A 57,671-nucleotide genomic window follows, 5' to 3' on the forward strand; every position below is an offset into this window, starting at 1 on the left:
TACCTGAGGAGCGTTCTCCTCTTTACAAATCTTAATGCTATTTATAACGCAGAAACTCTTCCTGCGGATGTCTTTGGGAGATGACAAACCCGCATCCCCTCATGTATTATATAAGTAATACATAAAGTATTATATCGAGAGCTACCTCAGCCCAGATTGCGATCGCGACCGATAGTAGGCTTGCAGCGTCACGGATCTTTAATATCAAATATCAGCGGCAAACGTTTATGCCATACGAAAAGCTAGAAATTTCAACCCCAGTGCCAGTGCTATCTTGGGCAAATCATGCCCTTGGTTCCGATGAAACCAAGATGGCAAAGAATGTTGCCTCCCTGCCATTTGTATTCAAACACGTAGCGCTGATGCCAGACGTTCACCTTGGCAAAGGTGCCTTGGTAGGTTCTGTTGTGGCGACTAAAGAAGCAATTATGCCAGCTGCTGTCGGTGTGGATATTGGTTGCTTTACTGGTGACACTCTGGTTCCTTTAGCTGATGGTAAATCCTACCCAATCGGAGAACTAGCCAAAGCTCAGCAAGAGTTTGTTGTCTATTCCTGCACCGAGACTCAAAGAATTGTAGCCGCGAAGGCTACGGCTAAGCTAACTCGTCGTAATGCAGAACTCTTAAAGGTAGTTCTCGACAACGGAGAGGAAATCAAATGTACCCCTGACCATCAATTCATGCTCAGAAACGGCACTTATCAGGAAGCTGGCGACCTCAAAGCTGGTGCTTCGTTGATGCCTTTTTATTCCCAAGTAGATAAAGATGGATATATTTTAATCCAGCAACCCTATTCAGGTAGATGGCAAAAAGCGCACTGGGTTATTGCTCGGTCTGGGTTATTAGGGAAAGTTCCTTCATTTAACGGTCAGAAAACTGTTATTCACCACAAGAACTTTGAGCAAGCTGACAATCGTCCAGAAAATCTAGAGTTTATGGGTGATAAAGATCATTCTGCTTATCACCGCTCATTAGTAGACAGGAATACCCATTGGCAATCGTTAGAGTTTGAGGAAAAAAGAAAGCAAGCGATCGCGGCTAAAGCCACTACTCCGGATGGATACAGATATTATTCTGAAAGAGGGACGAAACATATTCTTCAATATATGCAGGAACGTCCAGAACATTTCAGGGCATCCGTATCGGGAAATGGGGCCAGAGGAAAGCAGTTTTTAATTCAATACAACACCAGCGAAAAGGGAAGATACAAGAGCAAGGAAATTGCTAATCGGATTTACATCTGTGAAACTTGTGGAGATGAAGTCAAAAGTCCAATCGGGCTTCATAATCACAGAAAGAATCAACACGGCTACAACCATAAAGTAGTCGAAATTATTCCCTTGGCAGAAAGAGAAGATGTTTACTGCTTGACAGTGCCAGAATATGGTAACTTTGCCCTAAGTGCTGGCGTTTTTGTCCACAACTGCGGGATGATGGCAATTAAAACACCCTTTACTGCCGAACAATTGGAGGGTAAGCTAAAGCAAATTCGTCTGGATTTAGAAGCAGCGATTCCGGTTGGTTTCAATGAAAACAAAGATGTTGAAAAAGCAGTCCTTAACTGGCAAGGTTGGCGAGATTTCAAGGAATTACATTCAGGAGTCAAGCGCCTAGAAAGTAAAGCCATGAAGCAGATGGGTTCTCTCGGTGGTGGGAATCATTTTATTGAAGTTTGCTTAGATACGGAGAACTCTGTCTGGTTAATGCTGCACTCTGGTTCGCGCAACATCGGCAATATGCTGGCACAAAACCATATTGGCACGGCTAAAGAACTCGCGAAACTAGCAGGCGATCGCTTACCCGATCCAGACTTAGCTTACTTTGTCGCTGGTACGCCTGAATTTGCCACCTACTGGCACGATCTACAGTGGGCGCAAGACTACGCCCGTTTCAACCGTGACGTGATGATGGCGCGTTTCAAGCGGATTGTAGAAAAGCATCTCGCTGGGGGTAAACAAACAAAGCCGCTGCTGTCAGTGAACTGTCACCACAACTACGCCGAAAAAGAAGTGCATTTTGGCGAAGATGTGTATGTCACTCGCAAAGGTGCAGTCCGGGCGCGTGAAGAAGATTATGGCATTATTCCCGGTTCAATGGGGGCAAAATCCTTCATTGTTAAGGGTAAAGGTAATGCTGAAAGTTACTGTTCTTGTAGTCACGGCGCTGGACGTTTGATGTCTCGAAATAAGGCTAAAAATGTCTACACATTGGATGATTTGATTCAGCAAACAAATGGTGTAGAGTGCCGCAAGGATGAGGGCGTTTTGGATGAAATTCCGGGCGCTTATAAACCGATCGAGCAAGTCATGGCTAATCAAGCGGATCTCGTTGAAGTGGTGGCGACGTTGAAACAGGTTGTCTGTATTAAGGGTTAGTTTATGTAGGGTGGGCAATGCCCACCTTTTTTGTTTTTTAACGCAAAGGTACGCAGAGGTTAACGCAGAGTTTAATTAACTTAAAATGTAGTTGGATAATCTTCCACGGATTAGTAAGAATTTCTGACACAAGCGATCGCTTATGGTACTTCTCATCGATAAAAGTACCCAGGAGAACTTGCTGAAACCCTTGCCTATTCTTCCTCTTCTACCATCTGTTCAATAAATTTTTGCACTAAAGGCACAAAAATGCGAACTGACAAGTTAGTGCTTCGCTATCGCCTTGTTGATGCAACACTTCTTTCCTAACCAGTTTTCGGACAATCCTGGGATTTTAGTTTGTGGGAGTTTCTCCTGAAACTAGACACCGCAGGAAGTTGCGCTCGCTATCTTACAAACTTCTTCACAATTCCCGATAATACTCGCTCTAAATGGAGTAAGTCCCTCAGGTGCTACCCCGAAAAACTAATTTGCTGGTATTGCCATGTCAATAATGCCTCTCAAATTCCCAAAAAAATCTGAACTTGTCACGAACTAAATATACAGATGTGATTAAGCATTCGGATACCAATTGCGGAACATGAAGAAGACATTGGGGACGCGGCTTCAACAAAATCAACTCTCGAAACGACAAAAAATGGCTCTAAACCAAGCCTTGTGGGGAGGAGGGGCTTCCGTTTCTAAGGATACCGTTTTTGCTGCCCGCCTCAAGCAATTGCTGCTGCGGGCTTTTGTCATTCACAAGTATCGCCAACACCTACCGGCTAGCACTCTACAAGAATATCGCTGTGACCTAAAGCGCCGCTTAAAGCAGTGTCTCGGCTCACAGGCGGATAATAAGCTAGGGTGGAGATTAAAAAAGCGCTATTCTGAAGTTCCTTATTACTTGTTTCTAGTCCTGGACGAAGCTTGTAGTCCGACCCTTTCCAGCACTGACACCCCAACACCAGCCACAGGACAAGTCTCTCAAACTCCCAACCGGGTTTGTGCTGACAAGAAACACAAATTTGGTTCATTTGGCGATCGCACTTTCCGAGTTACCTTTGTGAGGTTGTACTTCAGCTATTGCGTAAACAATCCCAGAATCGTCAGCCTCAAGAAAATGCTGGGTTGTATCAGCCTAATTCTGGTCAAAATCGGCGATCAGCCTGTCCGAGTCCGAGATAGGTGGATTCACTACCACGACTTATATCACCTTGAGGTTAGCCTATTGGAGAGAATTCTGATGGGAAGAGACTGGGTGAGTGGTATTCATGGCATTAACGCTGGCGTGTTCCATGAATCTACGATTATTGGGGAGTATGACAGTTTTCTTGATGAAGCCCGAATCGCTATCCATGAGGCGCTAACCCGACCGACACCTTTCAGTCAACTCAAGGCTCTGTGTTGGATGACTTTGCTATTGTTACAGGGAATCAATCCTTTGGCTGTTCTCCTTCGTCATCTTAGGAGTATGAAGAAAAAGCAACAAGAATTATGGGATTGGTTAGACATCTGAGATGGGTTATTTCAACCATAAGGATGCTGACTTTGCTATAGGGTTGAGAAGATATCAAATTTCCATCACTACACGTTTGATAAACTTCTCTACTAAAGGCACTTGGAAGCAGTAGCCATCCTCTGTTGTCTGCAAAAGCGTTGTGTCTTGCAGTGCGATCGCTTCTTTGTAAACTAGACTTTGTAGTAAGTTGCGATCGCTATCTTTCAAACTTCGCCACATTTCCCAGAAATCCTCACCGCCGCAGCGAGTGAGATGAATAATGGTATCTACAGCAGCGCGATCGCAGATGTCGGGGAAGTCCTCCACAGGATGCACGAGCAACTCACGGACAGATTCCTCGTCCAAGTAGCTCTCCCGCAAGGTACGGGTGTTAATCAGATAGTTGCTTCAGTAGTCGGGAGAGCTATTTGAGCTTGTGGGAGCCACTGAACACTTTTATCAAGATTTAGAATCGGAGCGTACTCAAACAGTCGTCAGTAATAATTACATGTCAGATTTAATAGAAGCTTTAGATAGGATTTTAAATTGGTTGCGGCGACAAAACCGCGAACATCCAGAAGCAACACAAGGATGGTGGTTGCGCTCTCCAGAGGAAGAAAATAATGCTCCTTTAGTCAAACCTGGTTTATCTTCTGCGGAAATTGAAGAAATTTCTAAAGATTTAAGACTACAATTACCACCAGAACTTTGTGAACTATATCAATGGAGCAATGGAACTCAATACGATAATTCACTATATGAATTTGATTGGCTATTCGATGCAGGCCAGGGATGGGGATTTTTTATGGGCTTTGGTGTTTACCCCTTCCCATTAGCAGTTTCAGAATCTCTGAGATGGAACCAGGGAAGAAAATTGACGATATTTATTGGACGTGAATGCAGAGATGGTTACTTGGTATTTGATAAAAATTCCCAGCTTTTTCCAGTCATTTTTAGAGATTTTAAGGGAGGTGGTAATGACACGCTTATAAAATATGCCAGTCTCACTAATATGATGATGACCATAGCAGATTGTTATGAACAGGCTTATTATATAAATAGTAATAGGTATTTCAGCAAAGACGAAAGTAAAGCTTTAGAAATTTGGCAGAAATATAATGCGGAACAAATAGTTTCGGCAACACTAAACCAAATAGAGCAGGTAGAATTAAGACTGCCAGAACTAGATATAAATACTGGTTTGAGTTATATCCAAGACGTTGGTGACACCTTGAGATTTTCTCATGACGAAAAGTTGATAGCACCTTTAATTAGAGTTCTAAAAAGACCGCAAACTAATACAGCTTATGAGGAGAATTTAGATTATCTTCGCCAGATGTCATCATTATACCTGGGGTTGGCAGGCGGTACTAATGCAGTAGAACCACTGATTGATGCTCTCAAGGAAGAGTATTGGCTAACTCGATACTGGGCAACAATAACACTAGGTAACCTCAAAGATTCTAGAGCAGTATCTTCTCTAATTGAACTTTTGCAGGACAGCCAAGAAATGATTCGGCAAGCCGCTCAAGAAGCGCTTTCTAAGATAAGTAACCCAATTTCTGAAACTAGCCCTATCTATAGCAATCCAGCAATAGCTAACCTGGAGGCATCAGCAGCTTTATACGGAATGACTTTGGAAGATATACTCTATCCCAACATGGAAAATTTGAGAAAAAAATTAAATAGCGATACTCCAATTGATAAAAATAGAGATTTAAGTCCCAACGATGATAACTCCGATGATATTCCCTTTTGAAAAAGCAAAATGCGTTTAGCATATTTCTGTTGATAATTCCACGCTTACCGAAGTATGCGGTATAGGCTCACCTAAGTCAGTAACCGACAAACCGCCAATAGTCTTCAATCTTTGAGCCAGCGACAAACGGGCAGAAAGGAGACGAACCAGAAGTCATAGAAAACTTTTACTACACCCAGTCTAGCGCTGGCAGTTAGCGCAATTATTAGCTGAATTGGAGGAATTAAGAGAGGACGAAGATTCATGAATCGATACAGCATGGTTATTCAGTGGTCAGATGAAGATCACCTTTTCCTAGTCACGATTCCAGAGTTTGCCGATCGCGTTGTCATGCCTTGCACTCACGGCAAAACTCGTGAGGAAGCAATTCACAAGGGCGAAGAAGTGATTGAAATGTACTTAGAAGCATGGCTTGCAGAAGGTGAATCCATCCCTGAACCCAGTACGCTTCAAATTGCCTGATTACCTTTTTAGAAGTCCTACTCTGTAGTCAGTTCACCCAACTTGAGAACGTGACCTAGGTTGAAAAACAAGCATAGACAAAGCGATACTCACTTGCGTAAACACTCAGTTCCTTGCGGGATACCAGCACCAGCATTAAGGCGTTGTTGGTGAGGAGCGATCGCAAGTTGTCATAAAATCTGTTATCGAATTCCTCAGAAATATCAAGTGGGCAAAAGCCCACAGATATTCCTAATAGGTAATTTGTAGAGTCACGGATGCCTCTACCTGTTGTTCGCCACCAATCACGGGTGTAGACGCCTCTACTTTTCCAGATCGCAAAGCCATGTCAGCTAGGGGCATTGGGGGCGGCGGCGTCGTAGAAGCACCATTAACTTGAATGTTTACCACTTCCCGGCGAGTAAGATTTAGGGCACTCAAAACAGCATCCGCTTGCTCTTGGGCATCTTGAGTCGCTTCGCGCAAAGCTTGCTTTTGAGCGGTCGCGATCGCACTATCAGCAGCAATAAAACTAATGCCGTCAATTCGCGTCGCCCCAGCTTTCACTGCTTCATCCAGAAGCGTTCCGGCTGTTTGATTATTAACTCGAAAGCTAACGATGTTGGTGGCGGTATACCCAGTCAGACGCTGGACGTTGTTTTCGTAGCTGTAAGTCGGGTTGAGGCTAATGCCAGTGGTTTGTAATTTTTCGACATTGCGAGATTTTAGCAAATCCACCACTGCGCTAGAGCGTCGTGCTGCTTCCTGCTGCACATCCGCAGCTACTTTACCCTGAACCTCAACCCCCAGCCGCACCAGCGTTAACGTTGTTGCAATCGATTCTTCTCCCCTGCCAGTGACAGTGATGGTTCGCAACATTTTCTCTTGGGCGATCGCTGGATTCGTCATGATTACACTTAAAAGACCCACGGCGAAAGATATTGCCTGACGCTGATACCAGGAACTTGCGAAAGATGGAGTTCGATTCATTAGATCGTGTTGTCTCATACTAGAACTGCACCAGCTGCTTTTCATTGTGCCGGTGGAATGTTCCTAATCTGCCACTACCACAGCCAAAAAATCTCAGCAGTTACCGTTTTAGCAACTCAGGCAATAGTGCTAGTTGCAATGCAAGGGGTATCGCCCGATCGCCAGTCCTATCGGGGATGGTAAGTATTTATACTTTGCTTTCAGGGATTAGATTCAACTATGCGATCGCGCCGCGAAATTGACCGCGCCCCTTTCAAGCCATCATCTTGACAGGTCTTTGACTCTTGTTAAATCCCCAGATAAAAGCTTGATTTTGTAAAGAAGCTTGTACATTGAAAAGAATGATTTTGTGCAGAACTCATGCCGATAGATGCAGCTCACTGGCTTAGTTTACTAAGCCCAACTTTCTCACTCTCACTTTCGAGCAAAACTATTGCTGTCTTAGCGACAGCAACACAAGAAGCAGAAAAAAGTCCAGTGGTCTTAGCGGCAGTGTTACTGACTTTAGTCATCATTTACTTCGCTAGCAAAATGGGGGCGGAGATATCAAACTGGATGGGCTTCCCGCCTGTATTAGGCGAACTGGTCGGCGGTGTAGTGGTGGGTATCTCCGCCCTGCATCTGCTGGTATTTCCAGAAAGCGGGTCAGTCGCTTCTGATTCTGTCCTGATGTCCTTCTTGCAAGGCACTTCTGGCTTAAGTCTCGACACGATTGGTGAAGTATTTCAAACCCAGAGCGAAGTCATTTCCGTTTTAGCAGAACTGGGCGTAATCGTACTGCTATTTGAAATTGGTCTGGAGTCGAACTTAAAGGAACTGATGGCAGTCGGTATCCAGGCAGTCGTCGTCGCAGTGGTGGGGGTAGTGGTGCCCTTTGCAGCTGGCACTGCGGGGCTGATGCTCTTTTTTGGCGTGCCAGCGGTTCCGGCGATTTTTGCGGGTGCGGCTTTGACTGCAACCAGCATTGGGATTACTTCCAAAGTTCTCTCAGAATTGGGGCGTCTCACTTCTAGAGAAGGTCAGATTATTCTGGGCGCTGCGGTTATAGACGATGTTCTGGGTATCATCGTTTTGGCAGTGGTAGCTAGTTTGGCAAAAACGGGTGAAGTAGATGTCAGCAACGTCATTTATCTGATCGTCAGCGCCAGTAGTTTTCTACTAGGTGCGATTCTGCTAGGTAAGGTTTTTAACAAATCCTTTGTAGCGATCGCCGATCAGCTCAAGACGCGCGGCGGGCTAGTCATACCGGCTTTCATCTTCGCATTCTTGATGGCCTATGTGGGAGCCGCTATTCACCTAGAAGCCATTTTGGGAGCTTTTGCCGCTGGCTTAGTCTTAGACGAGACGGATAAGCGTAAAGAACTGGAAAAGCAGGTAGTGCCTATTGCCGATCTGCTGGTGCCGATTTTCTTTGTAACGGTTGGGGCTAAAACTGACCTAGGAGTTCTCAATCCAGCGGTTCCCAGTAACCGGGAAGGGTTGTTCATGGCTATGTTCCTGATTGTCGTGGCAATTCTCGGAAAGGTTGTTACGGGTCTAGTCGTATTTGGTCAACCTCAGATCAACCGATTAGCGATTGGCGTCGGGATGATTCCACGAGGCGAAGTCGGGTTGGTCTTTGCCGGTGTTGGTTCTGCCAGCGGTGCTTTGTCTGAAGCCACAGAAGCCGCGATTATTATGATGGTCATCTTGACAACTTTTTTAGCACCTCCCTTATTACGGTTTGTGTTTCAAGAGCCTGCATCGGTTCCTGCTAAGGAAAGCGATTAGTTATTAATTCATGTGTGGGTAGTGGGTAGTGGTGGTATACAATCAACACCGACTACCTACTCCGTAGTACCTACTGACAAAAAACTAACAGCAAACGGTTTTTGTGAAACTTAAGTCACTTTATCTACGTCCCTTGGGGTTGGTTATCGGATTTAATCGGATTTAAAAGGTTTCTCTCGCTTTGAGAAAAGTGTTGGCTCGCGTGGCTTGGGAATAGGCAGCATCAAGACGTTATCATTGCCAAGCCCTGAGAACAAAAATCTCTGATGAGAAACTCCATACACCAGGCATCTTCCCGATGGTAATTGGCTTTTTCCAGCGAAAAAAGTCATGCCTAGTCGATTATTCTGCATTGCGACCAAAGTCGTGATATTGTTCAACCCAGTCTAAAATCGTTTACTTTGTTTACCGCAATGCACCGGATGTGAACCGAAAACATCCGAAACAGGTCTACAGCGTACAGGCCGATTATTACGGTCTTTGCCTTTTTCAGGAGCAACGATAGTGAGATTTTACTGGCTATTACCCAGTTTTTTGAGCATTTTTCTCGTTTCACTTCCCGCGAATGCGGCAAGACTGGTGTATTGGCGTTTTGATGCCAATCAGAACCGACTAGACTTTAGGACGGATGATGGAGTTCAACCGCGAGCGCAACTGCTTGCCAATCCGACCCGTGTGGTAATCGATCTGCCCGGTACCAGCTTGGGGCGCTCAACGGTGACTCAGCAGTTGGCTGGATCGCTGCGTTCTCTGCGAGTAGGACAGTTTGAAGGTAATACTACTCGGATGGTGATTGAATTAGACCCTGGTTACACCCTCGATCCAGAAAAAGTGCTAGTTCGAGGAGCTTCCCCCAGCCAGTGGTCGGTGCAATTACCAAAGCCCGAACGAGTAGCGCAGGTGTCAAATCCTTCACCCAGAGATCTAGCACCCAGAGATCTAGATTTGGGAAATTCTCCGCCGCCCCCTTTGCAACCTCTTCCCAATCAAGCTCCTAGAAATCCTTCGCCGCCTCCAGTGCTGAGTCGCCCACCGATTCGTCAGACACCTCCAAACGTAACGGTTGGGTCGCTTGCTCAAATCGAAGATGTGCAGGTAACGCGAGATGGGTTTTTCCTAAAGACGAATGGGGGTCGCCCGCAGATTATTAAGGTGAACCGGAGTAGCGATCGCAAAAACATTACTTTTGACCTGCGAGGAGCGACCCTTTCCCGCAGTCTTACATCGCCTTCTTCGACGGTGAATCGCTATGGCGTCAGTCGCATCTTATTGTCCCAAGTTGATACTTCACCCTCAATCGTTCGCGTCACGATGAACGTGAGGAGAGAAAGCCCGGACTGGCTGGCAAGTGTTAGCGATTTTGGCGGTATTGTCATCTTGCCGAAGGGTACGAGTGCTGGCGACATTGAAAGCCCACCACTAGCTGGAAATCAACCCTCTCCCATTTCGGGGGGGTCTAGACCGCCTTCAACTGCACCCAGCCAACCCGTCCCCACCAACCGTCCGAATAATCAGTTAGCAACAATTCAATCGGTTGAACTCGCTTCTTCCGGAACCCAGTTATTAATTCGGGCGGATGCGTCTGTCAGATACACCGGCAGATGGGATGCAAGAGAGGGAGTTTATCGAATTACGATTCCTTCCGCTGAACTAGCTGACCGAGTTAGGGGACCTCAACTGGATGCCACCACTTCAGTGCGGCGGGTGCGTTTGCAGCAGCAAGACTCGCGGACTGTCGTTATTCTGGTGCAACCAGCCTCAGGGGTACAGGTTGGAGAACTCAATCAGGTGAGCGACCAACTTTTAGCACTGCAACTGCAACGAAGTCGCCTTGGCTCGGTTGTTCCTCCCACAGGCCCTATTCGGGTTCCGCCCACGGGTTCTGTTAACGTGCCGCCGCCTCAGAATAACAATCCGCCTTCGCGACCCCGCCCCCGTGTTGGACGATTGGTTGTGGTTGTAGATGCCGGACATGGAGGCAAAGACCCTGGAGCCATCGGTTATAGAGGTTTGCGAGAGGTCGATGTAATTTTGCCGATTGCACAGCAGGTAGCGGCATTGCTAGAGCAACAGGGCATCCAGGCGGTGATGACGAGAAAGGATGACTATTTTGTAGACTTGCAACCACGAGTAACGATGGCTGAGCGAGCCAATGCCGATTTATTCGTCAGTATCCACGCCAATTCAATTGGTGGGCGTCCTGATGTGCAGGGGCTGGAGACTTACTATTACTCTAGTGGTGGGCGTTTAGCGCAAACCATTCACAATAGTATTTTGCAGAACGTTGATATCCGAGATCGAGGAGTGCGGCAGGCGAGATTTTATGTACTGAGGAAGAGTTCGATGCCCGCTGTTTTAGTGGAGGTTGGTTTTGTGTCCAGCCCACAAGAGGCTGTGAAGTTGGCTTCGCCAAATTACCAGAGCCAGATGGCAAGAGCGATCGCTCGCGGTATTCTACAGTACATTCAACAAAGTCTCTAAATGCCGGTTTGTGGGGAGTGGTTGATTAATGATGAATAAGGAACAAAAAACAAATGAGGCTCTTCAACGAGCCAGAATTGGGATTTTTGATAGCGGAGTCGGCGGGCTGACGGTATTGAGGGAACTCTACCGGCAGCTGCCATCCGAATCGATTCTTTACTTTGGCGATACGGCTCGACTGCCCTACGGCACTCGCTCTCAGGCAGAAATTTTGCACTTTGTGCGCGAAATTCTCATCTGGATGATGCAGCAGGGCGTCAAAATGGCGATCATGGCGTGCAACACCAGTTCTGCCCTCGCTTTAGAGGCAGTGCGGTCTGAGTTTCCTCTCCCGATTTTGGGAGTTATCTTGCCTGGTGCCCGCGCGGCTGTTGAGCTAGGCAACCGGATTGGAGTCATTGCTACCCCAGCCACTGCCGCTAGCAACGCTTATCGTCGCGCGATTTTAGAAGTTGACGCCACTGCCCAAGTTTGGCAAGTCGGTTGCCCAGAGTTTGTGCCGGTGATTGAGCAAAACCGCATCCATGAGCCTTACACCCTAGAAGTGGCGCGGGAGTACTTGGCACCGTTACTGCACCATCGTATTGACACGCTTGTTTATGGCTGTACCCACTATCCCCACTTAGCACCCGTCCTGAGGAAAATTCTGCCCCGGTCGGTGAAGCTATGCGATCCGGCAGTTCATGTAGTGGCTGCGGCTGCACAAGAGCTGGATTTACTAGGACTGAGAAACACCCGCCCGCCTCTAGCAACTCGATTTGCCGTGAGCGGTTGTCCCGAACAGTTTGCACAACTGTCAGTACAGTGGCTGGGGTGTACGCCTGCGGTAGAAAAAGTTTATTTACCGACAGTGCTACATCGGCAATTACCGCTAGAGCTAAGCGAGTAGCAGTCAATTGAAGAATGGGTTCTTCAATCCAAAATTCTAGATTTGACTGCTAATCGCGGATCGATGAGGTGAGCGTGCTGCAAACGGCTAATACTTCTGTCGCGATCGCTAGGGTATGGACTTCGTCCTACCCGCACCTTTCACAGTTCGCTGTGCCAGAATCAACAGCAGGTAAACCGTCAATAAATAACCAGTGGCTAAAAACGGGATAATCAGAGGCATATCATTATACGTCATAGTGTCGCACAATCACAAGTAGCGGAATGTAAATTTTTATACAAGTTCTTTTCCCAAGACAATGCCCCAAGTCAAGACTTGAGTCAATGCTTGAGAATATGGCTGCCCATAGGAATTCTGGAGGTCGCTGTCGCCCCAAAAATTCTTGATTTAACTAAAACCCCAGAAAATTAATAAAAATAATCTGAGATTTTTTCGGCAATCCCGTAGATAGCAAGCTAATCTACAGTGCCTATTGAAAGTCCTTTATTTTCGGATGGCTAGTTTTCCTAGAGCCTTAACGCTAGAAAAAGATGCAGGAAGCCGGAAATGCTACCGCCTACCAAAAATCTGCCATCCTTTACCAATTCATTACAAACACGTAAGTGTTTTCTGTAATTTTTTGGCTCAGTAACTCTATTAAGCTTTTCAAATCCTTACATATTAGAGTAACACAAGATCCCCAAGGGTTAGGAGGGATTTTTTTAGATACTTTACAAGTCGATACAATTTCAAAAAAAGGCTGCGGGGGCATCTTCTAAGGAACAAAACTTCCCTGTAGGGGAGCATTAGCTTAAAATAAATGACAGGAATGTAAAATTTCGTAACTATTAAGCCAGAGTCAGCTGATCCATGACCTCAGTGACCTCCCTCTTTGCCCCTGTTGAATCAGACCTACGTGTTCTGACGGAGAATTTGAAAAAGCTGGTTGGTGCCCGTCACCCCATCCTGTATGCGGCGGCAGAACACTTATTTGGGGCAGGAGGAAAGCGCGTTAGACCCGCTATCGTCCTGCTGATATCGCGGGCAACCATGCTGGATCAAGACCTTACCCCACGTCACCGACGTCTCGCAGAAATTACGGAAATGATTCACACCGCTAGTCTGGTACACGACGATGTGGTGGATGAATCCGAGGTAAGACGCGGTATTGCCACGGTTCATAGCCGGTTTGGCAATCGCATCGCTGTGTTGGCGGGAGACTTTTTATTTGCCCAATCTTCTTGGTATTTGGCAAATTTGAATAATTTAGAAGTAGTGAAACTGCTCTCAGAAGTGATTATGGATATGGCAGAAGGAGAAATTCAGCAAGGGCTGAATCGCTTTGATGCCAGTATGTCCCTCGAAGCTTACTTAGAGAAGAGTTACTACAAAACTGCCTCGTTGATGGCTAACAGTGCGAAGGCGGCTGGACTACTCAGTGATGTCTCGGAGGAGACGGCAGAAAATTTGTATCGCTACGGACGTCATCTCGGCTTGGCTTTCCAGATTGTGGATGATATTTTTGACTTCACGGGTTCGACAGAAGCTTTAGGTAAGCCAGCCGGATCGGATCTAAAAAGTGGCAATCTAACAGCACCCGTGTTATTTGCCTTGGAAGAAAAACCTTACCTGGAGGCGCTCATTGAGCGGGAATTTACAGAGGAGGGGGATTTAGAAGCAGCGATCGCCTTGATTGAAGAAAGCCAGGGCATTGAGCGATCGCGCGAATTAGCTGCACATCATGCCCAACTCGCCGTTCAACAATTAGCAGATTTACCGCACTCGGAGTGCCGTCAAGCGCTAATTGACATGGCTGAGTACGTGTTGAGTCGGCTTTATTAAGGAGTGTGGATTTATTAACCCCCGATTTCTTTTGTAGGGGCATGACTGTAGGGGCTTTTTCTGGGTATGCCCCTACAGAACGCGAACGAGCCTAAGTTCTTTAATCGACGTTCCTAAGAATGAATCAAAATCCAATAAGCCATTAGCAAATTTTACACTTGGCGAGTCTCGCCACCAGAGAAGAACACACCAAATCCCAGCGACCCAATCCAGTCTCTTCTAATCCTCCAGCCGGAAGATGACCCGATGGGGCAGAATTTCCGGAGAAAGTGAGATCCGAGTAATTTAACCAATTGCCTTTGACACGCCAACCCACTTGGTCGCCAAAACGACACCAAGTGGCATAGTCAAAGTTAGGTTTTCCGCCAATCTTTTCCCAAATGCGCTTCTGGACGCTAAAGCCAAAGCGTCCGTCGCTGTAATTTACCCAGAGTCGATCGATCGTACTGAGGTGTTGGCAGGGAAACTTTTGAAAATCTTCAACTCTCAGCCAGCCTTCTGGTTCTCGATGGGAAATTTTCAGCAGGAGCATTCGTGTTTCCCGATCTGCTTCCTTCCAGTTCCGGGTGGTAAGGAAATCCCGCAGTTTGCTGTAATTTATCCCCAATGCCCTGAGATGAGCGGGAGAGGAAGCCATCGTGGGTATCGTGACATTGACATCAGAAGGTCTAGTAAGTTTAGAGTGCAAGGCTTCCAGCACCTCCGAAGCCGATTTATAGCGATCCTTAGGTAAAGGCTGAAGCAGTTTATCCAAGATTTGACCTAACTCTTGACTAATGGTTGTGCCATCTGGCAAACACTCTCGCCACATCCAGCGACACTCTAGCGGTTCATAAAGACCATCAGAACCACCTAATGTAGGAAGAGATTGGGTGAGCAGACAAACGCAAGTGACTCCTAAACTGTAGAGATCGCTAGCGGGGTAGGCATGACCGTGCATTTGTTCCATCGGCGTATATCCTACGGTACCCACCGTTGTCCCCACTTGCCCCATCGTCGTCTCTGTTACCAGTTTGGAGACGCCAAAATCAATTAGGACTAACCTGCCGTTTCGGTGACGACGCATAATATTCTCTAGCTTGATATCCCGGTGAATCACCCCACGTTCGTGAATAAATTTGAGAATTGGCAGTAACTCAGCCAAAAGCTGTCTAATTTTTTGTTCGCTAAAAGCTCCCTGAGTAGCCAATTCTTGACGTAAAGTGAGTCCCGCAATCAACTCTTGCACCAGATACAGGCGCTTATCTTCTTCAAAGTAAGCAAGCAGTCTGGGAATGTGGGGATGTTCTCCCAGTTGAAACAACCGCACGCCTTCCTGGTTAAACATTGCCGTTGCTTTTTCCAGCGCCTTCGGATTGGCTTGAATCTCTGAGGATGGTAAAAATTGCTTTACCACGCAGGGCGCATTCATACAGTCAGTATCTGCTGCCTGATAGGTTCTGCCAAATCCGCCACCACCAATCGGTTTGAGGATACGGTAGCGATTTCTCAGTAATAAATGGGAGCCACAATTTTGGCAAAATTTATAATTGTCAGGATTTAGGCGATCGCGGCAATTGGGATTTGGACAGTAGATCATACCCAGGCAGGATTCAGCAGGTTGAGTCTATCGTAGTTCTTCCCAGAAGGGTGGCATAGGACCAGTGGCTGCAACAACTGGCAGCTATTGTTTCGGAAATGTCTTGCCGACTTCTGTCACGTCGTCTCTGTATTCGGCGATCGTTCGATTCGTATCAGCGTCGTAGCGCAGTCGCACATTACCCACTTCCAGAACGGCTGCCATCCCCGTACCCGTGATAGTTGCTACAGGCGGGATTCCCCTGCCTACAAAGGTAGCAATCCAGATTTCGGCATTTGCCCCGGAAATACTGACTTGCAACGGATCGCCCGCAGTTACTACTGCTGCTTTTGGGTGCAGCACCCAGCCTTTGAGGTAGCTGTCACTACCGCCGCGTAGCAAAAAAGTTGACAACCCGCCTTCCATTCCAACCGTTGCAGTGACGCCACCATCACCTTTCTCGTTTCCGAGGTTGAGTTGCCAGGTGTAGGTATGCGCCTCCTCATCCCGAATTCGATCGAGCGTTGCCAGTACAGCAGTATTATCAGTTTCAGAAAACTTGACCAGGAGGTGGCGCTTGGCGCTGCTTAAGCCCAAACTGGCGTATTTCTCCCCACCGTCGATGATGACGTAACCGCCATCTGGGTTGGAATTGAAAAATTCATGCCTTCCCGTTGTACCGCGATCGCGCTGTGCTTTTCCGTCCACCAAGAGGGTGCTAAAAGTGGCAGGGTTGCCAGAAATTTTGGCAGGCCCTCCGATGAAATGATGGTTGTAAGCGAGTAAGCCAAGTTGGAAGGCTTCTGACTGATCCCAAGCATTCTGGTGGCGATCGCTATCTGCCATCACCGACACGAGGATATCGTTCTCATCTTGCCAGCGATCGCGGAAAAAGTAAGCGCCTCTTTTTTCATCCCCCACAGACGAGGGCAACAAACCTGTTGGATTAAAGGAAGGGGCGCTTTCTGGGTAATAGATTAGCGACCAGATCGTTGCGCCCCTCTGTTTGTCAAATTTCTCGGCTGGGGTGCCTGGGGCATCTATTCCCATGTGCCGATCGTAAAAGTAGCGGTAGAAAGGCAATAAGCGTGGGGGTACCGATCCCAGGAGGAGACTCGTCCAGCCTTCGTCACCGATGCCTGCACCGGATACGCCAGATTGAAGAAAGTAGCGATCGCCCGATTCATGCATCATAAATGCACCGGCGTACATGACCAATTTCCAGAAATGTCGTGCGGTAAAATCAGCGTCAAGCTCAGCATCGCCAACACTCCGGAGGGCATAAACCGCTGGAACTAAAAAAATCCCTGCATAACTGTCATAACCAATCCCTTCCTGACTTAAGCCCAACTGACCGTAAGCGTTGATTAGGTGAGTTTTCAGCCACCCTTTGAGCTGAGTGTATCGCTTGGCGCGGTTGCGTTCCTCGTACACAGCCAGCATCATCACCAGTTCCCCACCCCGACAGACTGCTACCCAGTTAGAAGCCATTGCTGGATTACTGAGGTTGGGGTGACGGAAATTCTCCCAAGCATCGAGGGCGAGATTAATTTTGTCTTTAATGTAATCTCGCTGCTGTGGAGTCCAACCGCGATACGCCCAATCATAGGCGATCGCAAAATTTTGTCCCACCGTCGCCCTAGATAGCCCATACTGCGCTTCCGGCAGGCGGTTATCCGGGTCTGGATCTCGGTGGATGAGGTAGAGGGCTTGGTAGGCAATCTGTGCATACTCCTTTTCATTTGTCAATAAGTACAACAGCGCTGCTTCCCGTGCCAGATAGGAACGGGCATAGTTCCAGTTGCCGTCATTCGGGTTGCCATCATAAATGCGCCAGTTGTTCTGGGTTACTCGCGCTTTCAGGGCATTGAATGCTTGCTGATGATGCGATCGCGGCACCCGAATTGCCGATCGGATTTGTTCGATCCGTCTTTGAGTTAGAAATAAACGCGGGTGTGCTTCGTCAGCTAGTACCTTGAAGGGCGCTAGAACTATCAGCAGACCGATTAAGATACGGCTTTTCAATTCTTGCGTCCTCTACGGTTTAAATTTTGTCTACAGCAATCCTCTTTGATTTGTAAGATATTTTTTTAACGAACCGCCAAGGACGCAGAGGACGCGAAGTAAGAGAGGGAGAGAAAGCAGAGGATTTCATCAATCACTTAAGATTGCTATTGAAATCAGGGTGAATCGCTTTTGGCATTTCAAGCCGGATGGAAATAATCGTAGATTTCCTGGGCTAACTTAGGGCCAACACCAGGAGCCTCAGTTAGCTGCTTTGGAGTTGCTTCGCGGATATAATCAATGGAACGAAAATGCGCCAAGAGTTGTTTCTGTCGCTGAAAGCCCAATCCTGGAATTTCATCTAAACGCGATCGCCTCAGTTTATCGCTGCGCTGCTGACGGTGGAAACCGACTGCAAATCGGTGCGCCTCATCCCGCAGTCGTCGCAACAATTGCACCCCTGGTTGTTCTGCATCTGTCTGTAACGGTGAAGACTCACCGGGTAAAAAAATCTCCTCTCTCTGCTTGGCAAGACTAACAACTCGCAAGTCTTCCATTAAATTCATCTCTTGCAAGACGGCGACAACCGATGAAAGCTGACCTTTCCCGCCGTCAATCATTACTAAATCGGGCCAATCGGGATTCCCAACTCGCTGCATTTGCGGATCTTCAGCATACTTGCGGAAACGCCGCTGGATAACTTCCGCAAGACTGGCGAAGTCGTCCGAGTGACCGGCAGTAACGGTGGGATTCTTAATTTTATAGTGGCGATAGTGCTGTTTTGCGGGTATAGCGTCAATGAAGACTACCTGAGACGCCACTGCATTCGCTCCCTGAATGTGGGAGATATCGTAGCCTTCAATCCGGTGGGGTAAGTCGGGTAGGTCAACGATGGCGGCTAAATCTTCCATTGCTTGGGTATTGCGATCGCCTAATCGTTGCATCCGCGCTAGTTCATACTGGGCGTTGCGCTCCACCATCTCAATCAATTCTGCCTTGGTTTGTCGCTGGGGAGCAAGTAGCGTTACTTTTCGCCCTTTTCGCTCCGTTAAAAATTCTGTGAGCATTTCCCCTTCTGGCAACTCGTGCTGCACCAGAATTTCTATCGGGATTTCTACGGACTCTGCATTTGCGTAATGTTCCTCTAACACCCGCTGCAAGATGGCTCCCGGTGTACCTGATTGCGCTTCTGCCACAAAGCCTAAACGACCAACCAGTTTTCCCGCACGCATCTGGAACAATTGAATGCAGGCGTGTTGGGCGTCAGCTGCCAGAGCGATCGCATCCCGCGAAACGGTATCATCTGGCAAAGACACTTTTTGATCTGCACTCAAAGACCTTAACCCGGCAATTTGGTCTCGCATCCGCGCTGCTACCTCAAAGTTTAGCTCTTCGGCTGCCTTTTCCATATTCGCCGTTAAAATATCAATCAGTTCTCCGGCTCGTCCTTGGAAAACCATCGCGATTTTTTGGATTGTTTTGCGATATTCTTCTGGTGAAATCAACTTTTGACAGACGCCTGGACACCGCCCTAAATCGTAGTTCAGGCAAGGACGATCTTTAAATAAAGGTTGCGGACGCTGGCGGATTGGGAAGAGCCGTTTTGCGATTCGTAACGTGGTTCGCAACAAACCTGCATCCACAAAAGGGCCATAATACTTATCTTTTTCTTTTCCCAGACGCCTGTTCCGAGTAATGAAAATGCGAGGATATTCTTCCGACCACGTAACCAGAACGTAAGGATACTTCTTATCATCTTTGAGCAGCACGTTGAAGTAGGGTTGATGCTGCTTAACTAGATTGGCTTCTAGCGCGAGTGCTTCGGCTTCGGTGTCGGTAACGATGAATTCAATCTCTGCGATTTGCCGCACCATCATCATAATGCGATCGCTCAATTTTTGGGAGTCGCGGAAATAAGAGCGAACTCGCGATCGCAATTTTTTCGACTTGCCAATGTAGAGGATGCGATCGCTAACATCCTTCATAAAATAGACCCCTGGTTCTGGCGGAATCTCTTTCAGACGGCTTTCCAGGCGTTCTGGCTCTTTGAGGAGCGGCAGGATTTTTGTAGATGCGATCGCTCCTTCAGCCGATAGATAACCAGCTTGAGTTGTGGCGGGAAATAATTCGTTCCCATTTCTTAGGGTTTGCGGATCTGTCATCCTAATACACTCCTAGACAGCAGCAATTGTTAATTTTTAAGTCGCGCCCTTGAACAAACAGTAACGGATTTTTTAGCTGGTAAAATTTCGTAGCTACCATTTTTATTTAATTCTAAATATCAGTGCAAATTCGTAATTAACGTTTTTTACTAACTTCACAACTCAGTAAAAATTCGCATTATTTTTAATTTTTAAACATGAGATATCTTTCCGGAAATCAGTTAAGCTTTCTTGAAGTCATTACCAGGTTAGATAAAGTTATAACGAATAATGCTAATCTTTCAGCTTTTAAGTTGAAATTGGTTTTAAAATGCTGCTACAACATTTTTTGCTAACTACCTCCCTCTGGTTAAAATTATGAAATTGGAAGAGTTTGAGAATCAATATCGGAACGCTATGGATGACACGCTCAACCAACTCCAGACAGTGATCTTGTTATTGGCACAAGTAGAAGCTCAGGTTAGGGGAATAAGTTCTTCTGTGCAAAATCTAAGCCTCACCGTGGAAAAATACATTAACGAAAATAAAAGTGAATAACGATTGATTTAATTGCCAGAAATTCACGAAGTCGTTAATGAATTTCTTCTGCAATAGCTTGTCTCAAAGAAACTAGATTCACAGGTTTAACAAAGAACCGACGTGCCCCCAAACTAAGGGCACGCTCTTCATCTGCTTGAAAAGCATAGGCGGAAACGACAAACACGGGGATGTGGAGCCAGTCTGGCCTTTCTTGGATTTGCTGGAGTAGCGTATAGCCATCAATGTCTGGTAATTTTAAGTCTAGCAAAACTAAGTGCGGCTGAAACTCAGCCATCGTCTGAAAAAAATCAGCCCCCCCGGCTAGGGAGAAAACTTGGTATCCCAGATAACCAAGATAGTCATTTAGCAGCTGTCGATTCGTTTGGTTATCCTCAACGAGCAAAATTCGCTTAGGAGATGCTTCAGCACTGAAGTCGGAATTCGGGTTGAATTGTGAGCGTTTAGCCTCACCGCTCCCGTTAAATCGACCTGGGAAGATAGTTAAAAGTGATATAAGCATTAACCGAATCCATTGCACTCAGTGTAGCTATAACTTTATTAATAAGTTATCTGGTTAACAATAGATCAAAGTTGAATGACACTTAACTTTTGCCCTGAACTAAAGTACCCTTTAGCAATGCTCTTCGGGAACGGGCTAAGAGCTAAAGTCAGTTTTAACTGACCCAAAGACTGGGAGAGCAAAAGTTCGCAACCTGTTTTAACAGGTTGCGAGCTTTAAGGTGAGAGATTTATCGCAAGGCTCTTATATCAGTGCCATTCGAGTGAAGTTCAGGTTTAGGCGAACTTAAAAATCGACGTGCTGGGGTATTAGCAGGATACTTATCCTTTCAGTATGGCTTAGTGTATCTCTGGCTAAAGGAATTTCTAGTGTCTGAAAGAGTTTCAGCAGCGTTGCAATGTATGGCACTCCCAGCAAAGTCGGAATGAATTCAGATAGGCGAGTACTCTGGCAAGACAATTATGATGATTTGTTCCAGAGGTCATTAATGGCGTCTCTAGGGTCAACAAACTCTTTAGATTAAGCGGGGCATAGTACAAGACGAGTGACTCCTGAAAAGCATCTTTTCATCCCTCAGTTGTTCAAACTAGACTCCTCAACAAGTTAGCTGTTTCGTTCCCACAATGCTCCAGAAGCTCCAAGAGCAAGGATTCTAGGGACACTGCCTTCGGGTGCATCTCGTTTTTAAAAACATTATTTATCATTGAGCACCCTACTCTAATCCCCGTGAATCAGAATTCTTCCTTGTCTTGGCTCCGAAAAGCGGGGAGATTAAAGAGGGTACGGGGAGCGTGAATCTTGCCTTGCTCCGTGAACGGGGGATTGAGGGGGTTCTTCCATCACAGAAGTATCTGTTTGAAGCAATTGGTGAAACGGTATCACCTGGAAAAATGCCTAAAAGAAGCGAAGGAAAAATAGAATTTCTTTCTCACTGTTTACGGTAAGGGATGAGGTGGCATTCCGGATTGCAACAACGCTTAAATTGCAACAAAAAAAGGGAGCAGATAGCTCCCTACTTTTTTAGGCTAAGACTGTGGAAGGTGCAAAATTTATGCTGCTTTTTGCAACTTGCGCTTAGCAGCAAAGAAACCACCCAAACCAATTAAACCTAACAATGCGGAAGGTTCGGGTACGTCAAGGGGTGTTGCCGTCTGGGAAACCTTGAAATTCACAGAGGCCTGAACAGGTATAAATCCCAGAACAGTACCCGCTCCAGAACCTTCACCAGAAATATTACACGTACCGCTCAGACACACTTTAATCTTATCGAAATCATAGTCTTTGACAGTCAAGATATTGGTAATCTTGTTGTAGGAGAAATTAAACGTAGAAAGAATATCGGTTGGACTATAACTTAAACCCTTGAAGATGGAGCCAAAACCGCTAAAAGAATTGATAGAAACAGAATTACTGAGGTAATTACCAAAATAATCTCCTAAATAACTGAAAGGATGATCGATGGTTAATTCTGAATCTCCTTCATCTTTCAGCCTACCGCTGAGATTATCGATAATGTAGCTCTTGTCTACATCCACGGTGAAAGGTATTTCTGCGCCAAGCAAGAGCTTAAAAGTGCCAATGACATCCCCAACGTAATCGACTTTTGTCAATTGGGCTGCCTCGACAGGAGCCATACCAATTGTGCCCAAAGTGACAACTGCTGCTCCCGCAGTAGCGATTGATAACTTTACATTTCCTAACATCTTGGTGTCTCCATCAGTTCTCTGATTGTGCTTTCGTACAGCCACCGCAACCGGACTATCAGGCGTGTTATCGGTTTTGCGCTTCAGGTGGTACTGGACTTCTTGGCACCCTCAGTATGTCTGTCTATTTTTTACTAGAACTGTCATAATTTAGTGGTATTTACGGGGAAGTTGGTGAAGTTACCGTAAATTTACTGTGATGTTTGTATAAAAAAAATCGGCCCGCCTCTTTCTTGTCACCCCGTCAAGCTCTATCACCATGATACGAAAGCACTTTAATTTCTAGGGTGGGTATTACCTACCGGAAACCAGAAAAAAACCCGATTTCTTCAAAAAACCGGGTTTTTAATCAAATAGATAATTTATTAAGCAGTTTTGTTGGCTTTGCGCTTGCTAGCAGCAACCATTCCACCCACAGCCATCAAACCAAGCATGGTAGAGGGTTCTGGCACAGATGCGGGAGGAATTACGCCTTTAAGTGAAACTTCGTAGTTACCACTGTGAGATGAACCATCTGCACCTTTTCCAGCGCTGTTAGTCAAACCACTGTTGGTAGCCGAAAAGCTGTAAAGGTACTGACTTTGACCATCGATGGTAGCTTTTACTACTTCGCTAGCTTGGAATCCATTTTTTACCTGAGATGCAAAGAAGGCGAATTCTGGTTTAGCTTGATAGTATGCTTTCAAATCATAGTGACCAGCAAGTCCGATATTGATGTCGGTGCCACTAGCGGTAACGTAGGAAATGTTCGGGTCACTGCTGCGCTGAAAACCACGAATATTATAGAAAGCTTGAAAAGCCAAAGCTCCGAGACCATTTCCAACGTAGTTTGCTTTACCAGCATTGGTTAAGAAGGCATTAAACCATGTATTTGCAAAGTTGTTTTGCCCGTAACTGGTGTTTAAACCTGCACCAAACCAGTCAGTTGCTGTTAGGCTGCTGAGGGTGAGGTTTTTGCCTGCAACTGTCCCTGTAACGCTAGTTACAGCGTTAGATGCCATAAACTGTGCATTAGTCTTAGTTTCGCTGCTGGCAAATAATTCAATGTTGCCACCTGGTGCGCTGCTGTTACCACCTAGAATGCTATCTAAGTTAGCGTTGGGGTTGATGTAGGTACTGCTACCTTGAACATCGTAGAGCAGGTAGTCAGAACCCGATATGCTGAAGGCGGATGCTGGGGCCGTAGCGATCGCACTGAAGCTTGCGGCCAACACTGAAGCGCTGAGCAAAATTTTCTTGATAGTACCTGTCATTTTGTGTGTCTCCACAAGTTTTCTGTCTAGATGAGTTTTGCTGGATAACGCGCACAGTATCTAGGGCGCGGTCAGTTTTAGATCGGGGTTAACAGTTCTAAATAAGTAGGGACAACAATCAGTCGCCCGTCTTCTTAGCCTTGTCTTTGTTATTTGCTTGTCTCCATTTAATATAGTCAAATAACCAGTCTCACTCGGTAAACTTTTGATGATTTCTAGTAAAGTTTGAGTAAAGATTGAAGGCAAAAAACAATTTTATGTTCCCGTATACTGACCGTAAAAATACACAGTAATAGTAGACATAAACCTAAGACTAGGAAGACTATCCAAAATATAAATTCTGTCAAGAGTAGTTTCCATGAGAGTCTTAAGCTATTTCAGCATTTAACTTGCTTTAGGGGCATTGCCAGTCTTGAGTTGTTACAGAGGCGATCGGATCTCGCATCTATACGTTAGTTGCCACCGCTTTCTCATAGGGCTGAATGCTGACGACAAAGCATCTATTTGAATCTAGGCTGCAATAACTGCTTAAAAACTTACTGCTTTTAGCTGGATTTTGTACTTCCAGTTGTTTCTCATTTCAAGAAACTGACGGAGATTTCAATGAACTAACCGTAAATTTACGGTTATGTCGTTCGCAAAAAAATTGCTTCGCTCTCTTTTAGAGGCGAAGCTAATCAGCTGTTGTGCTTTTAATTTGACTAGGCGCAAGTCTTGTACTTGCAGATGTTTTAGGTAGCGATCGCTGTCATTTTCACTTAGACATTACCGGGGACATCTTTTCAACCGCCATTTCTAATACTTCTGGATCGTGTACCAGCGCAAATCGTACATATCCTTCTCCAGATTTACCAAAACCGGCACCGGGCGAGGCAGCAACGCCAGTGGTTTCTACCAAATGGGTACAAAAGTTGATGGAGTCCTGTGCCCACGGTTCTGGTAATTTAGCCCAAACATACATGGTGGCAGATGGGGTAGGAACCTCCCAGCCAATTCTGTGAAGCGCTTTGACAAAGGCATCCCGGCGTTGGCGGAAGGTTTCAACTGCCGCCTTAACACCCTCTTGAGAGCCACTTAGGGCAGCGATCGCTCCATTCAAAATTCCTTGGTATTGGTTGAAATCAACTGCTGCTTTTACCTGACGCAAGGCACGGATCAGACTCGCATTCCCAATCGCGTAGCCGATGCGAAAGCCGCCCATGTTGTAAGACTTAGATAAAGTAAAAAACTCAATCGAGACGCTTTTTTCGGGGTCGGCTTGTAAGATTGAGGGAACGGCTACGTCTTCAAACACCAGATCGGCGTAGGGAAAATCGTGAACCAGCACTAGATTATGACGCTGGCAAAAATCAACCGCTGTCCGGAAAAAAGATAAGGGCGCGATCGCGGTTGTGGGGTTGTGAGGATAGCTCAGTACCATCATCCGTGACTGAGCCAAAACCGGCAAGGGAATCTCCTCAAACACTGGCAAAAACCCATTTTCCGCCCGTAGTGGCATTGGGTAAATTTGACCACCAGCTAGGTAAACTCCCCCAGCATGAGATGGATAACCAGGGTCAAGCAGTAAGGCAAAATCCCCTGGATTCAGCACTGCTAAAGGTAAATGAGCGGTGCCTTCCTGGGAACCAATCAGGGTTAGCACCTCGGTTTCCGGGTCAACCGGAATCCCGTATTTCTGGGTGTACCAGCGAGCGGCAGCTTGACGAAAAGCTTGAGTGCCGTGAAACAGCAAATAGCCGTGGGTTTTGGGGTCAGATAAAGATTGGGCGATCGCGTCGATAACCCGATCTGACGCCGGTAAATCCGAGGAACCCAGCGATAGATCGATGATATTTTGTCCCGCCGTCCTGGCTTTTGCCTTAGCCCGATCCATATCGGCAAACACATTGGTTTGCAGGGGTTGTAAACGCTTGGCGAACTGCATATTTAGTCTTTAGTCCTTAGTCTTTAGTCCTTAGTCCTTAGTCTGTTGTCCGGTGTTTTTTGTCTCTCACCGAGCGATAACCAATGACTAATGACTACTGACTGTTTACAGGTGAGTTTCCAGGATACTCATTAATTTCTGCTTCCCAATCGCTCCCTCATAAGATTCAATCACCTCACTGTCCTTAAACAGCCTGAGAGCTGGAAGACCTTCTACTTTGTACTTTGCCACAGATTCGGGATTGGGGTCGCTTTCCATTTTCACGACCTTGAGGCGATCGCCATAAGTTTCCGCAGCGGCTTGTACGACTGGCGATACGAGGCGGCAAGGGCCGCACCAAGACGCCCAGAAATACACTAATACTGGCTGAGTGGCTTTCAGGACTTCTGTTTCAAAATCTGCATCATTAATTGAGATTGTGCTGCTCATGTCACCCCCGATTGACATTTATATTATTGCTTTACCTACTCAACACAGTATTCAAAACCGTTGCCAGTGGGCAGGAAAGCAATCAAGGTTTACGCCTTACTGATTGTAATACAGTACCTCAGACGGTTCGTTGGGAATGTGGTTTATTCAGGGAATTTGAGATGAGATTTAATCGGCACAAAAGCTTTATTCAGAGCTGCAATCCGGACAATTGTATGCGTATTTTCTTATTTCAAGTAGTTTGAAGTTTATTTTTAAGCGAAATTATGTCTAATTACTAACAACTTATTCAAGCGTTTGTCAAAATTAAATAACCGACCTAGGCACGCTCGAAGGCTTACCAATAAGCTTTAGCTTACTTTAACTTTCAACCGGAAATTTATTTTCAGGCTACGAGCGTCAGTGCCATTCTACGTCAGTGAATTAGAGCAAGATAGACCCTCTTGCATCCCATCGCCAACGAGTATCAGATGGATGCAGAGCGGTCTATCACAGCTTTGATTCGTAGATAAGTTATCGAAAAGTGCAGGAGCCTACAGGTTATCCAATTGCTTTTTCAGGTCTTCTAATTCGTTGTCAACTGCCGAATTAGATTTAGAGGAAGTGGTTGGGTTAGCTGCCGGTAGTTGCGCTTGGGTGGTGGAAGAACCAGTCAACTGCGCTTTCATTGCTGCCAATTCGTCATCAACGTCGCTGCCGGATTCTAATCGGGCAAATTGGTTTTCTAAATCATTGCCAGTTAGCTCGGCTGCCGCTGTAGAACGAGCTTCCAATTCCAAAACTTTTTCCTCCATCCGCTCAAAAGCTGCCATCGAGTTGTTGGTATTCAGCCGTCCTACTGCGCCTTGCAACTGCTCCTGAGCCTTGGCAGCTTGTGCCCGTGCCTTGAGCATATCTTTCTTGGTCTTGGCTTCGGAAATTTTACTTTCCACGGCAATCAAGTTGCGCTTGAGGGTGTCCACCTGAGTGGTTTGCTGATCCAAGCTAGCTTTTAGGGTAGCGGCAGTTTCGGCATTTGTCTTCTTGCGTATCAGCGCTTCTTTAGCGAGATTCTCATCGCCTTTTTGCAAAGCCAACTGGGCGCGTTGTTGCCAGTTGTTCGCTTCAGTTTGGGCTTGGTTGTATTGTTGCTGAGTCCGTTTTTGGCTGGCAATGGATCTGGCAACTGCTTGACGCAACTGCACCAGGTCTTCCTGCATATCGATGATGGACTGCTCCAGAATTTTTTCTGGGTCTTCAGCCTTGCTGACCACATCGTTAAGATTGGCTCGGACGACTCGGCTAATGCGATCGAATAATCCCATGACGCTGTTTATCCTCTTGGCGTTGTACTAATGTAGGTATTTCCAAGGCTCTGAGAGTAGCCTTGAGCAAGTTCAATTTAGGAGGTCAGGTTTTCCATCGGTGCAGTAGTCGGCAATTGTGCCAAACACCATTTCTAGTCTAGGGCGCTAGGCAAGAGTGACTTGGGCAACCTTCAGGAATCTTTAAAGACCCAACGCTTTTCTTCCTAGTCTAGAAACTTCTAGTCCAAAGCGGTAGTTTCCAGATCAAGAACTTTCCAGTTGGGAGCGAATTTTTTGTAATTCTGCATCTTGGCTAGGGTCAAGTGCCTGCTGACTAGACGGCAGTTGCGGTGCTTCCGTGCCTTGGCTGAGCTGAGCTTTCATGGTAGCTAATTCGGTATCAATATCCCCGGCATCTTCCAGGGAGAGAAATTTCTTTTGCAGGTCATCGCTTCCCAGTTCAGCGATCGCTTCTGACTGCGCTTCTAGTTGCAAGACTTTCTCTTCCATGCGCTCGAAGGCGGTCAGGGAACTGGCAGTGTTAACACCACCTAACATCTCGTTAATTTTCGCAGATGCTTGAGCCGAACGAGCGCGAACGATGTACATATCTTTTTTCGTCTTGGCTTCCGAGATTTTGCTCTCTAGCGATCGCATATCTTGCTTGAGCCTACCGACGACTTGATTTTGTTGCTCGATCTGCGCTTGCATTGCCTCTGCGGTTTCCTGATAGGATTTGCGCTTGGTGAGGGCTTGGCGGGCTAAGTTTTCATCACCTTTTTGCAGTGCCAGTTGGGCGCGGTTGTACCATTCTTGGGAGGTAGACTGCGCTTGGTTGCATTGTCGCTCAGTACGTTTTTGGGTAGCGATCGCTTGAGCCACCGCCTGCCGCAGTTGAATCAAATTCTCCTGCATTTCCATGACCGTTTCTTCCAGGATTTTTTCTGGATCTTCCGCTTGTCCAATCAGACTGTTGATGTTGGCTCGAATTACTCGCAAGATGCGGTCGATCAATCCCATGTCAGTTCTCCATTCACAACGCACGGGTTCAGTGGAGCGCGGTCACTCGATCGCGAACACGGCAGCGAACCCCCAAAAGCAGTCGCCCTCTTAGGGCATCGCAGTCCCAGTAGTAACGTTAACAGAATGCTAGGTTACTTTCCAACTCAACCACCTCCAGCTTAAGGCTGATCGACCGCCGCAGAAATCCCCTGTGTCTGAAGCTCTTTTACCAATGTTTGAGCCTGAGATTCTTTCTTGAACGCACCGAGATAAATTTGGGTGCCTTCTGGTGATAAATAGGCATCGGGAACAACCTTTCGCGCCTGTTGCAAGGAGCTTTCGCCATTGTATTTTACAAACACATAATAGAAGCCCTCTGGATTCGGCGCAGGAGTTGCCGCAGTCGGGGAGGGTTTCACACTCGGTTGTATACTCGGTTGTCCAGAGGCGCGGCGTTGTGGCAATCCTGGGAGAGGGCTAGCGGGTGTAAGGGGCACTGTTGCGGCTGGCGGCAGCCCTGGAAGCGGCACCGAGCCAGATTGCCCAGATGAGGAGTTTGCGAGGGCAGGTGAACTGGGTAGCGGGGAAATTGTTGGCACCGCTACTTGAGTTTTGGGTAAGCCTGCCACATTGGATCTTGAAGCTGGACTGGAAGATGGCAAAGTGCTTAAGGTATCCAAATTTACGTCCACAAACTCGTCAGTCGCCAGGTTTGGGCCACTTGGCGCAGCTCCAGATGCTGGGGCATTGGTGGTTGGACTTGTTGCCGTTGGACTTGTTGCCGTTGAAGTTGTTGCCGTTGGATTTTGAGCAACGGTGGGCGTGCCTGACTCCTGGAAGCGATCTAAACCTAGAAAACTGAGGCTGCCTGGATTCGTCACTAAATAGCCCAAGGTGGCAGTTGAAAATAGCAACAACAACAAGGAACCAACTCCTAGGGGAGTCAGCAGGCTATCCAGAAAACTGCGTTCTGAGCGACGAGGCGCTGACGCCTCTTCTTCCACCAAACTTCGCAGAAGTTGTTCGGAAGATTCCAGATAGTCATTGGGAGGGACGTGCGTTGAAGTTGGATTGACAAACCCCGGTGGAGCTGCTGCTGGTTCTGGATGCCAAGCTGGTTCCTGGGGTGGCGTGGCGAAGGTCGCTAGTTCCGCTCCAGGAGCCGATAAGTCAAAAGATGGCGCGGGTGCGGGCGGTGTATACCCTGTTTCATTCTGGATCGTTGTCTCAACTCCCTTGCCTTCCAGATTTGCTGCCTGTGGTGGGCTGGCGGGTGGCGGAGGCGGTGGCGGTGGGGCGGCGGGCGGCTTTGCTGGGGTGGGTGATTGATTCCTGCCTCCCGTAGCACTCACGGAAATTAAGTCGATAGGTTTGTTGCGAACCCGATCGTGATTCATGCGGGGGGCAGGCGACGCCCCACGTCCCCCTCGTTCGCGTCGGTATCGAGATAATTCTTCTTCTAACTGCACGTCGAGACTGCCCAGAGCTGCCTGCAAGGCTGGATTGATGGACTGGGCGGGGGAGGGGCGAGTAGAAGACTCAACCGAATGACCTTGACTCATAGCTTTAGCTACTGACGAATCTTGGAGAGCTGACGGATCTCTTTATTACACGTTGTTTTCTGCTTGAAGGCAACCGTAACCCGAATCTGCTGTCTTGGTTTTGAGTACGATCGAGCAAGAGGATCGATCGTTCTGCCATTTAGCTGGGGATTTGTTGGATGTCTTTTAAATCTCTTCATCATATCTTAGGGGCTATCGAAAATCAGGCGGCGTGGCAGGCTAGCCAAGAATTTCAGCGGTTACTCAAGTGTTGGCCTTCGGTGGTGGGAGTGGCGGTGCAGGCTCAAACGCGACCGATTTCCATATCGAGGGGCGTTTTGTCGGTTGCTACATCCAGTGCTGCTTGGGCACAAACGCTGACTTTTGAGCGTCAGCGAATCCTGCAAAAGTTGAATGCCCATCTAGGTAGCAATTTGGTTGATATTCGCTTTTCGACGGCTCAGTGGCAGAAGAAGCCTGGTTCTAATCGTTCCTGGTATGCACAGGAACAATCGGTGGCATGGAAAGAGCATCCCAGTCGAGTTGTTGAGGGGACATCTTCACCGTCGTTGAACCAGAAGGCACAACTGAAAGAACCCCACCAAGCTTTTCAACATTGGGCGGAGGGTGTGCGGGAGCGATCGCAACATTCACCGCTTTGTCCCCAGTGCCAGTGTCCCACCCCTCCAGGAGAACTCCAGCGCTGGGCTGTGTGTGCCCTGTGTGCTGTCAGGCAATGGAAAGGCTAGCTTTCAGTAGATTCGGTGCCATTAAGCCGAAACAGGGATTGCTACTAGGTTGCGGGCAACGCTTACTTTCTCTGGCGGCACCCCTCAAACCCCACAAATCATCTGCATCACTTGAATTTATTTAGGTCTATCTGCTTAGTTCCTAATTCAAACCGGAATGTGAAGTTGCTTTGTATCCTATGTTACAGATGCTAGTTTCCTCTCCGTTACATCTTGTAACTTGGACGCCTGCGTAGCCTTCTGTACAAAAGTCTTCTCAGGCGAAGCTTGTATGCCACTAATGCCCTGAATTTATGGCATCAATACTATTTCCCGATTGCTTCGCCCGTATGCTGACATCCTTACTTCCTAAGTAGTTACAGGGAATGTAATGATTTTAATTGCTTACTAAGGCTGACTCAAAGAATTTTAGAGGCAAAAATCTCAATTTAGTCGAGCAATGCAAAGTTTGTCATTTAAATCAAGAGATAAACGACTGAATAAATGAGCTAAATTTAGTCTTTTCTGAAACGGATACGCCTAAGGTTTGTCTTGATCCCCATAGGGTTTTGTTAAAAAATGGTATTGTTCATGAGATTACTTACTATAGATAGATGTGTCCGTTTTTAATGTTTCATGTGTCTGTCTATTACACAAAGCTAAAGAAAATCTAAATCAGTATTTGTACTTGGGGATCGCTAGAACATAGACGGGGAATATAGATTACAACATTCCAAACTCTACAACCGTTAATAGAGAATTTTAATATAAAGCATAGATAAAAATTCTCCTAAAGAGGACTCCCATGAAGACCTTAAATACTGTAACTTCTGCCTGCCGGTATTGTCAGTATTACAAGCCCGAAGGGCGTCGTGGGGGTCTTTGTCAGCAACTCGGCGTGCCCGTTCGAGGCGGCTGGGGAGCCTGTTCTTTAGCACTTCCGGCATTTGCGCCGTCTTGGGAACGTCTCGAAGTAATGATGCGCTGGCAGGATGAAACCCTGAAAACACCGGAGGCGCTCTCAATCAAATGTTCGCTGAACTCTTCTCAAGAATCTACCTCGCTTAACGAGAATGTCTCTACTGCCCAACAGTCAGTAGAAGAAGAGGCGCTGCTCGTATGAATAAAATAAAGAATAGTAAGCTCACCTTGCAGTTTGTCAAGGCAACTTGCTTCAACTCTTAAAAAAATAAAGATTTGCTTTAGAATCGCACCTTATTCAAGTCAAGGTGCGATTTTTGATTTAAGAGCCTTGTAGGATACTTTTTTACAAAAGATGACTCTTTAAACCCGTTTTTTTTTCAGAAAACGGGTTTTTCCATTTGCGAACGACTAAGGCAGCCAAGGATATTGACGGAAATCGGGTGGACGTTTTTCCAAAAATGCCTGCTTGCCTTCGGCTCCTTCCTCAGTCATGTAATAAAGCAAGGTGGCATTACCGGCAAGTTCTTGCAAACCAGCTTGTCCATCGCAATCGGCGTTGAAAGCAGCTTTTAGACACCGGATGGCAATCGGGCTTTTTTCTAAAATTTCATTAGCCCACTGGATGCCTTCTTGTTCCAGCTGTTCTACAGGCACGACGCAATTCACTAAGCCCATTTCTAGTGCTTGCTGTGCGCTGTACTGGCGGCAGAGAAACCAAATTTCTCGCGCCTTTTTTTGCCCAACAATTCGGGCAAGATAGCTGGCACCAAATCCACCATCGAAGCTGCCGACTTTAGGGCCAGTTTGCCCAAAAACAGCATTATCTGCGGCGATGGTGAGGTCGCAAATCAGGTGCAGGACGTGTCCGCCACCGATGGCATAACCTGCCACAAGCGCAATGACGACTTTGGGCATGGAACGAATTAGGCGTTGCAAGTCTAGGACATTTAGGCGGGGGATGCCTTCATCGTCTACATACCCAGCTTGTCCCCGCACACTTTGATCGCCACCAGAACAGAAGGCGTATTTGCCATCGGTGTGAGGACCAGCGCCAGTAAATAATACGACGCCAATGCTAGTATCTTCGCGAGCATCGCAGAAGGCGTTGTAAAGTTCAAAGACGGTTTTGGGGCGGAAAGCGTTGCGTTTGTGCGGGCGATTAATCGTGATTTTGGCGATACCGTCGCCTTTGTGATAGAGGATGTCTTCGTAGGTTTTGGCGGTTTGCCAGTTGATTTGCATAGAGAGTTGTGAAGTATTTCGAGTTGTGCAGTATTTCGGCTTGAGAATTTTAACCCAGTGTTTGAAATTACGGTGACTAGGTAGAACCTCAAGAGAGAGGAGGCTTGAGCGATCGCTGTGTCATCATGACGACAGGGCTAAGAAAAGGCATTTTATGGGACAGACTGAGAAGAATTCCGAAGTCGAATCTGAGAATTTTAATGCTTTATCGTCAGATAACGCTTTAACCAATCCGAAAGCAGATCGATTAGGATATGCAACCTTTGCAAGATATCTAGCAGACAGTATTTGCAAAATGAGCTTTCCGGAAGGCTTCGTGATTGCAGTCTACGGTTCCTGGGGTTCTGGCAAATCGACGCTGTTGAATTTTTTAGTTCACTATCTAAAGGAAAAACCAGAGAACGAGCAACCAATTATCGTACCCTTTAATCCCTGGTTGTTTTCCGGGCACGAAGATATCACAAGGCGCTTCATTGACCAATTACAGGCTGTTTTGAGTGAATTCAAATCTGTACCGAAAGGCTTAAAAGATCGACTAGCCGATTTCGGTAAACTGTTTTCTGAAATTCCTATTCCTTACGCTCCCGCGGGTAAGGTAGTAGAAAAAATATTTGACGATAAGCAAAAGGATACTTCCGACTTAAAAGAAGAAGTCGAAAACACACTGCTAAAGCAGCATCCGCGAATCGTGGTAACAATTGACGATATTGACAGGCTTGCCACTGACGAAATTAGACAGTTGTTTCGCGTTGTCAAAGCCATTCCAAATTTTACAAATGTTGTCTATGTCCTAGTCTGCGATAAAGAAATTGCCCTCAAAGCACTTGCAGACACGCAGGGGACAACTGGAGAAGCCTATCTTGATAAACTTGTTCAAGTTCCTTTTGAGTTACCAATTCCAAATAAAAATCTACTCCGCAGGCTACTTTTTGAAAAACTGAATTTCGTACTTGCTGACACCCCTACACAGCTATTAGATAGAAATTATTGGGGAAATATTTACTATCAAGGGATTGACCACTTTATTACCAACACTCGCGATATCACTCGTTTGATAAACACCTTAAGCATGACGTACCCGGCAGTTCAAGGTGAAGTAAACTCAGTGGATTTCATCGCTGTTGAGTCGCTGCGAGTCTTTTGCCCAACGATATATGACATCATTCGCAAAAATCCTAAAGCTTTTGCAGGAGACACGGATACCAAAGGTTTTGTAAGTGCTACAGCAGACGAACTAAAATCTCTTTACAATTCTTGGATTGCTCAGCTTCAAGATGAGGATAAAGAGCCAGTTAAACGGTTGCTATTGATCCTCTTTCCTAAGTTATCAGCGATTTGGGGTAATAATACCCAATACGTTGCACAACAAGAGTTAACATGGCGCAGACAACTGCGCGTATGCAGCTTAGAAGTATTTCCAGTCTACTTCCGTCTGGCGTTACCAGAAGGTGAATTATCGAATACCGAGATGAAAGCCATCCTGGCTTTGGCAGGCGATGCGAAGGCATTTGGAGAAACTCTTGTAGAACTCGCTAATCAAAAACGTCCTGAGGGTACGACCCAAGTTCGGATATTTTTGGAACAACTTGAGGATTACACTGAAAAAGAAATTCCTTTAAATAGCATTCCTTCAATTGTGCAAGCTTTATTGGATGTGGGCGATCGCCTTTTGCGTCCTGAAGACGAACCGTGCGGAATGTTTGATTTTGGAAATGATATCAGAATCGAGCGCATCATCTCACATCTGTTGCGTCGTCTTGAGGAACCAGCACGGTTTGAGGTGTTGAAACAGGCGATGTCAGATGGTAAGGCAATTTTAACAATTGTGGACAAAGTAGTCGTCCTAGGTCAACAACACGGTAAGTTTGGAGCTAGTGAATCAAATCTAGAAGAAGAAAGACTTATCAGCGCACAGCACCTTGATGAACTTGAAGAAATTGCCTTAAATAAGGTGCAAGATGCCGTGCAGCAAAACGCCCTATTACAAACGCCAGGTTTAGCACATATCCTGTATTATTGGCGGGAGCAAACAAGCAAGGATGAAGTCAAACAGTGGGTTAAAGAGGCGATTAAAAACGACGAAGGGCTAGTTGATTTCTTTGAGAAGTTTTTTGAAAAAGCATTTAGAAAATCTGAGTCTAATATGGGTCAAACCACCGGCTACGGGCTTGAGCCGAATTTACTTGAACCCTACGTTGACGTATCTTTAGCGATTAACCGGCTTAGGAGCCTTCTTGAAAAGGATTGTTTAACAGAAGAACAGAAAAATGCGATCGCGCAATTTATTGAAGAATAGGACAGGAGTCAGCAGGAGAAAGATTCTGACGATCCATTAGCATGAAAGGCTGAATGATTCACCAGAGTTAACGTTCACAGGATATCTGCTGCAAATTTTCCTAAATTCTCTTTCCGCCATTTGGCATCTACCTTGCGATTGGTTGGCAACTCTAAAACCTGGAGTCCCTGCGATGGCAATGGGTTTAATCGTTGCTTCAGGTGTTCCCAGGATGTAATCACTTCATGCTCTACATTGTAAGTAGCACAAAGCTGAGCAAAATTTATATCCTGTGGTGTGGCAAAAAATTCTTCAAAGGGTGGGTTAAATTTGGAAATCGGCAACATTTCAAAGATGCCGCCGCCATTGTTGTTAATTAAAATTATGGTCAAATGCCCTATAAATTTACTTCTCAGTAAAAAGCCGTTAGTATCGTGCAATAAAGCTAAGTCACCTGTCAGCATCACAGTGCTTTGATTGCGATGTGCAATGCCTAAAGTAGTCGATAAGGTGCCATCAATGCCATTCGCGCCTCGATTAAAAAAGGGCTGAATCCCGGAATTGTTGGGTGCCCAGAAAAACTCTACATCTCGCACCGGCATACTATTAGAAATAAACAGAGGAGTGCCCGGTGGTAGCGTCTTGGAAAGTAACCAAGCGGCTTTTCCTTCAAAAAGTGTGTCCATTGTTGCCATCGTTTGGTCGATGGCTTTCCTGACCTTTGATTCGGCTTCACACCAACTGCTGAGATAAGACGCGATCGCTTGCGTCTCTACAAGTTCATTTGGGTAGGTTTGAAATAGGTGTTCTATGGAGATTCGCAGGTGGGTTGTATTGCCGTGCAAGGGATCTAAATTGTGGTGGCTGGGGTCAATTACCCATCGGCGCGGTTGAGTTTTATCTAGCCAGTTTCGCAGTTCTTTACTGGTAGGTAATTCACCGATTTGAATTACCATTTCTGGTGTCAGTTTTTGCGCTAACTGCTGATTACGCAGGATTAAGTCATAGGTAGAAATTAGATAAGGGTTCAGTTGACTATAGTTCCTTAATGGAGATAGCGCCTCAGCCAATACAGGCCATTTTAAAGATTTGGAGAGGTGCGCGATCGCGATCGCATACTCTTCCGGTATTTTCGGTTGTGCAGTCCCAGCGATAATAATTCCTCTGTCACATTGCCGCCACTCCTGTATGGGGTTGAAAGTAGTAGGTTGCAGGTTGAAAGTTGCTCCTAATGGCTGACAATTTGCAAAGAAATCTTCATCTAGTAGAGACGCACCATTTTGCATCTCTACAGCACCGTCGGGAATTGGGGCGAGGGGGTCGCGGAAGGGGATGTTAAGATGAACGGAGCCTGGAGTCGGAAAGAGCGTTCTTTCCCACGCATACATCACTGTCTGCCGCAGATAACCCAGCATTCCCATCTCTAGAGAAGGCAACGCTAACTCAGCTTGCCAGTTGGGATAATTGCCAAATAATTTCACCTGATCGATCGTCTGTCCAGAATGACAATCTCGCAATTCTGGGGGGCGATCGGCGGTTAAAACTAAAAGCGGAATTCGACTTTCCCTAGCTTCAATTACGGCTGGGTAGAAATTTGCCCCGGCAGTTCCAGACGTGCAAACTAACGCCACCGGCAATCCAGATTTTTTCGCAATTCCTAATGCCAAAAATGCAGCGGATCGTTCGTCTAAAACAGGAATGGCTTCTATCTCATCAGTTTGAGCGAAAGCAACAGTCAGGGGTGTTGAACGAGAACCTGGACAAATAACGGCTGTGGTTAATCCTAGTCGTTTTAATGTCTCGGTTAGGATGGAAGCCCAGAGGGAGTTGGTGTTACGAAAATCAACAGGCATTTAAAAGAAGAATGAACCGCAAAGACGCTCTAACAAAGCCATGCGCGTTAGCGCTATAGGACGCAAAGGAAGGAAGAGAGAAGAGAGAGGTTCCGGCTAGACTAAGGCTTTTAGAAGTGCCTGGAGTTTAAGTTGAATTTCTGCTAATTCTTTGTCTGGATCGGAACCAGCAACGATACCGGCACCGGCGTAGAGTCTGGCACGACAGCCATCTATGAGTGCTGAGCGAATTCCCACAACAAATTCACTGTTTCCTTGGCAATCTACCCAACCGAGAGGCGCGGCATATAATGACCTATTGAAGGTTTCATAGCGGCAAATTTCTTTCTGGGCACTCTCGCTAGGGACACCAGCAACTGCTGGTGTCGGATGGAGTTCAGCCAGGATTTCTAAGGGATGAACTCCTGCTGGTACTTTCGCCTGAATGGGTGTCCATAAATGCTGAATATTTAAGAGTTTCAATAGCTGCGGTTGGGATAAGATTTGCGGGTTTAAACCTAGCTTGGAAAGGCGATCGCGAATAAAATCAATCACTACTCGATGTTCGCGTCTTTCTTTTTCACTGGTTAGTAACCGATTTGCTAATTCGGCATCTTCACTTGCTATTTTTCCTCTGGGTGCTGAACCTGCCAGAGCATCTGTTACTAATTCATGGTCATGAATACTAATTAAACGTTCGGGACTTGCACCAATAAAATTCTGTCCCTTACCGTTACTGGTGGAAAAAATATTGCAATCAGGATGGCGAGTTCGTAAATGATTGACTGAAGGAATTAACTGGAAAGGAATTGGGGAGATAACATCAAGGGCGTGAGCCAAAACAATTTTACGGATTTTTTCTGCCTGAATTGATGATAAAGCCTTAACCACCGATGATTTAAAATGGTTTACATCTGCAACATCGTGTTTCTTAAATAGTTTTCTGGCATCAATTGCAATATCGAGAAAAGATGCACTATGAAACCTTTCTAACCCAGTAACTCTAATTGCCTGAAATGTACGCCATAAGCTTTCAGTTAAATCTTGAATATTTATCTCTGAATCAATCAGAATATTTGCGACTACTACCGAAGTCTGATTTTTTAGAGAGATTTGCCATCGGGGTAAAAATACTGTGGCGGAAGGAAAAAGAGAATCCGCTCCTAGATTTTCATTAAAAAATGTAAAAGCGCAGAAAAAATGAGCGCCCGAAAAAGGCAAATTAAGTTCGCCAATACTCGTGGTATTGGCAAAGCAAGATTGAATAAACTCCTGGGATTTGTCAAACCGATTGGGGCTTTCTAGTGTTAGCGCTGCTGCGGTGTCGATAGCAGCGATCGCTTCTCCTTGTACTGGTTTTTCAAAGTAAAAGTGTAATTGATCGGGTCTAGCGATCGCCTGAAGGACAACCAACGGATCGACTGCTGGGATTTCTTGAGAAATACTGAGGATTTGTGTCTGTTTTTTTTGTACAGCAGTCTGCTTAAAGGCTAAAAGAAATTGATGCAGTTCGTGAGTGTCTTGAAAAAGATTTTTAAGATAGGGTGTGACTAGCATGGAAGGGAGGATAGGTTGGCAATTTGATATGAATACAACTGATTAGCGGTGGCTCCTGGTTTCTTGTTTAGTAATCGAACAAACCTATCCTAAGAGCCAATAGAATAATAGCAGTCCGTTGACAACTGGTCGTATCTGCCAGCCTTTCCCTCTTTTCTAAAAGTAAGGCGTGCTTACTAATAACCTTGTTGAAATTCTTAACAATTTCCCAAAAATATTTTTTGGGAAATAAGGCTAAGCCTATGTATTGGTTTCTCTGTAGTATTTCTAGTCTACAATTTTCGCCTGCTTTTAAGATTGTCGTCATGCTTTCAATGATTCCTTAACTTAAATTTCAGGATGATTACCGCAAGGGCATCTTCATTGATTAGATTTTAAAAACTCTTAAGCATTGTATCTAAATCTACACTGTTTAGATAAAATGTGTGATTTGACAGAGCTGAATATGCGGGAGGTCATAACGAGTAGCTAGTTTTGAAAGAACCCGCTTAAGATTTGACATAGGTTAGTCTTACATAGGTCAAGACACGACTGAAAACCTCTGTCACCCTACTAAAGGGCTTGTAACAAAGTCTGTAGCAAATATCCTATCACGGCTTTAGAGTTGTAAAATCTGGTAGCTGCTTGGTAATAGCATAAATTGAAACTAATGGATACAAAATTGATTAATCATCCCAACAGTGGAGGGGCAAACATCAGCGACTCTGGGCTTTGGATGGCAGCGATTAAGCCGCCCATGTACAGCGTTGCTATTATTCCAATTTGGGTGGGAACAGCTGTTGCTTTTGCCGAAACTCAAGTGCTTCATGGAGCAATATTTTCTACATTTTTAATGTCAGCAATTTTGATTATTGCATGGCTGAATCTCAGCAATGATGTGTTCGATTCGGAGACGGGTATTGATAAGAACAAAGCCCACTCTCTAGTTAACTTAACAGGTAACAAATCTTTAATTTTTTGGTTGGCAAATCTATTTTTAGGGGTTGGTGTACTGGGAATCTTCGCGATCGCATGGTGGCAACAAGACCTCACAGTCATCGGATTGGTACTCCTGAGCTGTGCGTTGGGCTACAGCTATCAGGGACCTCCCTTTCGCTTAGGCTACCAGGGTTTGGGGGAAATTATCTGCTTTATTTGCTTTGGTCCCCTAGCAGTGGCGGCGGCTTATTATAGTCAAACCGGCACATGGTCGATGACCAGCCTTGCAGTGTCTATTATTGTAGGGATTGCCACGAGTTTAATTTTGTTTTGCTCCCATTTTCACCAGGTTGCGGACGATTTGGCAGCCGGGAAGCGATCGCCCATCGTCCGCCTAGGCACTCAGAGAGGATCGCAATTATTGTCTTGGTTTAGCGGCAGTATTTATGCGCTGACTGGGTTGTTTGTCGTTTTGCAAATTTTCCCCGTTTGGACGTTGCTAACCTTTGCAAGTTTGCCCTTCGCCATCAAATTATGCCGCCACGTCCACCAGTATCACGCTCAACCTGCAAACGTCAGCAACTGTAAATTCATCGCAGTATCCCTACATTTTTGGAGTGGACTGTTGTTGGGATTGGGGTTTGTACTGCCGCTAGGCTAATTGAAACCAATTAGCCTCTCAAAATTCTATTGGATGTGCCGCAAGCGACGCCGCTGGGTCAACATCAAACCGCCGATACCTAATAGGCCCAGCGTCATCATCGGTTCAGGAACCGACTCGACTGGTTCCGACGTAACCGTTGCGTTGTATCGGATTCGTCCGTACAGTGGAGGCATGAATCCTTCACAATTCTGTTGAAAAATAGCGTCGAAACGCTCAACATTCCCGCTAGAGCCATAGGCAGCATCCAGTACGATAAACTGTCCAGTAAGCGTATTACATCCTCTCCCATCCCCGCTGACGCTAAGACCAGGATGGGTAGGGGATTGAAAAGGGAAACGGTATGCACCTCCATAATTGCCAGTAACTAGTGGCATATCCTTAGGAGCAGCAAAATCGAGGTACCACCAGATGGGGTTCTCCCAATTACTTCTGCCAAAATTATTCGCAGAAAAGCTCACGCTATTGTCAGTGTTCCGAAATACTTCAAAATTTACATCCGCAGGGGTAAAGATTTGTTCAAGACCAAGCCCAATGTAATCCCCAGGCTGACTCCAAAAATAGAGGCCAGTCGAAAATTCCTCAATTTTGTTTGAGAATTCTAACAATTTCTTAAGGTCGATTTCACTAATCTGGTTTGCTTGTTTAATTTCATCAACACTAGCTTTAGCATCAGCTTTGTTATATCGAACTTGTCCGAGAAGTGGAGGCATGAATTCTTCACAACTTTGTTCAAAGTCAGCATCGAAACGCTCCACTTCCCCGCCAGTTCCATAAGCAAGTTCTAGTACTTTAAAGCTTCCTGTAAGTGTATTGCATCCTCTACCATCCCCGCTAACGCTAAGACCAGGTTCATTAGGTAAATTAAAAGGATAACGGGTTGCGCCTTCATAAGTTCCGAGAACCAATGTCTCACCTTCAGGAGCCATAAAATCTAGATTCCACCAGGTATCCCCATTAAAATTTAAGCTCACTCCATTGCCGTTGCTAGATGCTGTAATGTATCCATCAAGGGGGGTAAAGGTTTGTGCGATACCTCCTCCAATATAGTCACCTGGTTGACTGTTGAACTGGATGAAAGTAGCGGCGCTGACTGATGGGGCTGCAATTCCTAAGCCAGTTAGAAAGCTGATCGTAGCCGCTAGGGGCATAAGTTGTCTTTTTGGCATATCGAATCTCTCTGTGTAGTATGAATAAACGTAGAAATTGTGTTTTAAAAAAGCAATTTTTTCAGGGTAGGAATACCCTGAACAGCAATGACGAGAACTCAGGTATCAGTTGAGGTTTACTGATTTATGAAGATGACTTAATGGAGATTACTTAAAATCTATGAATTTTCCGCTCTCAGGGAGCCATTTGTCAGGAAATTATGGCATACCATATTCAAGGATGGCTAGTACTTCTACGGAGCCTTTATCAAATTTTTATCAGGAAAATAAATTTTTAAGATGGTATCAGTGCTTCTAGAGCCAGCACCCCATGCTTTCCTGGAGTTTGACTCTATTTCAATGACTGCAAGGTTTTGTCAAGTTTGTGTAAAGTTGCTGAGCTGGTTCAACTGGCTGCCGCTAGGAGTTTTTGTTGAAATTTATTTCGTGGAGTCCGATAGGTTGGGGCTTGGGCAGTAACCATGCAATATCGGTTTGAGTTTCGTCCTTACCGGCGGAGGTTTGTGCGATCGCTCTCTACCAGTCACGGCAACTGGGACATTCGAGAGGGCATCCTCCTCCGCCTCACTGATGAGAACGGGCAAGTCGGCTGGGGCGAAATCGCCCCCCTGAGCTGGTTTGGTTCCGAAACCTTAGAGCAAGCGCTGTCATTTTGTCGCCAGCTGCCGGAGGAAATTACCGATGAAACGATTTTCTCCATCCCATCTGCCCTTCCCGCCTGTCAATTTGGCTTCGAGTCCGCTTGGGAAGATACCTGCCGAGTACAGTCGCGGCTATACGAATCAAACCTGCCGGAGTTTAGCCTTGAGCAAAGCGAAGGGCAAATTTCAAATCTATTTGTAGAGATGCGAAATTTTGCGTCTGTGCAGTCCGCGAAGGCGGACTTCGTTTGTGTAGCCGCGAATTCATTCGCTAAATCTATTTGCTACAGCGGCTTATTACCTGCTGGCGAAGCTGCCTTAAGCCAATGGCAGACGCTGTGGAACCAGGGATATCGCACCTTCAAATGGAAAATTGGCGTTTATCCAATTGCCGACGAACTAAAAATTTTCCAACGACTGACCCAAACACTGCCAGCATCGGCAAAGCTGCGACTAGATGCGAATGGGGGACTCAGTTACGAGGAAGCAAACCTGTGGCTGTGGACTTGCGACAATGTTAAGGCGGAGGAATTACCTGTAGAAATTGAATTTCTTGAACAACCGCTGTCTGTGACTCAATTTCAGGAGATGGCGGAATTAAGTATGTGCTACGCCACTGCGATCGCCTTAGATGAATCCGTGGCTACAATTGACCAGATGGCAGCTGCGTCCCGTGAAGGTTGGCGGGGGATTTTTGTCATTAAGCCCTGCATCGCCGGTTCTCCATCCCGTTTGCGCCAATTTTGCCAACAACATGAAATTGATGCCGTCTTCTCCTCCGTCTTTGAAACCGCTATTGGTAGGCAGGCAGCATTAAAGCTAGCAGCAGAATTATCCCGTCACAATCGAGCAGTCGGTTTTGGCATCAACCACTGGTTTGACGAAGATGAAGAAATCAGATTTAAGAATTGATGGAATCGCCACTAGACTATCTTAAAGAACGTGCTAATGATGACTGGCTGATTGGTTACGACAGCCGCAAATTTATTAATATTGCCGAGCAAGTATTTAATCAATTAACCCTGCTTGCAAACTCTGAAAATAAACCAAAAATATTACTAGCAGAGCGAGAACCAATACAATTTCTTGCCAGCTTCATTGCTGCCAGTGCCGCCGGTTGTCCAGTTTTCCTTTGTAATCCCAACTGGGTTAAACACGAATGGCAACAAGTTTTTGACTTAGTCCAACCAGACCTAATTTGGGGAGCTTGCCCTTATCGTTTAACCTTCCCATCTTGTAGAGACAAAAATCGCGTCTCTGCAACTAGCAACAACTGGATTATGATTCCCACCGGAGGTTCATCAGGGCAGATTCGATTTGCCATCCACACCTGGAAAACCTTAATGGCATCCGTACAAGGTTTTAGACAGTATTTTCAAATAAATCAAGTAAATTCTTTTTGTGTATTGCCCCTGTATCATGTCAGCGGTTTGATGCAATTTATGCGTTCCTTCACCTCTGAAGGAAGATTAGTAATTGTGCCATTTAAACAATTAGAATCTAGTGAAAAGTGCGAGATTGATCCATCTGAATTTTTTCTATCCTTAGTACCCACTCAACTGCAACGTCTCCTCCACAATCCAGATTTAACCGCTTGGTTATCCCGCTTTCAGACAGTGCTTTTGGGAGGTGCCCCTGCGTGGATAGAACTTCTGGAAGAGGCGAGATGCCACAGCATCCGCTTAGCACCCACTTATGGCATGACAGAAACCGCCTCACAAATTGCCACCCTCAAACCAGAATCTTTTCTCAACGGTACTAACAATTGCGGTCAGATTCTCCCCCATGCCAAAGTAACAATTTGTAGTTCTAGCAGCGAGATATTAGAAATTAATCAAGTAGGAAATGTTACAATTAAATCTGGTTCTTTGGCACTTGGTTACTATCCAGAAAAATTTCCTAATCAACAACATTTCCAAGTAGATGATTTAGGCTTTATTGACGAACAGGGTAATTTAAATATTATCGGTCGTAGCAGTAACAAAATCATCACGGGTGGCGAAAACGTCTTCCCCTCTGAAGTAGAAGCTGCAATTCGAGCTACAGGTTTAGTTGCTGATGTCTGCGTAATTGGTTTACCTGACTCTCACTGGGGACAAATCGTAACAGCCGTTTATGTTCCCAGTAAATCAGACATTTCTACTTATACTCTAAAAATAGAAATTGAAGATAAATTGAGCAAATTTAAACGCCCTAAATATTGGGTACCAGTAGAAACATTACCAAGAAACGCTCAGGGAAAAGTGAACCGCGAACAGCTAAAAAAAATTGCTTATAATAGGGTATTTTAGTAACAGCATAACGAAGTCTAACGAACTCTATAAACTCTCTCTTCTACTCTCTCTTTGCGTCCTTTACGTCTAAAGCGCTAACGCGCATCCCTCTCGCGCATCCGCGCCGCTACGCGAACGCTAATGCGGTTTATTCCTCTTCTTCCTTCAATTGCTGGAGCCATCGAATCATCTCCACCGGAATTTCTTTTCTACTTCTAGTAGCTGCATCGATGCAAACGTGCCGAGTAATTGCTTGTGCGACTACCCGATTCTCTGCAATAAATTGGTAATTAACTTCAAATTTTTCAGATGAAAGATGTTGAGGAATTAACTGAATAACTACTTTGTCACCGCAATACATCGGACTGAAAAAATCAACGCTGGCATGAACAATAGGAATCGCAACATTCGGGTTGCTGAAAAACAACTTGAGATTGATATCCAAAGCCGCTAGGGATTCTTCATAAGCTTCGTGACACATCGCCAAGACATTAGCAAAGTAGACAACACCGGCGGCGTCGGTATCCTGAAAACGAATCGTTCGGGTATAAGTAAATGACATTTATAGATAGATGCGATCGCTTCGCCTTAAACTTTGTTTTACGCTTCTTCTAGCCTTTCTATTCTCTCATCTACCAACCACTAATAATTTTCTTCAGCTCTCCAACATCTAGACAATCGAAAGCAAAAGCTTTACGAAGCAGCTTGCTAGGAATAAACTCATCATACTTTTGCATTTTTAAACGTTCTTCAACAGCAACTAAATCTAACGCCGTAATCCTTTTATTGCCAAACGCCAGGATTTCCGAGCCAAGCTCTTCAACCCCATCCTTTCCAAGTTTAACGGTCATAAAGTATGGAGCTTGACCCCCAATCTTCTTGATATCCAGAGACTCTCTACCAAAGAAATTTAGAAACCTTTCCAAGGTGCGGTAAGCGACAGTACCCATCCAAGGAAATATGCAGCAAGTTTTGCTTCCTAATGAAACAATATTATTTCTTTCAAATTCCCCAAATCGAGCTAATTGACGAGCTTCATTCAGGCGCTTTTTAGCATTACTTTGCAAATAGCTATACTGCATATCCTCAAAAAGAACCTTTCGCATCCGTTCAAGAACTTTTGTATGAATATTGCTACTGCCACCATGCCAAGAAATTTTAGCTTGACCTTGCGCTTGCTTGACAAAAACCGTTTTTGTTTTAACATCGCTATCCAAAACTTCCCACGTTCTCCCTGCCAAGGCAAAGCAATTGCCAACAGGTGGAGGCATCAGGATACTGCCAATTTCCATCGATTCATCCCTAACAGCATACTCAACCGTGTCGGAAAAAACGGCATAGAAATGAAAATTTTTTACAATTTTCTCCCCAGCTAATCCGATAATTAATTTGTCTCCCTCAGTCTGCTGAATGTGGTCAATTCCTATCAAGTTTCGTAGCAATTGCCTAAAATCATCTTTAGATATAGCTGCGAAGGGTGGTAAGCCTAAAACTTGCTGAGCTAAAGCTGCGGGAGAGAGTTCCTCCATCGCTGCTAAAATACTCATTGTTTGGTGATATAAAAGGCTAAAAGGGTATTTAACCGGCTTGATTGGCTCAATCCAACGTTCTTCTAAATAAAGTTGGATAATTGCGATAGATTGCAACAGTTGCCAAGGAATTAGATTAGGAAGCGATTCCTCTGTTGATAGTTCCTCTTCCGCGCAAACAAACCGCATATCTGCCGCGCTTCCTCGCCTTCCCGAACGTCCCAATCGCTGCAAGAAACTGGATACAGATAAAGGCGCGTTTAATTGAATGACTCGCTCTAATTGACCGAGATCGATTCCTAATTCAAGCGTGATAGTTGCAGCAGTAACAGATGGAACTTTGGTATCGCGCATGGCATCCTCAGCCGCTTCCCTTAAGGAGGTAGAAATACTGCCATGATGGACGTGATAAATATCTGGTAATCCTTCAGCTTCGGCTATTTCACGCAGGCTGGCAATCACTGATTCTGTATCTGAGCGATTGTTAGCAAAGATCAGGCTTTTTCGAGATTTAGTGATATCAAAGATATGCCTGTAGTAAGGAGTAACAACTAAATTATCAGTCTCATCTGTTTCAACGGGAGAAACAAAAAAATGCTCTAAAGCCAGATTGATCTTTCGTTTTCCTCCCTCGATATCCGGAGTAATGACTGGCGTTTTGGTTCCCAGTCGCAGCCAGTCTTCAGCGAGTGAGTAATCGCCAAGGGTAGCCGATAAACCAATCCGACGGGTGGGATTTTTTACAAATTTTGAAAGGCGTGCCAACTGGCAGAGAATTTGGCAACCCCGTTCGGAACCCATGAAAGCATGGATTTCATCAATAATGACAAAACGTAAATCTCCGAACAAGCGAAACAGTTGAGTATTTTTATTAATTAAGAGACTCTCTAAAGATTCTGGCGTTATTTGCAGAATCCCTTTTGGGTCTTTTAGGAGTTGTTTCTTACGAGCCTGGGAAACATCGCCGTGCCAGTGCCAGACTGGAATATCTGCTTCCTTTAAAAGGTCATTTAGACGCTCAAATTGGTCGTTAATTAATGCTTTTATGGGGCTAATATAAAGTGCCCCAATCGTTGTAGATGGTTTTTGATGTAATAAAGTAAGAACTGGAAGAAAAGCTGCTTCTGTTTTCCCCGATGCAGTTCCGGCGGCGATTAACAAGTGAGCATCTGTTTCAAAAATAACCTTACAGGCTTCAACTTGAACGTCTCTTAATTCAGTCCAATCTTGGGTGTAAATGTATTCTTGAATAAAAGGCGCTAATTTAGCAAAAGCCTGTTCGCTCATAGGGTAAATTCTGCAAATTCAGTATTCCCATCTACCTCTGGGTTCTTGCTAGGAGAAGTCGGTTTAAAATTGGAACCATGAATGAGTTCTCTGAAAGAGATGTTGGGGTTTTGTTGAAGGATATTCAAAATACTGATAAAATCGCGGACAACTTCACGGGGTGTCAAGAATTTGTCTGCACCTAAGCGATTGACAACTTCTTGCATAAACTCTTGCAAGTCACTCGGTTTCAGAGTTTTATTATAGTTGTAATGGGTAGCATGAATATCCACCAATCGGTGCAAAAGCTCGGATATATTTTGCTTGGTTAATATTTCTAGCTGGATGACGGGTGCTGAGGTATCCTGATGACCTCCTTTGACACGGCTGCTTAAGCGCGATCGCAATGCTTCATCACTGTACAACCCCCGGCGTTTGTCCTCCACAAATTCGGGCGTTCCTCCGATAAAAATGCCAAGATTTTCTGCTCTTCCCTGCATCGTATCGTTGAACATTGCCAATAGCTTATCGTAGTTTTTTTGACGAGAAGCGGTATGAGTAATTTTGTACAAATGAACGGCTTCATCCACCAAAATTAAAAGCCCTTTGTAGCCAATATCTGAAACAAACTTTGCAACTAGCTTGATGTAGTCATACCAAGTTTCATCATCAATGATGACACGCACTCCTAGCCCAGTTTTTGCCTCAGTTTTAGTTCCAAATTCTCCTCGAAGCCAACGTAGCGCCGCTTCCTTTTTATCATCATCATCAGAACGATAGCCGCGCCAATAGGCGATGATGACATTCGCAAAGTCAAACCCGTGAACTAAGCCTTCTATATCCTTAACGACTTCCCGAATTTTCTCTTCTACTTTATCATCAAACCCAGTGTCGTTGGGTCGCATCCCGCTTTCTTGTGCAACTTGGTTTTGAATATTATTAATCCATCCTTCCAAAATGGGTGTGAAAGCGCCACCTTCTGGGCGAATTTTGGTGGAAAGATTCTGCATTAATTCCCGATAAGTTGCAACCCCTTTTCCGTCAGTTCCTGCGAGTCGCCGTTCGGGAGATAAATCAGCATCAGCTACTACGAAACCTCTTTCCATCGCGTGGTTGCGAATCAGTTGTAGCATAAAGCTTTTACCGGAACCATAGCGTCCTACAACGAAGCGAAACCCGGCACCGCCTTCGCCAATATTATCGAAATCCTGTAAAATAGCTTTGACTTCTTTTTCGCGTCCGACAGCAATATGTTCCAGACCGATTCTAGGAACAACACCTGCACCAAGAGAACTGATTAAAGCATTCGATATTCTTTTGGTAATTTTGATTTTCGTCATGATTTAAAATAATTTATTTGTTGCTATATAGGCGGACAAAGCTTTGACGTTTCTCATTCTGTCTCACCTACGAGGAATGAGGTGAGGTTTTTGATTCGGTTTACTTAGGTTTTATAATAAATTTTGATAAATTGTTAGTTTTGTAAAACTAAGTTTCGAGCATCTTCTTCACTTTTGTCAAGTGTTCTTCTGCGATCGCAGGCGGAATCGATGCCGAACCTGGTTCAATGATAAAATCGCCAATGGTATCTATAGCACGTTCGTTTATTGCATCTATCAATAGTTGAGGCATAGTTATATTTGTCTCAGCGATTTTCTTGAGAGTTGCACCTGGATTGTTTTGCTCTACTATGGCTTTGATTATCTGAATATCATCATTCGTAAGTTTTGTTTTTAGAGCAGTCCATTCCGCCGATAAGTTTTCTACTGATTGTTTTCTTTGTATTTCTAAAAAAGGAATTGCCTGGGACTGCCTTTTTTGAGGTTTTTGGGGATTTAAATCCCCACTTTTTAACTGCTTGTATTCCAAATTCAAAGAGGATACTTGCCCTTGCAATTGACCTAATTCTACTTTTAAAAGCCCCAGGGATTGATTCAGCGCTGCTCTTTGTGATTCCAATATCTGAAGCTGAGTTTGTAGATTATCTACTTCTGATTGTAAAGGGCGTTTTTGTTTTTTAAGGTTAGTGACTTCTTGCTCAAGGATTGTTTTATGACTCTGATTATCTGTGACTTGATCTTGCAGCCGCTTGAGTTCTGTTTTCAGGGAATTTAAGCTGGTTTCTGTTTTCTGCTTTTCCGATGTTGCAGCCAACAAGGATTCATTGAGTTCTGCTTTTTGCCTTTCCAGAACCTCAAGTTGAGTTTGGAGAATAAACCCTTGTTCTTCTAGTTGGTATCTATAAGCTCCTAAAGTGGACACTTCCCGATTAATGACCTCTCTTCGGTTATAGCTTTCTGCTATTTGTCCGTGCAATTGGTTTAGGCTTGACTCCAAATAATAGAGATCATCCTCTAAGTTTTGTCTTTCGTCGGAAATCGCTTGAATTTCATTTTGTAGAAAAAACTTCTGCTTTCTTTGTTTAATTTGTACAACAATGGCTCCTGCATAAGTAGCAGGTACAGTAATTAAACCTGTAACCAAGGCTTTTGGGAAATCTCGGTTGGCAATAAAGCTCAGGAAAAAGCTCACACCGAAGGCAATTAAACCCAGTAAAATCCGATTGCTTACCTTAACCGATCGCATATCATTTTTTGTGAGATAAAGTCAGCATTTCCCAAGTTCTAATTCATACGAACAGAATTCTAATTATGTGTTTAATCTACGAGATTCTGAACCAGTAACAGCTAAATCTGCCCTGAGAAAGTCAATGAATTGCCGTGCTGTACGTCCAGAACGCCCGTTGTGGCGAGTTGCCCACTGTAAGGCACGATACTCTAAATCTTCCTGAGTGAGGGAAATGTCGGCTTGGGTTGCGAGATGGTGAACAATGCTTAGGTAGGTGTTCTGATCGGCGGGTTCAAAGGTTAAAGTCAGACCAAAGCGATCGCTAAACGACAGCTTTTCCTGAACCGTATCCCAGGCGTGAATTTCTTCATTGTCCTTGGGACGAGGGCGATCGCTAAAAAATTCTCGAATCAGATGCCGCCGATTGGAAGTCGCATAAACCACCACATTTTGAGGACGTGCGGTTAAATTGCCCTCCAGCACTACTTTAAGAGCTTTGAAAGCGTCGTCATCCTCCTCAAAGGAGAGATCGTCAACAAAGATGATGAACTTCTGAGGCACACCCCGCAACTGCTCGATAATGGTTGGTAAATCTTTCAGTTCAGATTTGGCAACTTCGACGAGGCGGAGGTTTCCCGTATCAGGCTCATTTAACAACCCCTTCACCAAAGAAGATTTGCCGCTACCACGACTGCCGTAGAGCAAAACGTGTAAAGCTGGATGACCGGCGAGTAAAAATTTTGTATTCTTCAGCAAAGAGTCTTTCTGAGACTCGTAGCCGACTAATTCTGGAAGCTGCACGGGATCGGCATATGAAATGCCTACCAACTGCCCAGATTGCCAGCGTAACGCCCGATAAGAAGCAAACAGCCCCGTTCCGTATCGCTGATAATGAGCGGCTAAAGATTCCAGCACATCTACCCAATTTTCTGACATTTGGAATTTCTCCCAAATGGGCAATTCGTGAATTGCACCTACCCTATCCTGCTGCTGGTTCCAGGCGACTGGTGCCGCGAGTAACTTGGCTGTGGCTTGCACCCACCGGCTCAACTGGTCGCTACTGCAATTGTAGAGGCTCTGCAAGGCTTGTAAATCGTGCTGGGCAGCAGCTACCAGCGCCGGAGGCAGTAAAGACGATTGCTGGACTTGCTTGCTAAAAGGATTGTCAGTTCTGAGAATTTGGGTAATTAGGTAGTCTTGCCAACCTTGATTTCTGGCGGCTAAAGCTTGAAACCAAGTGCCGTAAGCTTGCAGGCAAGCCAGTCCATTGGTGTTGTTGCTGCTTAAGGCTTGTAGCAGATTCAGGAAAGCCGTGCCGACTTCCCCACGGAGGACGGATTGATAAAGTAACAGAGAAGCAGCTTGACGTTGCAGAAATTCGATTGAAGCGATCGCTTGAGTATCCATTAATCAACTGAGTGGTGTATCTCAGCTATGGTAAATTGTCTCCCGACGCTAGAAATAAGTTCTATTCAAGCAATGAGGTTTTAACTAGATGAATCCGGGTACTATCGCCGCGATCGCTTACGGAATTTTAGCCATTGTCGGCGGCATCATGGGCTACTCTCAAGCTCAAAGCAAAGCGTCGTTGATTTCTGGCAGTATCAGCGGCTTATTACTCATTCTCGGCGGCGTGATGTTATTGCAGGGACAAGCGTGGGGGCTGATTTTAGCAACTGTTGTCACCGCTGTTCTCATCATTGTCTTTGCCATCCGGTTGTTTAAAACTCGCAAATTTATGCCTGCGGGATTAATGACGCTCTTAGGTTTGGCGGCGCTGGCGGTGATGATTCAACAACTGGTTGCGATAGTGTAGCGATCGCATAAAGGATAGATTTAAAGCATAGATTGCCTAAACTATCTGGCGAAGTGGAATCTCAATAATAAACTCCGCTCCCCTACCTGGTGCTGAGAGACATTGCAATTGACCATTGTGCTTTTCTACAACAATCTGGTAGCTAATTGCCAAACCCAGTCCAGTGCCTTTGCCAATGGCTTTGGTAGTAAAGAAGGGATTAAATAGCTGTTGTCTCACCGCCTCTGTCATTCCAGAGCCATTATCTGCAATTTTGATAACCACGCGATCGCAGTCTAGTACCTCGGTGCGAATTTTGATCCAGCTGGGATTTGCCTTGATTTCGGAAAGCGATCGCTGTTTGTTATACTCATCCAACGCATCAATGGCATTCGCGATCAGATTCATAAACACTTGATTGAGTTGTCCTGCGTAGCACTCAACTTTAGGTAAGTGCCCGTACTCCTTAATTATCTGAATGTTGGGATGATCCGGTTTTGCTTTTAGGCGGTTATGCAGAATCATTAGGGTACTATCAATTCCTTCATGAATATCAACCGCTTTCATTTCAGCTTCGTCAATTCGCGAAAAATTCCGCAAGCTAAGAACAATTTCCCGGATGCGATCTGCCCCCACCTTCATTGATGACAACAGGTTAGGAAAATCTTCCATCATAAAATCTAGGTCAATCGCTTCTATCTCCTCCTGAATTTCTGGCGTTGAATTAGGATACTGTTGATGATAGAGTCGCAATAGATTTAATAAGTCTTGGGTGTATTCTCTGACATGGGTGAGATTCCCAAAGATAAAGTTAACTGGGTTATTAATTTCGTGAGCAATCCCTGCAACCAATTGTCCTAAACTGGACATTTTTTCGCTTTGAATTAATTGACCTTGAGTACGTTGGAGTTCTTGGAGAGTATGTTCTAGCTGCTGATTTTTTTCTTTTAACTGAACTTCTTTCTCCTGACGGGCTTCCTCAGCTTGTTTGCGAGCAGTAATATCCATCACGGTGGCACCAAGAGCCATCGGCTTGCCATCTTCTCCAGGTATGGGAAATTGAGAAGTCAACCAGTGCATCAGGACGCCTGGATTGCCAGGTAATTCACCGCACGTCTCCATGTTGAGAATCGCTTCGCCTGTCGTCAGTACTTTGCGTAATGTCGATTCGATCGCTTGTGCAGCGTCGGGCAAGACTTCAGCCAGGGATCTTCCTAAATGTTCTTCTACAGACAAGCCATTGAAGTGTGCTAGCGCTTCGTTGATTTGCAGATACCGCATCTGGTCGTCAAGAATACAGAGTCCGACCGGCGCAACGCTAATAAATGAGTTCAAAAGCTGCTCGCGCCGCGCTAATTCTTTTTCCAACGCCTTGCGATCGCTAATGTCTCGCGACATCCCAATCAAACCGATAACGTTTCCTTGGGGATCGCGATAGATATTTTTTGTTGAGAGATACGTCACCGCGATGTTATTGATATAGACAATTTCCTCCAACGTCTGAGTTGTCCCAGAAGCCATAATTCTGCGGTCAGTCTCCATAAGTTGAGGGGCGACCTCAGGTGGAAATACCTCGGAGTCATCCTTTCCAATCATCTCCTCTACAGACTTGCCAAGTAGGTTGGCACCAGTGGAGTTGATCATTAAGTAGCGACCCTGAAGATCCTTGATAAAAATGATATCAGTTGTTCCTTCAATGACTGCATTCAAGAGGTTATAGCTTACTTGGAGCGCCTCCTCTGTCTCCTGGTGTTCGGCAATTCGCTGGTGTAATTGCTCGTTCAGTTGACTCAGCTCGATCGTGCGCTCCTCAACTCTATCTTCTAGCTCTTGATTCACCTGTTTCAGTGCTGCTTCTGCTCGGTGGCGCTGGCTGTCAACCGCATTCAGGAATCTGGCATTCCACCAAATTAGAAAGGCAAAAATAACTACGTTGAATACGCCAAAAAGAGCCAGCCCAAGTTCGCTGTCATAAATCTGAGATTGGTAGCCGCATAAAATGAACCAGCCCAATACTGAGGGAATGCCAATCGCGGCTGGCGACATCCGCCGCACCATCAATCCGCCTGCTTTGTCGCTTGTAACAACTGTCATCAGTCCTCGATCCGGACAAGCAAACAGGATGCCGATGGAAAGCAGGATGAATGCGATCGCCGTGTGCAACGCCACACCTGTGTTGTAACTCTTGCCGTACAACGAGGTGATGCCGTAGATATAGCCCAAAAGACCCAGAAAACCAATCAAAAACCCGCCTAAGCTAAAGCATTGAGCCGGACGGTACGCTCTTTTAGATAACAGCAGAAGGGCAGAGCCAAGCATGAAAAAGCTCAGGGCACTATTGGGAGACATTCGCCCTGGTGCAGAGGTGCCAACAGCGCCTGCTGGGTCTTTAAACAGCAGTTCGTCAATTCCTAGATTCCATCCAAACCCATACTCAATTAGTGTCAATAAACCGATTAAAATGACGATGATCGCCAACACTTGAGAAAGGTCAAACGAAGACTTTCTCCGGTTATCTTTTGCCTTTTGTCTTCTGTGTTCCGCGTCGTGCCACAAACACAGAGAGAACCCACTCAGAATAAAGGCTATGCTTGTGTTGGCTTTCATGCTTACCAGCCCTGGCAAAATGCTTTTAAGGGCTGTAATATCTAATATCCAGCCCAATAAAACAACACATCCAATTAGGGTGACAATAATACCGGCTTTTCTGGAGTAAGATTGTGGAAATTCGATAAACTCCGTCTTTTTAATCATAAGAAGCGGACTCTTGCAAATATCAATAACTGACTAATTGTTAACTTTTAATAGAAAAAACCTTTTGAGCTTTCCTAGACAAATTTATACAAATTACCAAAATACTACAATTCATCGTTCGTGCCTAAATATAGGCTAAACTTAAATTTATTCATAATAAACATAGGATAGATTTACTAATTATAAAACCGTATTTACATTGACTATTTGTCCGTTTTTTACGAAAAAATCAGTAAATTCACAGATAAATGTTCTGAACAAGTTCAGAACTATTGTAAAAAGAACCATTTAGCGATCGCTTTTGTATTTATTGCAAGCACGGTAGCGAATCGAGAAGCCCATAACCCAGCCCAGTCAAGCAATCTTGAAAAGATTTAATCCATTCTTTTGCTTTCGCTCCTTAATCAGGCGGGAAGGCAACAAATAGCATCTCTGAGCTATCCTGGAATCGCCAGATAGCAAAAGTTGACAAAATGCACTGGATATTATCCGAACCTTTAAGCGTAGAAAATTTAACAGTAGCGATCGCGGGTTTACCGGCATCTTTGCAAGGCACAAAGCTAGTGCAACTGTCTGATTTGCACTACGATGGCAAGCGATTATCCGAAACACTACTCGCAGAGGCAATTGAAGTCAGCAATCAACTCGAACCCGACCTGGTTTTGTTGACTGGCGACTTCGTGACTGATGACCCATCTCCCATTCACGCCCTAGTGCAACGGCTAAAACACTTGCAAGGTCGCGCTGGTGTCTATGCCGTACTGGGCAACCACGATAATTATTATCGTCATTCAAAACAAGTGGTGCAAGACGCCCTGACTAGCATTGGGATTCATGTACTCTGCAATGAAATTGCTTATCCATTGGGAAAAGAATTACCCTTAGTCGGACTGGCTGATTTTTGGTCGCGGGACTTTAATCCAGCGCCAGTGATGAATCAACTCGATCGGGATACACCCCGAATCGTCTTATCTCACAACCCAGATACTGCCGAGATTTTGCAAGAATGGCGGGTGGATTTGCAACTGTCGGGTCATACTCATGGCGGTCAAGTAGTAATTCCTGGATATGGTCCAGCGCCGCAACTGCTGCAAAACTTCCGTCACCTGATTCCCAAACCGATGCAGCGTTGGGTGCCTTTTATGAAGGAATGCAATAAAGTGGTAGAGCGTTGGGAATGGGCGCAGGGGTGGCATCAGGTAGGAAAAAACCAGCTATATGTGAATCGGGGGCTGGGAACCTATTGGCCCGGACGCCTATTTTGTCCGCCAGAAGTCACGGCGATCGCGCTGGTGGATCAAAAATAGTTTTTAGTTGTTAGATCAAGAATTTATGTTCTCGTTCATCCGGTCAGATTTATCTCAGTTACGCGCCTATATGCCCCACCCAGGCGGCGCATCAGGAAGTCCAGTCACGGGTTCAATTTCAATCGATCGGCTGGATACCAATGAATGCCCTTTTGATTTACCAAAAGAATTAAAAGAAAAATTGGCATGGACTTATCAGCAGCTAATTGAGACGAATCGCTATCCTGATGGCAGTCATGCCCAACTCAAAGAAGCGATCGCCCAATACGCGAACGAATCCTTAGACACCTCCATTACCCCAGCCCATATCTCTGTCGGTAACGGTTCGGATGAACTAATTCGTTCCCTCCTGATTGCCACCTGTCTCGGCAACGAAGGCTCAATTTTGGTAGCCGATCCCACCTTCTCCATGTACGCGATTCTGGCGAAGACGCTGGGCATTCCTGTGGTGAGTGTCGGGCGCAAGGAAGCAAATTTTGAAATGGATCTTGCCGCTGCCCAAACCGCGATTGAGGAAACCCAGAATCCGCCAATCCGGGTGGTATTTGTAGTTCATCCCAACTCCCCCACCGCTAACGCCTTAACTACCGCCGAGTTGGAATGGCTGCGGAGTTTGCCAGATCATATTTTGGTGGTCATTGACGAAGCGTATTTTGAATTTAGCCAGACAACCGTGGTGGGTGAATTGTCGCAGCATCCAAACTGGGTGGTACTCAGAACATTTTCCAAGGCGTTTCGGCTGGCAGCACTGCGACTAGGATATGCGATCGCTCACCCAGAACTCATCGTCGCCCTCGAAAAAGTCCGTCTCCCCTACAATCTCCCCAGCTTCACCCAAGCTGCCGCTTTACTTGCCCTTTCCCAGCGGCAACTGCTACTTAGCTGCATTCCCCAAATTCTTAGCGAACGAGAAAAGTTACTCGATTTTCTCAAAGAGCAACAGGATTTACAAGTTTGGCCCAGTGCCTCAAACTTCATCTACCTGCGTCTCCCGACAGAGGAAGCCCTGACTCGATTGGCGCAGCAACTCAAAGAGTTAGGAACCTTAGTTCGTCACACCGGCGGCGGCATTCGTCTGACGGTAGGCAGTGAAGAAGAAAATGAGCGATCGCGCCAGCATCTCCTGGCAGCCTTAAAAGCAATCAACTAAGCAGGATTAATTAAAAATTAAAAACTTCCTAGTTTTTAATTTTTAATTAATCCTCCAAATCCCGTGCCCTGCGGATAGTATCTGGCAACACCCCCACCAACAGCGCGAAGGCATCGTCAGGTACTTGCGTCAGCGTCTCCGTGCCAAAGAACTGCTTAAACTGTTCGAGGATCTTCTGTGCTCGTTGCAGCGGCACGGGGTTATCCGTAATTTGTTTCGTGAGTCGAATCCACTGTCTCCGAATCAAATAAGCATTCTGCCGTTCCTGAGCGGATTCAGGAGTTACCAACGACAAATTGCCCACTGGCAACACCCATTTCGCATCCACATCAAACAATCCGCCCACAGCCGCTCCTGGCCCAGCAAACTCTGCATGGTAGTGTTTGTAGAGGATCAAGCCATTCCGACGGCGACTATTCACGATTAACAGATGTTTATCATGCAGCTGATTAAGGATATCAGACGATTCCTCGTCAGGGTTCGGGCTTTCATTATTCATGCCATTAGAGCCTTGAGAGCGGGCGACACAGGTAGGGCTTTGATTGGCATCCGCTTTGTATAGGACAGTCTGGTAGCGCTGTTGGTTGTCGCTATCCATGTCAACTCTTACTGCTATATTTTTTCTTTGGGCATGCACCCGAACCGGAAGTACAGAGGCAAACCCAAGTCTGTTAGTTCTGGATGGATTGCAAGCTTGAGATTCAGTTTGCCATCTATTATGTATGTAAACAATAATTACATTATCAAAACATTTGACATTAGTATAAGTCACCAAGCGGTAATTCTTAATTTTATTTTATGGCATCTTGTCCGAGCGCAGGAAATATACCAGCCAGTAGTCGCCCACAACCTTACTATGTTGGGTATTCTTCAATAATCTACCCCCAAAAGTGACAATTGTTTAAAGTTAATGTGAAGTTGCGACAAGCAAGAGTCACTGACTGATTTAAAGACTGATTGAATTGATTAAACGTCTTTTCTAGCTAGCAATTTTCAACCCAATCATCCTCAAATCTAGAGAATCTCAGGGAGGCGAGGGGAGGGTTATTTTAGCTTCCACAAGGCAAGTGTTTGTGCAAGAACAGCCGTCGAGGACGCCCCAGCAGCCAGTCACTCCAGCTGGGATCGCTATGGTGTAGGTGATATCCCGCCTTCAGATAAAGCTGCCGTGCTTG

The 57,671-nt window shown here is 45.6% G+C and carries 45 protein-coding genes (1 of these 45 only partly in view); 19 read left to right on the forward strand and 26 right to left on the reverse strand.

The genetic code is table 11. From position 1 onward, the window contains the following. Positions 1 to 227: 227 nt before the first annotated feature. Positions 228 to 2,375, forward strand: a complete 2,148-nt coding sequence (locus NDI44_RS11450; RefSeq protein WP_190414909.1) for an RtcB family protein — start codon at positions 228 to 230, stop codon at positions 2,373 to 2,375. A gap of 580 nt (positions 2,376 to 2,955) precedes the next feature. Next, positions 2,956 to 3,873, forward strand: coding sequence for a hypothetical protein (locus tag NDI44_RS11455; RefSeq protein ID WP_199304961.1), 918 nt, complete (start codon positions 2,956 to 2,958; stop codon positions 3,871 to 3,873). A 54-nt stretch (positions 3,874 to 3,927) separates the two neighbouring features. Here the strand turns inward: NDI44_RS11455 and NDI44_RS11460 are convergent, their stop codons facing one another. Then, positions 3,928 to 4,221: a hypothetical protein gene (locus NDI44_RS11460; protein ID WP_190414910.1), complete on the reverse strand. Its 294-nt coding sequence runs from the start codon at positions 4,219 to 4,221 to the stop codon at positions 3,928 to 3,930. A 70-nt stretch (positions 4,222 to 4,291) separates the two neighbouring features. On the opposite strand from NDI44_RS11460, the gene NDI44_RS11465 reads away from it, so the two are divergent. Together NDI44_RS11465 and NDI44_RS11470 are read left to right on the forward strand one after the other, a co-directional pair. Beyond that, positions 4,292 to 5,614, forward strand: a complete 1,323-nt coding sequence (locus NDI44_RS11465; protein ID WP_190414911.1) for a HEAT repeat domain-containing protein — start codon at positions 4,292 to 4,294, stop codon at positions 5,612 to 5,614. A 243-nt stretch (positions 5,615 to 5,857) separates the two neighbouring features. Then, positions 5,858 to 6,076 (forward strand): type II toxin-antitoxin system HicB family antitoxin, encoded by a 219-nt coding sequence (locus NDI44_RS11470; protein WP_190414912.1) that lies wholly within the window; start codon positions 5,858 to 5,860, stop codon positions 6,074 to 6,076. Between the two features lie 55 nt (positions 6,077 to 6,131). Here the strand turns inward: NDI44_RS11470 and NDI44_RS11475 are convergent, their stop codons facing one another. Together NDI44_RS11475 and NDI44_RS11480 are read right to left on the reverse strand one after the other, a co-directional pair. Beyond that, complete coding sequence (locus tag NDI44_RS11475) at positions 6,132 to 6,299, reverse strand: hypothetical protein (RefSeq protein WP_190414913.1); 168 nt, start codon at positions 6,297 to 6,299, stop codon at positions 6,132 to 6,134. A gap of 8 nt (positions 6,300 to 6,307) precedes the next feature. Next, a complete protein-coding gene (locus NDI44_RS11480) occupies positions 6,308 to 7,045 on the reverse strand; it encodes an SIMPL domain-containing protein (protein ID WP_190414914.1) in 738 nt (245 codons plus the stop codon). A gap of 6 nt (positions 7,046 to 7,051) precedes the next feature. On the opposite strand from NDI44_RS11480, the gene NDI44_RS11485 reads away from it, so the two are divergent. The 5 genes from NDI44_RS11485 (at position 7,052) to sds (ending at position 14,006) form a co-directional block, all read left to right on the forward strand. Beyond that, positions 7,052 to 7,228: a hypothetical protein gene (locus NDI44_RS11485; RefSeq protein WP_348235279.1), complete on the forward strand. Its 177-nt coding sequence runs from the start codon at positions 7,052 to 7,054 to the stop codon at positions 7,226 to 7,228. 177 nt (positions 7,229 to 7,405) lie between these two features. Continuing rightward, positions 7,406 to 8,815, forward strand: coding sequence for a cation:proton antiporter (locus NDI44_RS11490; RefSeq protein WP_190414916.1), 1,410 nt, complete (start codon positions 7,406 to 7,408; stop codon positions 8,813 to 8,815). 504 nt (positions 8,816 to 9,319) lie between these two features. Continuing rightward, entirely contained in the window at positions 9,320 to 11,296 is a 1,977-nt protein-coding gene (locus NDI44_RS11495; RefSeq protein WP_190414917.1) for an N-acetylmuramoyl-L-alanine amidase, read from the forward strand. A 28-nt stretch (positions 11,297 to 11,324) separates the two neighbouring features. Beyond that, a complete protein-coding gene (gene murI / locus NDI44_RS11500; RefSeq protein ID WP_190414918.1) occupies positions 11,325 to 12,185 on the forward strand; it encodes a glutamate racemase in 861 nt (286 codons plus the stop codon). An 849-nt stretch (positions 12,186 to 13,034) separates the two neighbouring features. Continuing rightward, the gene (sds, locus tag NDI44_RS11505) at positions 13,035 to 14,006 is read left to right on the forward strand and encodes a solanesyl diphosphate synthase (RefSeq protein WP_190414919.1); all 972 of its coding nucleotides are present in this window, start codon (positions 13,035 to 13,037) and stop codon (positions 14,004 to 14,006) included. Between the two features lie 142 nt (positions 14,007 to 14,148). On the opposite strand, the gene NDI44_RS11510 is transcribed toward sds, so the two are convergent. The 3 genes from NDI44_RS11510 to uvrC all read right to left on the reverse strand — a co-directional run bounded on the left by NDI44_RS11510 (position 14,149) and on the right by uvrC (position 19,730). After that, positions 14,149 to 15,585: a serine/threonine-protein kinase gene (locus NDI44_RS11510; protein ID WP_190414920.1), complete on the reverse strand. Its 1,437-nt coding sequence runs from the start codon at positions 15,583 to 15,585 to the stop codon at positions 14,149 to 14,151. Positions 15,586 to 15,669: 84 nt separating this feature from the next. Continuing rightward, positions 15,670 to 17,589, reverse strand: coding sequence for a hypothetical protein (locus NDI44_RS11515; protein WP_190414921.1), 1,920 nt, complete (start codon positions 17,587 to 17,589; stop codon positions 15,670 to 15,672). Between the two features lie 179 nt (positions 17,590 to 17,768). Then, positions 17,769 to 19,730: an excinuclease ABC subunit UvrC gene (gene uvrC, locus NDI44_RS11520; protein WP_190414922.1), complete on the reverse strand. Its 1,962-nt coding sequence runs from the start codon at positions 19,728 to 19,730 to the stop codon at positions 17,769 to 17,771. A 357-nt stretch (positions 19,731 to 20,087) separates the two neighbouring features. Between uvrC and NDI44_RS11525 the strand changes: the two genes are divergently transcribed. Beyond that, positions 20,088 to 20,267, forward strand: a complete 180-nt coding sequence (locus tag NDI44_RS11525) for a hypothetical protein (protein WP_190414923.1) — start codon at positions 20,088 to 20,090, stop codon at positions 20,265 to 20,267. A gap of 34 nt (positions 20,268 to 20,301) precedes the next feature. Here NDI44_RS11525 and NDI44_RS11530 read toward each other — a convergent pair whose 3' ends face one another. From NDI44_RS11530 to NDI44_RS11565, 8 genes are all read right to left on the reverse strand, one after another. Then, the gene (locus tag NDI44_RS11530; protein ID WP_190414924.1) at positions 20,302 to 20,769 is read right to left on the reverse strand and encodes a response regulator; all 468 of its coding nucleotides are present in this window, start codon (positions 20,767 to 20,769) and stop codon (positions 20,302 to 20,304) included. 1,049 nt (positions 20,770 to 21,818) lie between these two features. Then, positions 21,819 to 22,472 carry a PEP-CTERM sorting domain-containing protein gene (locus tag NDI44_RS11535; protein WP_190414925.1) on the reverse strand — a complete coding sequence of 218 codons (654 nt, stop codon included), beginning with the start codon at positions 22,470 to 22,472 and terminating at the stop codon, positions 21,819 to 21,821. 365 nt (positions 22,473 to 22,837) lie between these two features. Then, positions 22,838 to 23,725 carry an NF038130 family PEP-CTERM protein gene (locus NDI44_RS11540; RefSeq protein ID WP_190414926.1) on the reverse strand — a complete coding sequence of 296 codons (888 nt, stop codon included), beginning with the start codon at positions 23,723 to 23,725 and terminating at the stop codon, positions 22,838 to 22,840. Positions 23,726 to 24,479: 754 nt separating this feature from the next. Then, positions 24,480 to 25,649 carry an LL-diaminopimelate aminotransferase gene (locus NDI44_RS11545; protein ID WP_190414927.1) on the reverse strand — a complete coding sequence of 390 codons (1,170 nt, stop codon included), beginning with the start codon at positions 25,647 to 25,649 and terminating at the stop codon, positions 24,480 to 24,482. A 105-nt stretch (positions 25,650 to 25,754) separates the two neighbouring features. Continuing rightward, positions 25,755 to 26,078, reverse strand: a complete 324-nt coding sequence (locus tag NDI44_RS11550; RefSeq protein WP_190414928.1) for a thioredoxin family protein — start codon at positions 26,076 to 26,078, stop codon at positions 25,755 to 25,757. A 533-nt stretch (positions 26,079 to 26,611) separates the two neighbouring features. Then, positions 26,612 to 27,382 carry a PspA/IM30 family protein gene (locus NDI44_RS11555; protein ID WP_190414929.1) on the reverse strand — a complete coding sequence of 257 codons (771 nt, stop codon included), beginning with the start codon at positions 27,380 to 27,382 and terminating at the stop codon, positions 26,612 to 26,614. Positions 27,383 to 27,628: 246 nt separating this feature from the next. Then, positions 27,629 to 28,384 (reverse strand): PspA/IM30 family protein, encoded by a 756-nt coding sequence (locus NDI44_RS11560; RefSeq protein ID WP_190414930.1) that lies wholly within the window; start codon positions 28,382 to 28,384, stop codon positions 27,629 to 27,631. Between the two features lie 161 nt (positions 28,385 to 28,545). After that, positions 28,546 to 29,928 carry an SPOR domain-containing protein gene (locus NDI44_RS11565; RefSeq protein WP_190414931.1) on the reverse strand — a complete coding sequence of 461 codons (1,383 nt, stop codon included), beginning with the start codon at positions 29,926 to 29,928 and terminating at the stop codon, positions 28,546 to 28,548. Between the two features lie 158 nt (positions 29,929 to 30,086). Between NDI44_RS11565 and NDI44_RS11570 the strand changes: the two genes are divergently transcribed. Together NDI44_RS11570 and NDI44_RS11575 are read left to right on the forward strand one after the other, a co-directional pair. Beyond that, positions 30,087 to 30,656, forward strand: a complete 570-nt coding sequence (locus tag NDI44_RS11570) for a DciA family protein (RefSeq protein WP_190414932.1) — start codon at positions 30,087 to 30,089, stop codon at positions 30,654 to 30,656. A gap of 784 nt (positions 30,657 to 31,440) precedes the next feature. Further along, the gene (locus NDI44_RS11575; protein WP_190414933.1) at positions 31,441 to 31,758 is read left to right on the forward strand and encodes a hypothetical protein; all 318 of its coding nucleotides are present in this window, start codon (positions 31,441 to 31,443) and stop codon (positions 31,756 to 31,758) included. Positions 31,759 to 31,967: 209 nt separating this feature from the next. Here the strand turns inward: NDI44_RS11575 and menB are convergent, their stop codons facing one another. Continuing rightward, positions 31,968 to 32,801, reverse strand: coding sequence for a 1,4-dihydroxy-2-naphthoyl-CoA synthase (menB, locus tag NDI44_RS11580; protein WP_190414934.1), 834 nt, complete (start codon positions 32,799 to 32,801; stop codon positions 31,968 to 31,970). 154 nt (positions 32,802 to 32,955) lie between these two features. Here menB and NDI44_RS11585 point away from each other — a divergent pair, with 154 nt between their 5' ends. Next, positions 32,956 to 35,097 carry a P-loop NTPase fold protein gene (locus NDI44_RS11585; protein WP_190414935.1) on the forward strand — a complete coding sequence of 714 codons (2,142 nt, stop codon included), beginning with the start codon at positions 32,956 to 32,958 and terminating at the stop codon, positions 35,095 to 35,097. A gap of 74 nt (positions 35,098 to 35,171) precedes the next feature. Here the strand turns inward: NDI44_RS11585 and menD are convergent, their stop codons facing one another. Next, on the reverse strand, positions 35,172 to 36,929 hold the full coding sequence (gene menD / locus NDI44_RS11590) for a 2-succinyl-5-enolpyruvyl-6-hydroxy-3-cyclohexene-1-carboxylic-acid synthase (protein WP_190414936.1): 1,758 nt from the start codon (positions 36,927 to 36,929) through the stop codon (positions 35,172 to 35,174). A gap of 96 nt (positions 36,930 to 37,025) precedes the next feature. Then, positions 37,026 to 38,465 (reverse strand): isochorismate synthase, encoded by a 1,440-nt coding sequence (locus tag NDI44_RS11595; protein ID WP_190414937.1) that lies wholly within the window; start codon positions 38,463 to 38,465, stop codon positions 37,026 to 37,028. Positions 38,466 to 39,114: 649 nt separating this feature from the next. Between NDI44_RS11595 and menA the strand changes: the two genes are divergently transcribed. Beyond that, positions 39,115 to 40,044 carry a 2-carboxy-1,4-naphthoquinone phytyltransferase gene (menA, locus tag NDI44_RS11600; RefSeq protein WP_190414938.1) on the forward strand — a complete coding sequence of 310 codons (930 nt, stop codon included), beginning with the start codon at positions 39,115 to 39,117 and terminating at the stop codon, positions 40,042 to 40,044. Between the two features lie 26 nt (positions 40,045 to 40,070). On the opposite strand, the gene NDI44_RS11605 is transcribed toward menA, so the two are convergent. Then, positions 40,071 to 41,213: a hypothetical protein gene (locus NDI44_RS11605; RefSeq protein WP_190414939.1), complete on the reverse strand. Its 1,143-nt coding sequence runs from the start codon at positions 41,211 to 41,213 to the stop codon at positions 40,071 to 40,073. A 461-nt stretch (positions 41,214 to 41,674) separates the two neighbouring features. Here NDI44_RS11605 and NDI44_RS11610 point away from each other — a divergent pair, with 461 nt between their 5' ends. Together NDI44_RS11610 and NDI44_RS11615 are read left to right on the forward strand one after the other, a co-directional pair. Then, complete coding sequence (locus NDI44_RS11610) at positions 41,675 to 42,766, forward strand: o-succinylbenzoate synthase (protein WP_190414940.1); 1,092 nt, start codon at positions 41,675 to 41,677, stop codon at positions 42,764 to 42,766. Continuing rightward, entirely contained in the window at positions 42,766 to 44,145 is a 1,380-nt protein-coding gene (locus NDI44_RS11615) for a 2-succinylbenzoate--CoA ligase (RefSeq protein ID WP_190414941.1), read from the forward strand. The genes NDI44_RS11610 and NDI44_RS11615 overlap by 1 nt, the downstream gene beginning before the upstream one ends. A gap of 130 nt (positions 44,146 to 44,275) precedes the next feature. On the opposite strand, the gene NDI44_RS11620 is transcribed toward NDI44_RS11615, so the two are convergent. From NDI44_RS11620 to NDI44_RS11640, 5 genes are all read right to left on the reverse strand, one after another. Further along, positions 44,276 to 44,689, reverse strand: coding sequence for a thioesterase family protein (locus tag NDI44_RS11620; protein WP_190414942.1), 414 nt, complete (start codon positions 44,687 to 44,689; stop codon positions 44,276 to 44,278). Between the two features lie 70 nt (positions 44,690 to 44,759). Next, positions 44,760 to 46,943, reverse strand: coding sequence for a DEAD/DEAH box helicase (locus NDI44_RS11625; RefSeq protein ID WP_190414943.1), 2,184 nt, complete (start codon positions 46,941 to 46,943; stop codon positions 44,760 to 44,762). After that, positions 46,940 to 48,262, reverse strand: a complete 1,323-nt coding sequence (locus tag NDI44_RS11630; RefSeq protein ID WP_190414944.1) for an ATP-binding protein — start codon at positions 48,260 to 48,262, stop codon at positions 46,940 to 46,942. The genes NDI44_RS11625 and NDI44_RS11630 overlap by 4 nt, the downstream gene beginning before the upstream one ends. A 148-nt stretch (positions 48,263 to 48,410) precedes the next feature. Further along, entirely contained in the window at positions 48,411 to 49,454 is a 1,044-nt protein-coding gene (locus tag NDI44_RS11635) for a tellurite resistance TerB C-terminal domain-containing protein (protein WP_190414945.1), read from the reverse strand. Positions 49,455 to 49,571: 117 nt separating this feature from the next. Further along, positions 49,572 to 50,897, reverse strand: coding sequence for an ATP-binding protein (locus NDI44_RS11640; protein WP_190414946.1), 1,326 nt, complete (start codon positions 50,895 to 50,897; stop codon positions 49,572 to 49,574). Between the two features lie 88 nt (positions 50,898 to 50,985). On the opposite strand from NDI44_RS11640, the gene NDI44_RS11645 reads away from it, so the two are divergent. Continuing rightward, complete coding sequence (locus NDI44_RS11645) at positions 50,986 to 51,306, forward strand: TMEM14 family protein (protein WP_190414947.1); 321 nt, start codon at positions 50,986 to 50,988, stop codon at positions 51,304 to 51,306. Between the two features lie 36 nt (positions 51,307 to 51,342). Here the strand turns inward: NDI44_RS11645 and NDI44_RS11650 are convergent, their stop codons facing one another. Beyond that, a complete protein-coding gene (locus NDI44_RS11650; protein ID WP_190414948.1) occupies positions 51,343 to 54,039 on the reverse strand; it encodes a PAS domain-containing protein in 2,697 nt (898 codons plus the stop codon). A 473-nt stretch (positions 54,040 to 54,512) separates the two neighbouring features. Between NDI44_RS11650 and NDI44_RS11655 the strand changes: the two genes are divergently transcribed. Together NDI44_RS11655 and NDI44_RS11660 are read left to right on the forward strand one after the other, a co-directional pair. After that, positions 54,513 to 55,346: a metallophosphoesterase gene (locus NDI44_RS11655; RefSeq protein WP_190414949.1), complete on the forward strand. Its 834-nt coding sequence runs from the start codon at positions 54,513 to 54,515 to the stop codon at positions 55,344 to 55,346. 25 nt (positions 55,347 to 55,371) lie between these two features. Next, positions 55,372 to 56,496: a histidinol-phosphate transaminase gene (locus NDI44_RS11660; RefSeq protein WP_190414950.1), complete on the forward strand. Its 1,125-nt coding sequence runs from the start codon at positions 55,372 to 55,374 to the stop codon at positions 56,494 to 56,496. A 46-nt stretch (positions 56,497 to 56,542) separates the two neighbouring features. On the opposite strand, the gene NDI44_RS11665 is transcribed toward NDI44_RS11660, so the two are convergent. Both NDI44_RS11665 and NDI44_RS11670 read right to left on the reverse strand, forming a co-directional pair. After that, positions 56,543 to 57,094, reverse strand: a complete 552-nt coding sequence (locus NDI44_RS11665) for a hypothetical protein (RefSeq protein ID WP_190414951.1) — start codon at positions 57,092 to 57,094, stop codon at positions 56,543 to 56,545. A gap of 451 nt (positions 57,095 to 57,545) precedes the next feature. Then, positions 57,546 to 57,671 carry the end of a GNAT family N-acetyltransferase gene (locus NDI44_RS11670; RefSeq protein WP_339380786.1) on the reverse strand. The gene runs 540 nt beyond the window's last position, so the window shows 126 of its 666 coding nt (coding positions 541–666); its start codon lies beyond the right edge, outside the window; it ends in the stop codon at positions 57,546 to 57,548.

It is taken from the genome of Trichocoleus sp. DQ-A3 (assembly GCF_039961975.1).
Lineage (GTDB): Bacteria > Cyanobacteriota > Cyanobacteriia > Cyanobacteriales > FACHB-T130 > FACHB-T130.

Excerpts from the sequence above, each read along its gene's own strand:
- NDI44_RS11450 (WP_190414909.1), top strand. The coding sequence starts at position 228 with ATGCCATACGAAAAGCTAGAAATTTCAACCCCAGTGCCAGTGCTATCT.
- NDI44_RS11455 (WP_199304961.1), top strand. The coding sequence starts at position 2,956 with ATGAAGAAGACATTGGGGACGCGGCTTCAACAAAATCAACTCTCGAAA.
- NDI44_RS11470 (WP_190414912.1), top strand. The coding sequence starts at position 5,858 with ATGAATCGATACAGCATGGTTATTCAGTGGTCAGATGAAGATCACCTT.
- NDI44_RS11480 (WP_190414914.1), bottom strand. The coding sequence starts at position 7,045 with ATGAATCGAACTCCATCTTTCGCAAGTTCCTGGTATCAGCGTCAGGCA.
- NDI44_RS11490 (WP_190414916.1), top strand. The coding sequence starts at position 7,406 with ATGCCGATAGATGCAGCTCACTGGCTTAGTTTACTAAGCCCAACTTTC.
- murI (WP_190414918.1), top strand. The coding sequence starts at position 11,325 with ATGATGAATAAGGAACAAAAAACAAATGAGGCTCTTCAACGAGCCAGA.
- sds (WP_190414919.1), top strand. The coding sequence starts at position 13,035 with ATGACCTCAGTGACCTCCCTCTTTGCCCCTGTTGAATCAGACCTACGT.
- NDI44_RS11510 (WP_190414920.1), bottom strand. The coding sequence starts at position 15,585 with ATGATCTACTGTCCAAATCCCAATTGCCGCGATCGCCTAAATCCTGAC.
- uvrC (WP_190414922.1), bottom strand. The coding sequence starts at position 19,730 with ATGACAGATCCGCAAACCCTAAGAAATGGGAACGAATTATTTCCCGCC.
- NDI44_RS11525 (WP_190414923.1), top strand. The coding sequence starts at position 20,088 with ATGAAATTGGAAGAGTTTGAGAATCAATATCGGAACGCTATGGATGAC.
- NDI44_RS11530 (WP_190414924.1), bottom strand. The coding sequence starts at position 20,769 with ATGCTTATATCACTTTTAACTATCTTCCCAGGTCGATTTAACGGGAGC.
- NDI44_RS11535 (WP_190414925.1), bottom strand. The coding sequence starts at position 22,472 with ATGTTAGGAAATGTAAAGTTATCAATCGCTACTGCGGGAGCAGCAGTT.
- NDI44_RS11540 (WP_190414926.1), bottom strand. The coding sequence starts at position 23,725 with ATGACAGGTACTATCAAGAAAATTTTGCTCAGCGCTTCAGTGTTGGCC.
- NDI44_RS11545 (WP_190414927.1), bottom strand. The coding sequence starts at position 25,649 with ATGCAGTTCGCCAAGCGTTTACAACCCCTGCAAACCAATGTGTTTGCC.
- NDI44_RS11550 (WP_190414928.1), bottom strand. The coding sequence starts at position 26,078 with ATGAGCAGCACAATCTCAATTAATGATGCAGATTTTGAAACAGAAGTC.
- NDI44_RS11555 (WP_190414929.1), bottom strand. The coding sequence starts at position 27,382 with ATGGGATTATTCGATCGCATTAGCCGAGTCGTCCGAGCCAATCTTAAC.
- NDI44_RS11560 (WP_190414930.1), bottom strand. The coding sequence starts at position 28,384 with ATGGGATTGATCGACCGCATCTTGCGAGTAATTCGAGCCAACATCAAC.
- NDI44_RS11565 (WP_190414931.1), bottom strand. The coding sequence starts at position 29,928 with ATGAGTCAAGGTCATTCGGTTGAGTCTTCTACTCGCCCCTCCCCCGCC.
- NDI44_RS11570 (WP_190414932.1), top strand. The coding sequence starts at position 30,087 with ATGTCTTTTAAATCTCTTCATCATATCTTAGGGGCTATCGAAAATCAG.
- NDI44_RS11575 (WP_190414933.1), top strand. The coding sequence starts at position 31,441 with ATGAAGACCTTAAATACTGTAACTTCTGCCTGCCGGTATTGTCAGTAT.
- menB (WP_190414934.1), bottom strand. The coding sequence starts at position 32,801 with ATGCAAATCAACTGGCAAACCGCCAAAACCTACGAAGACATCCTCTAT.
- NDI44_RS11585 (WP_190414935.1), top strand. The coding sequence starts at position 32,956 with ATGGGACAGACTGAGAAGAATTCCGAAGTCGAATCTGAGAATTTTAAT.
- menD (WP_190414936.1), bottom strand. The coding sequence starts at position 36,929 with ATGCCTGTTGATTTTCGTAACACCAACTCCCTCTGGGCTTCCATCCTA.
- NDI44_RS11595 (WP_190414937.1), bottom strand. The coding sequence starts at position 38,465 with ATGCTAGTCACACCCTATCTTAAAAATCTTTTTCAAGACACTCACGAA.
- menA (WP_190414938.1), top strand. The coding sequence starts at position 39,115 with ATGGATACAAAATTGATTAATCATCCCAACAGTGGAGGGGCAAACATC.
- NDI44_RS11605 (WP_190414939.1), bottom strand. The coding sequence starts at position 41,213 with ATGCCAAAAAGACAACTTATGCCCCTAGCGGCTACGATCAGCTTTCTA.
- NDI44_RS11610 (WP_190414940.1), top strand. The coding sequence starts at position 41,675 with ATGCAATATCGGTTTGAGTTTCGTCCTTACCGGCGGAGGTTTGTGCGA.
- NDI44_RS11615 (WP_190414941.1), top strand. The coding sequence starts at position 42,766 with ATGGAATCGCCACTAGACTATCTTAAAGAACGTGCTAATGATGACTGG.
- NDI44_RS11620 (WP_190414942.1), bottom strand. The coding sequence starts at position 44,689 with ATGTCATTTACTTATACCCGAACGATTCGTTTTCAGGATACCGACGCC.
- NDI44_RS11625 (WP_190414943.1), bottom strand. The coding sequence starts at position 46,943 with ATGAGCGAACAGGCTTTTGCTAAATTAGCGCCTTTTATTCAAGAATAC.
- NDI44_RS11630 (WP_190414944.1), bottom strand. The coding sequence starts at position 48,262 with ATGACGAAAATCAAAATTACCAAAAGAATATCGAATGCTTTAATCAGT.
- NDI44_RS11640 (WP_190414946.1), bottom strand. The coding sequence starts at position 50,897 with ATGGATACTCAAGCGATCGCTTCAATCGAATTTCTGCAACGTCAAGCT.
- NDI44_RS11645 (WP_190414947.1), top strand. The coding sequence starts at position 50,986 with ATGAATCCGGGTACTATCGCCGCGATCGCTTACGGAATTTTAGCCATT.
- NDI44_RS11650 (WP_190414948.1), bottom strand. The coding sequence starts at position 54,039 with ATGATTAAAAAGACGGAGTTTATCGAATTTCCACAATCTTACTCCAGA.
- NDI44_RS11655 (WP_190414949.1), top strand. The coding sequence starts at position 54,513 with ATGCACTGGATATTATCCGAACCTTTAAGCGTAGAAAATTTAACAGTA.
- NDI44_RS11660 (WP_190414950.1), top strand. The coding sequence starts at position 55,372 with ATGTTCTCGTTCATCCGGTCAGATTTATCTCAGTTACGCGCCTATATG.
- NDI44_RS11665 (WP_190414951.1), bottom strand. The coding sequence starts at position 57,094 with ATGGATAGCGACAACCAACAGCGCTACCAGACTGTCCTATACAAAGCG.